We start from the raw sequence: 57549 nt of genomic DNA on the forward strand, positions 1-57549 counted from the left end.
GCTGGCAGGTTGGTTGGATCGCTGTTCCAGTAAAGAATGTCAAACGGTGGTGGGGTTTGACCTTTCAGGTAGTTGTTGACGACATAGGACCAAATCAGATCATTGGCGCGTAGCATATTAAAAGAGGTTGCCAACTCGCGACCGTGCAGGATGCCCTCCTGATTGACCTTGCTTTCCAGTTGTTTGACCTGATAATCATCAATAAAGACTTTGAGATCACCTGGATCGCTGAAGTTCGTCAGCGTAGTGAGGAAGGTTGTGGAAGCTACACTGGTGTCTTTGCGATTGGCCATAACCGCTAGCGTGGTCGCCATCAGAGTTCCGCCCACACACCAAGCAACGGTATTGACCTTGTCACTGCCGGAAATTTCCTTAGTAACATCAATCGCTTTCAGAACGCCGTCGGAAACATAGTCATCCCAGCCCAGGTTGCGCATCTCTTTGTTGGGGTTTACCCAAGCAATCAAGAAGACATTCTGGCCCTGCTCAACACAGTATTTAACAAAGGAGTTGTGCGGTTGTAGATCCAGAATGTAGAACTTGTTGATGCTAGGGGGCACGATCAACAGCGGCTTTTCAAAAACCTCTTCGCCTTCAGGTTTGTATTGAATCAGCTGGAAGAGTTCGTTTTGGAAAACCACGGCGCCTTCTGTAGTCGCGAGATTAGTGCCCAGCTCAAAGGCGGTCTCGTCGGTCATGGAGATATGGCCTTTATCGATATCTCCGAGCAGATTTTTCAGACCATCAATTAGGCTCTGCCCCTTGGTTTCCATGGCTTGCTGCAGCACTTCAGGGTTCGTTAGGGCAAAGTTGGTGGGGGATAAGGCATCAACATACTGCTGAGTATAAAACTCAAGCTTTTTCTGTTCAGCATCGGAGAGGCGTGCGTTGGCAGCCATTTCGGTCAGCATTTTGGAAGAAAGCAGGTAAGACTGTTTGATGTAATCAAACACAGGATTTTTTGACCACTCTTCACTCTGGAAGCGACGATCACCGGGTGAGGGTTGTGCTATCTGCTCAACGCTTCCCGTCAGCAAATTGCGCCAGAGGTTAAACTGTGCTTGCTGATAATCGGTAATGGCTCGAATCCAAACACTAGGGTCTTCGAGTGAGCGAGTCGCTAATTCTGTCCAGGAAGCGGTAAACTGACGGAAAATATCGTCACCACCGGTCGCGGAGTACATTTCCAGCAGCTTGCTGGTTTCGCGACTGACATAATTGATAAATTCCTGTGGATCTGTGATCGTGGTGTTATTTTTTTCCATAGTCACTGCCTGTTGTTTATTCCGTTTGGTGATCAAAGCCTAATGCTTCTAACATAACCCCGAAGCAGGGTGCCTTGTCAATCATCTTGCAGGTGAGCAGTGACTAATTGATGAAGATCAGGAAAAATTATCCATAAAATGAAGGGTGTTTTTAGAGAGAGGTGTTGATGGCCGAGGTGTCAAGTCATTCATTGCTGGAGTTGTTAAGTACCGAGGGTTGTCATCTTTGTGATCTTGCCATTGACGTGCTGAGTGCCTGTCCCGAGGTGCAGGATTTTGAAGTGGATTGGGTGGAGATCGCCTATGACGATACTTTGATGCAGACTTATGCTGAGCGCATTCCCGTGTTGCGTCATCCGGCATCAGGGCAGGAACTGGGCTGGCCGTTTGATTGCGACCAGCTCCAGAAGTTTTTGCGATCCATTGCTGCAGGTTAGCTTCAAGGCATGAGCCTGCAGCCAGGGCTTAGAATAAAGGATTAGGTTTGGCCCAAGCCAGTTGGGTACGTTCTTGATCATTAAAGACGCGCGCGCTCTGTCCGGCCATTTGGTTATAAATGACACCAAAAGATAGGACATTCTGCACATAGGTGCGTGTTTCATCAAAGGGAATGGTTTCAATCCAAATATCTAAAGGTAAATGTCCGCGTGCCTGCATCCATTGACGCACACGTCCGGGGCCGGCGTTGTAAGCGGCAGTGGCTAAGACACGATTGCCGTTAAATTGGCGTTGCATCTGCGCGAGATAAGCGGAGCCGAGGCGGATATTGACTTCCGGTTCGTTTAAGCGCTCGAGATTGCTTAAGGGGATGCCGTAGCGGGTGGCGGTTTCACGTGCGGTGGCAGGCATCAACTGCATCAAACCACGTGCGCCGACCCCTGAGCGTGCCACTTCAAGGAATGCACTTTCTTGACGTGTGACGGCCAGAGCCCAAGCCGGCTCAATCTCAAACTCTTGAGTGGCCTGTGCAAAAAAGGGTGCATAGGGAGCGGGGAAGCGCAGCTCTAAATCGTCCCAGCGATCTGCGGCTATCGCACCTCGGATGGCTTGAAAATACCAATTCCAGCTTTTCACAACATAGGCGGCTGCGTGGACTTCGTCCTGCGAGAGATGGTTACTTAAGTGGTTCCATTCAGAGCGTGCCTGGTTCTCATCACCCAAACGATAGAGTTCATACATACGCTGCATGGCAGGTATCTGGGCAACACGTTGCAGTTCCGCAGCGGAAAAATTGCCTGGTTTATGGTTGAGTGAGAAGGGTTGGCCATTCAGTTCAGCGGCCTTAAATCCATAATAACTGCGTTCAGTCATCAAGCGTTGTAACGCGGCTGGGTCTGCGGTTTCGCCTAGACGATTGGCCGCTACTTGTCCCCAATAGATCCAACGCCCATTTTGTTGCAGATTGTCCGGAAGTTGTTGAATCAGGTTGCGTACCAAAGGCCAATTTTCTTGCACCAGTGCTAGGCGGATGCGCCATTCTGTGACTTCAGCAAAGTCAAAACCTGGATCGAGACGGGCAAGAAGGTCAAGGCCATTATCGGGGAAGCGTTTGGCAAAGCGAACGCCCCATTTACTGGCTAGGGCTTCTTGCTCCGGTGCTGGAATCTCTAAACGATCTCGTAATTGAATCCAGCTTTCCAATGCGGCTTCAAGATCTTGCTGGGCATAGCGCTCAGTCGCCAGCAGTGCTAAGCGACGATGATGTGGAATCTGTTTGCTCAGTTGTTGAGGGTTCTTGGCGAGTGAAGCTGGACGCTCATAAACCTGCCAGATTAAAGCCAAGTGTGCTTTATCTTCTGGGCGGGTGATGAAGCGCTCTGTATAACGTGCGATGCCTTGGTTGCCGGCTTCTAAAGCCAGGAGTAAACGCTCAAAGGCAATCGTTGGGGTCAGCTGACCCGCCGCGATCCAGGCCTCAAACAGTGGGTCACAAGCGGAGTGTTGTGATTGTCCTTGTGTCCAAAGAGATTGCGCTTGTTGCCAGGCTTGCGCAGTTTGACCGTCTGCGAGGTCCGCTAAAGCCGCATAACAGGATTGTTGTGAGCTGGGTTGTTTGAGACGGCTGTAAAAATACCGGAAGTCGCTCCAATTCTGGCGCATCCCCATTTGAGTGGTGTAGGCCCCTAACAGACGGTTGCCCAGCGGCGAATCGGCATAGCTGGCGACCAGGGATTCCAGTTCAGCAGGCTTTAAGCGGCTGATCAAGTTGCGATCTTGCGTGAAGGTCAGATAAGGACGTAAAGGATAGTCATGCAGCTGAGCTAAGCCCTGTTCAAAGGCTTCGAGCCTACCGGCCTCACCGGCGGCTAAAGTATTTAGATAGAGTTCGCGCTGGGCTTCACGACTCATGTTCGCTTGCGCACAGGCGGATAACAGGACACCCGCTGCCAGGGTGGAGAAGAGTTTACGGAATTTCAATTACACGGCTCCTTGACTCTTACAGCAGAGTCGAATTTTAGACTCCAGTTTAGCGGTCTTTCCCTGGTTTTGAGAAGTAAAACCGCTCGGCTGTCGCAGACGAATATTAGTTGGCTCTGGACAGAGATTAAGCAGCTGGTGCGGAGGATTGGATGCATTTTCTCAATCCATTATCAGGTAGAATAGAGACCGCTAAAAAATACTGAACAGGATAATAGAGCCTATGGCGTTGCTGAGATTTGATGATCTGTCCTTGTCATTCGGTACTCAGATCATTTTGGATCAGGCCGAATTACAAATTGAAGCGGGCGAGCGCTTAGCCTTGGTGGGCTTGAACGGCGCCGGTAAATCGACGCTGCTTAAGTTAATCAGTGGTGAGCAGCAACCAGATCATGGCAGCATCTGGCGCCACCCAACGGCGCGTATTGCCCAGCTGAACCAGAATTTACCGACCGCAGATGAGCGCAGTGTGCGCGAAGTGGTGATGTCTGGGTTGGCCGATGTGGTGGCGTTGCGTCAGGCTTATGATGCCTTAACTCAACGCGAGGATATGCTCGCGTTGCATGAGTTGGAGCATTTGCAGCATCAATTGGAAGCGGTCGATGGCTGGCATCTTGAACAGCGCGTGGAAAGTGTTCTGGCGCGTTTGGAACTGGACCCAGATAAAACCCTCGCCGAGTTATCGGGTGGCTGGCGACGCCGTGCCGCCTTGGGTGCGGCGTTGGTGCAAAATCCTGATCTGCTTTTGTTGGATGAGCCGACGAACCACCTGGATATTGAAGCCATCGAATGGATGGAGCAGATGCTCCTAGAGTTTCGCGGAGGTTTGTTGTTTATTTCGCATGACCGGCGTTTGGTCGAGGATCTAGCGACCGGCATCATTGAGCTGGATCGAGGGCACTTAACCGCATTTCCGGGAAGCTACTCACGCTATCTTGAGCAGAAAGCGGCTTTGCTGGAAGAGGAGGCGCGTCATCAGGCGGAGTTTGATAAAAAATTAGCCCAGGAAGAGCGCTGGATACGTCAAGGCATTAAAGCAAGACGGACGCGTAATGAAGGGCGCGTGCGTGCTCTGGAAGCACTCCGACGTGAGCGTGGTCAGCGCCGTGAGCGTCAGGGCGCGGCACGTTTTAATCTGGATGAGGCCCAGAAATCTGGGAAGCTGGTGGCCGATCTGCAGCAGGTCAGCGTCAGTTTTGCTGATCAAATGATTTTAAAAGATCTGAATTTGACGGTACAGCGTGGGGATCGTATCGGCCTCATTGGCCCCAATGGGGCAGGCAAAAGTACACTGTTAAAAGTGATTTTGGGTGATTTGACACCGGATAGCGGACAGGTGAAATATGGCACCCAGTTAAAAGTGGCCTATTTTGATCAGCTGCGTGACACGCTTGATCCCGAAAAAACGATTATCGATAATGTGTCCGGCGGACGTGAAAGTGTCGATATCAATGGCCGCTCACGTCACATTATTAGTTATCTGGCTGACTTTCTGTTCAGTGCTGAGCGCGCACGCACACCCGTCAAAGCGCTGTCCGGGGGGGAGTGTAATCGTGTGCTTTTGGCTAAGTTATTCAGCCAGCCTGCCAACCTCTTGGTGCTCGATGAGCCGACTAATGATCTGGATATCGAAACGCTTGAGTTGTTGGAAGAGATCTTGTTGGCTTTTGAAGGCACGATTTTACTGGTGAGCCACGACCGTTCATTCCTCGATAATGTCGTGACCAGCACCCTGGTCTTTGAGGGTGAAGGTGTGGTGCAGGAGTATGTCGGCGGTTATCAAGACTGGTTACGCCAGCGCGCGCCTGAAGTGAAAGTGAACCCTTCGAAAACATCTAGACAAAAAACCTTGAGCGCTTCTGAAGAGGTCAAAGTGCCTTCTGTTGCCGACGCAATCCAGCGTCAGGAACCCCCTATTGCCAAGACCAGCGTCCGTAAGCTCAGTTATAAACTGCAGCGTGAGCTGGATCAGCTGCCTGAGCAGTTAGAGTCAGCGGAGGCTGAGCTGGCGCGTTTGCAGGCACTCTGTGCTGAGCCGGACTTTTACAGCACAGACCACGCACAGGTGGCGCAGATCCTGGCGCAGCTTGAGGCTCAAGAGGCCAGCGTTGAGCAGTTAATGGAACGCTGGCTTGAGCTGGAAGCGATGCAGTCTAGCGAAGCTTAGCCTTTGCTCTGTACGCGTACGGCCAGAACATCGCATGTGGCGCCATGGAGGACGCCATTTGCGGTGGAACCGAGCAATAAAGCCAGTCCATGGCGGCCATGGCTGCCGACAATAATCAGATCTGCTGCAATCTCCTTGGCGACACGGTGGATTTCAGACTCGGTATGCCCGGTCACGATATAACGCTGGCTTACTGGATGGTTAATCGCCGCGCAGAGCTGATCGAGTTTATGCTGAGCATGCTCATCCAGTTGTTCCTGGATGGTGGATAGATCCATAGGAACATCTCCACCATAGGCAAAGGTCAGAGGCTCCACGACATGAATAATATCCAGCTCAGCCTGGTAAAGATCGGCGAGCTCAGAGGCTTTACTGACCAATTGGGCTGACTCTTCGGAGAGGTCAATGGCCAGCAGTATGCGAGTGTAGGTGCTCATAGTCGTGCCCTTATGTCTGAGTCAAATGGCAATGGAAGTGTGTGCTTGCCGCACGTTTTTTTCACAATCACAAGTTTAGGATAGCAGTATGGAATGGTTTATCTCCATAGTCGTCATGCTTTCAATCATTGGATCTTTGATGTACGTCATGCCCAGCCCGCGTGAACGTATGCAGTCCGCGATGCGACTGCACGCTCGTCAACTCGGGTTTAGTGTCCAGTTGGTGCAGCTTGAGTTGCCGCGTGCGAAGGGCGAACTGGAACCGCAAAAGATTCGTATTCCTGTCTATCGGAGTTTGCGTCCGCAGCTCAGCAGTGAAGCTAAAGATACTTGGCGAACCTGGCAGGTGTGTCGGGTCGAGAATGTCGCCAATCAGGGTTTATTGCCTGGTTGGTCTTGGAAGTTAGGTGAGGGTTGCTTGCAGATGGCGGAGCTGGATCAGTTGAATGCGTTGCTTGAACAGCTGCCAGCGAGTGTGTTGGCGTTGGAGTCTACTCCTATCCACTTTAGTGTCTTTTGGCGTGAATCCGGTGGGGTTGAGGGTTTGGATGCTTTGCACAGTCTAATCCAGCCTAGGGTTCAGGCTAAATGGTAATGCGGGAGTCCGTTAAACACTCAAGTACAAGTGGTGAAAATGAGGAGTGTAAAATGCCAAATGAAAACAGAGCCAGTCTGCTACCAGGACGTTATCGCCACTACAAAGGCGCTGAGTATCAGGTGTTAGATCTCGCACGCCATTCTGAAACAGAGGAGTGGCTGGTGGTGTATCGAGCCTTGTATGGTGACGCAGGGCTTTGGGTGCGCCCTTTGTCCATGTTTACTGAATCGGTAGAGATTCAGGGTGCAGAGGTGCCGCGTTTTCAACGCATCGGTGACTGATTATTTCTGTTCGCTTAAATAAGCATCCAGGGAGTCGGCCAGTGTACCAGAGCCATAATCACGCTTCGGCTGAAGTTGATCGATCAAGGCTTGAACTTGATTCAGGCGTTCCTGTTTCTGGCGTTGGGGTACCGCTGCACGCACCAGAATGGCTTTGGCATGCTTCAGGTGGGTAAGGGCTTCTAAGCGGTCACCCTTATCCAATAAGGCGCGTGCTTGAGCTTGATGTGCGTCCGCGACCATAGATTGGTTAATCCAATAGAGTTCACGCTGATAACTTTCTACCAATAATGGACTCATGCGTCCTTTATTAGCCATGTCGCCAATCAGTGTCTCGGCAAAATTCAGATAGATTTGCGCACGTTTAACAGCTTTATCGTTGTTCAGAGGTTCTTGACGAATACGGGTACGATCAGCGCTCTCTTTCACCTTGCTGATATCACTCATGAGATCGGATTCGGGTGCCAGAATGCCGATCTCTTCAATTAAAGAGAGTGCGTGTTGATTGAGTTTGTCGGTAATGTCGCTGCGACAATTCAGCTCACGCAACACAGATAGGGCATTAAGTGTATGTTCTGCTTGCTCTTTCAGCCACTTTAAGCGCTCATTGCGTTCCGCCCGATCTTTTTCACGTGTGGTCAGCACATGGTTAACCAATAACGCAGCCAACCCCAGGGCGGCCAATAAAATTACATAAAGAAGGTTGTCACCAAGCATAGGGTTTGGCACTCTGAAAAAAGGACACCTAAATTACTGCAGGATGCGATAAGTGAACTAGATTTATCTATTATCGCGCTTTTTTAGCAAAGATAAACCTTTGTAAATAGGTCTCTTTGCTTGACCCTTTGCCTGTATCCACTTATATATGCACCCATGTTCAGTGCCCCTGCTGCAGTAAGGATTGAGTTAAATGGGAAAAACACTCGTAATTGTCGAGTCGCCAGCCAAAGCTAAGACCATTAATAAGTACCTGGGTAGCCAATATGTGGTGAAATCCAGTGTTGGTCATATCCGCGACTTACCGACCAGTGGCACCGCCAAAGTCGATCCTAAAGAACGCGCACGTCAAGCCGCGTTGACACGCAAGCTCTCTGCTGAAGACAAAGCGGTTTATCAGCAGAAAAAAGCGCGAGATCAGCTCATTCGCCGCATGGGCATTAACCCTGAGGCCGGTTGGGAAGCTCAGTATGAGATCTTGCCGGGCAAAGAAAAGGTGGTCGAAGAGCTGAAAAAGCTGGCGCGCTCTGCCGATGAAATCTATCTAGCAACGGACTTGGATAGAGAAGGAGAGGCGATCGCGTGGCATCTGCGTGAAGCCATCGGTGGTGATCCCTCACGTTACAAGCGTGTGGTGTTTAACGAAATCACGAAAAAAGCGATACAAGAAGCTTTCCAAAGCCCGGGTGAGCTGGAAATGAGTCGCGTCAATGCGCAACAAGCGCGTCGTTTCCTCGATCGTGTGGTGGGTTATATGCTCTCGCCGTTACTCTGGGAAAAGATTGCGCGCGGATTGTCGGCAGGTCGTGTGCAATCGGTTGCCGTGCGTTTAATTGTCGAGCGTGAACGCGAGATACGGGCCTTTGTGCCTGAGGAGTACTGGGAGGTTTTTGCGCAAACTCAGACACAGGCTGGAGACGACCTGCGTCTGCAAGTGATGAAGCAGGCGGGACAGGCGTTTCGTCCTGAGTCACGTGAACAAACTGAGGCGCTGCTGCCCACTTTGCAAAGCGCTGAATACCGTGTGCTCAGCCGCGAGGATCGCGCCACAAGCAGTAAGCCTTCCGCGCCCTTTATCACTTCAACTCTGCAGCAAGCGGCCAGTACCCGTCTTGGGTTCGGTGTGAAAAAGACCATGATGATGGCGCAGCGTCTGTATGAAGCGGGTTACATCACCTACATGCGTACCGACTCAACGAATCTGAGTGCGGATGCCGTCACAGCCTGTCGAGAATATATCCAGCAGCAATTAGGTGAAGCGTATCTGCCTGCAGAACCCCTGCGTTATAGCAGTAAAGAGGGTGCGCAAGAGGCGCATGAAGCGATACGTCCTTCAGAAGTCACGCTTTTGCCGCAGGATTTAAACGCTATGGAGCCGGACGCCGAGCGTCTTTATGATCTCATTCGGCGTCAGTTTATCGCCTGTCAGATGAATCCTGCACTCTACACCAGTACACGTGTCACGATTCAAGCCGGTGAGTTTGAGTTATCCACAAAAGGGCGTATTTTACGTTTCGACGGTTGGACACGTATCTTGCCGGCGCGTGGTAAAAGTGAAGAAGATATCATTCTGCCGGATTTACAACAGGGCGAAGTCCTCAGTTTGCAAGCCTTGGATCCAAAGCAGCATTTCACTAAACCTGCCCCGCGTTATACCGAAGCCAGTTTGGTTAAAGAGCTTGAAAAGCGAGGGATCGGACGGCCTTCAACCTATGCCTCAATCATCTCGACCATCCAGGATCGAGGTTATGTCGAAGTACAGTCACGACGTTTTTACGCGCAAAAAATGGGCGATATCGTCACGGAGCGTCTGAACGAAAACTTCACCGATCTCATGGATTACAGCTTCACCGCGCGTATGGAAGGTTCCTTGGATGAAGTGGCGCAAGGAAAGCTGGATTGGCGTCAGCTACTAGACCAGTTTTACACGGACTTTATCAGCCGTCTGGAGCTGGCGCAGAGCCCTGGGCAGGGGATGCGCCCGAATACGCCTACGGAAACGGACATCGCCTGTCCGGATTGTGGTCGCCCCATGATGATTCGAACCGGCAGCACAGGGGTTTTTCTCGGTTGTTCAGGTTACAACTTACCGCCTAAAGAGCGCTGCAAATGTACGATTAATTTGATCCCTGGCAATGAAGTGGTCAGTCAAGACGGTGATGATGAAGAGGAATCGCGTATTCTGCGTAATCGCCACCGCTGCCAGCTGTGCGGTACGGCAATGGATTCCTATTTGGTCGATGAGCGGCGTAAATTACACATTTGCGGTAACAACCCAGATTGCAGCGGTTTTGAGATAGAAGAAGGGAGTTATCGCATCAAAGGCTATGATGGGCCAAGTATCGAATGTGACAAGTGCGGTTCGATGATGCAGTTAAAAACAGGACGTTTCGGTAAGTTTTTTGGTTGCACCAACAGCGAATGTAAGAACACACGCAAACTCTTGCGTAACGGTGAAGCTGCGCCACCTAAGATGGATCCTGTACCCATGCCCGAGTTGCGTTGCGAAAAGGTGGATGACACCTACGTGCTACGTGATGGCGCCAGTGGTTTATTTTTGGCTGCAAGCCAGTTCCCTAAAAATCGTGAGACACGTGCACCTTTAGTCAAAGAGCTCTTGCCCCATCGTGATGCAATTGATGAGAAGTATGCTTTTCTCTTTAGTGCACCGCTTGAGGATGAGGCCGGTCATCCCAGTATTGTGCGTTACAGCCGCAAAACCAAAGAGCAGTATGTGATGACTGAAGTCGAAGGCAAGGCAACGGGCTGGAAGGCTTTTTATCAAAATGGTCGCTGGGTGGTCGAAGCCGCTAAGAGTAAAAAATAGTCGAACTTCTTCCAAACTTTGGATAGAAGACGGGGAGATGAGAGTAAACCATGAGTGAGCTGTATTTAGCGCGTACTAATCAAAAGCTGAACTTTGCACGTTTACACCTAGACGCTTTGGCGCAGGCGCATGCATCTAATGCTTGGAGTAAGCATGCTTTGATTGAGTCTTATCAGGAATCCGTCTTATTTCATTTGGCCTCCGCTCTGGATTCTTTTTTACGCGAGATTGCCGAGCGTTATCGTTTTGATGCCAATGCCTTGCAAGATATGTCGGATCTGGCGCGATTGTTTGAGGGAAGCGGACAAGAGTCGCCTGAGTTGACGGAGTTGCAGGCCTTGCAGGGGGATCCCAAAAGTTGGCTGGCGCGTTTACAAAAAGCCTATGCAGCGTGTTGGCGTGTCGTTGCCAAGGCACCTCAAGCGAGTGCGTCCGAAAGTCTATCGGAAATTCATGTGATGCAGTTAAACCCAAATCATGCCGAAGATCCGGACGTCTTTCAGGAGTATCAGCTTTGGTTAGATGCCCTGCGGGATTTAATTACGCGCCAGCGTGAAGGGATGCAGGAGTGGTAATACTGGAGTGATTATCAAAAACGGCCGTTTCACAAAGGCCGTTTTTGATTGATGAAAGCGCAAATGGCACTTGTTTGCAGAGGCGCTTGTTTGCAGAGGCATCTGGCTTTTTTGCAGTGAGGGGGAGACGGCGAATTTAACTGCCTTGGCGGATCACCCCTACGCCTAAACCTTCAATTGTCAACTCATCCCGACTGAGATCTAACTCGATTGGGGCAAACTCCTCATTCTCCGCAATCAGGCTGACATGGCTGCCTTGACGCTGAAAGCGTTTGACGGTGACTTCATCACCGACCCTTGCCACCACAATCTGACCGTTGCGTACATCATGGGTTTGGTGAACGGCCAACAGATCCCCATCAAGGATGCCAATATTCTTCATACTCATGCCACGCACGCGCAGTAAATAGTGTGCGGGAGGATTAAAAAACTCCGGTGCAATCGCACAATGCTCTTCCACATGCTCAACCGCGAGGACTGGGGAGCCAGCCGCTACTAGACCGATGATCGGGAGGTGTTTGGCATCCTGCTCGATTTCAGATGTTGGCGCAGGGGCTGTAGCAGACGTGTTAGCAGAAGGGGTGTCTTGGCCTAAATCTGGTAGGCGAATGCCGCGTGAGGTGTGCTGCATGATTTCGATCGCCCCTTTACGTTCCAGCGCACGCAGGTGCTCTTCTGCGGCATTTGCAGAACGAAAACCCAGAATTTTAGCGATCTCGGCACGTGTGGGGGGATAGCCCGTTTCTTCAATGTGTGCACGAATACAATCCAGTACTCGTTCCTGGCGTTGCGTAAGTTTCATGATCAGAATCCTGTATTTGTATCCAGCTACTGAATTTTTGTACAGTCTATCTGTGGCGTCAAGTATTTTGTGTTGGCTTGCCTCTGATTTTGCTAGGATAGTCGCGCCCCAATAGAGGAAAAGAGTTTGCTCGAAGACCGTCTGAAACAAGAAATCCAATCTGCTTATAGCCAGTTCTTGACGCGGCGAGGCTTAAAAGCGCGTTCGGCGCAGAAGCAAATGATTGCGGAAGTGGCGCGCACCCTCGGAGGTATCAAGTTTGATGAACAGGGTAAACGCTTGGGTGAGACGCATATCGCGGCGATTGAGGCCGGTACCGGAACAGGCAAAACCATCGCCTATCTTTTGGCCGCTTTACCGATCGCCCGTGCACGTGGCTTAACGCTTCTGGTGTCGACCGCTACGGTGGCTTTGCAGGAGCAGCTCATCAATAAAGATCTACCTGAGCTGATGCAGCATACCGAATGGCCGATCCGTTACACTCTGGCGAAAGGGCGCGGGCGTTATTTGTGTTTAAGCAAAGTGGAGCAACTGCTTGAGCAGCAGCAGGCTTTTGGGCAGATGGCGCTCTATGAAGATGAACTGGCAGAACGCTTAGATGAAACCACCCTGGAACGCTATCGTGATTGGATGGAAAGCTATGCCAGTGGCCGTTGGGATGGCGATCGTGATCGATTACAGGGGGTTGTCAGTGATGAAGATTGGAAGCCACTCACCAGTGATCACATGCAATGCAGTAATCGGCGCTGCTTGAATTACAGTGTGTGTCCGTTTTACCGGGCAAGGGAACAGGCTGAAGAGGCCGATCTGATCGTCGCGAATCATGATCTGGTGCTTGCAGATCTATCGCTTGGCGGTGGCGCGATCCTGCCAGAGCCTGCGAAGACGCTGTATATTTTTGATGAGGGCCATCATCTTGCCGATAAAGCAGCCGCGCACTTTTCTTACTCTTTGCGTTTAGGTTCCAGTATCAAAATGCTGGCGAGTATGGAGAAAAAACTGCGCCAGTTTGCCGATAGTTTCTCCTCCAGCCAACTTGCTACGCTGGTGGAGCAGTTACAATTACCCACGAGTGATTTAATTCTAGCCTTGGAGCAATGGTCAGAGCAGGTGCATCTGCTCAGCTTCGAAGAGGAAACTGGGCGGATACCACGCCATCGTTTTATTAAAGGGCGTCAGCCTGAGAACTGGTTACCCTTGGCGAATGAAGTGCGTGCTCTGGCCAGTCGTATGGAAAACCTACTTGAGCAGCTGACAGGCCTGTTAAAAGAGGCGATGGAAGGGCAACAAGCCGAGATTCCGCGCGTCCATGCTGAAGCTTTTTACCCCCAGTTAGGCGTTTACTGGAGCCGTATTCAGCAGATGAATTGGTTGGCAGAAAGTTACGCACGTATCGATGCAGAGAACGTCAGCCCCACGGCACGTTGGGTATTGCAGCATGAAGCCAACGCAGCGCTACCCGACTATGAGTGCTGCAGCAGCCCGGTGTCGGTTGCTCAGACGTTTCGTGAGCACCTTTGGTCTGTCTGTTTTGGCGCTTTGATTACCTCTGCCACCCTAACGGCTTTGGGGCAGTTTACCCGTTTATCAGTCAGTTTGGGGTTACCCATAGAGAGCCGTTTTCTGCAGTTACAGAGTCCATTTGATTATCAAACAGCTGCTAGCTTGGAAATTCCTAGTATGCAGACTGAGCCAAGTCAGCCGGATGCGCACACGGATGAGGTGGCAAGTTATTTACAAACGCATCTGCCACAGATGCCCGCAGCTTTAGTGTTGTTCAGTTCCTGGCGACAGATGTTGAGAGTGCTTGATCAGCTCGATGAAAGTGTTAAGAATAGAATTCTGGCACAAGGTGCGTTGAGTAAAATGGAGATTTTACAGCAGCATCGCCAACGTATTGATGAAGGCCTGGCCAGTATTATTTTTGGTTTAGCTTCTTTTGCTGAAGGGGTGGATTTGCCAGGCCGCTATTTAACTGAGGTGGTGATCACCAAATTGCCCTTCAGTGTGCCGGATGATCCGGTGGATGCCACGATGGCAGAGTGGATTGAGGCGCGTGGGGGAAATCCCTTTATCGAATGGACCATTCCTGCCGCTTCTGTGCGTTTAACTCAAGCCGTGGGGCGCTTGCTGCGTACGGAGCAAGATCGTGGCCGAGTGGTGATTCTTGATCGACGCTTGTTAACACGTCGATATGGACGCCAGTTATTAAATGCTTTGCCGCCTTTCCAGGCGTTATACTAATTCTTTACCGACTGAAATAAGGTCCCTATTTTGAAAACAGATGAAATGATGCAGAAGGCTCCCACTTCCGAAACGGCGCATGAAAAAGAAGATAAAGGCCGTGCACGTCCGCGTCGTCGTCGCGATTCGCGTCGCCCTTCATCCCGCCCTTGGACACCTTTAGAAATCAATGTGGAAGCCGTTGCGGACAAAAAACGCTTCCTGGACTTCAATCTGCCGGATGTTTTGCTGCACGCAATAGCGGATTTAGGCTTTGAGTACTGCACGCCGATTCAAGCGGCCACGATTGAGCTGGCTTTGGAAGGTAAGGATCTGATTGCTAAAGCCCAAACCGGCACGGGCAAAACCGCTTCTTTTTTGATGGGTATTATTACCGATCTGCTGGATTTTCCTCTGTCCGGTACACGGAAATTGGCTGAACCACGTGCCTTGATTATTGCCCCCACACGTGAGCTGGCGCTACAGATTGCGGCGGACGCGGAAGGTTTAGTCAAATATACTGACCTGAAAGTCGTCTCCTTAGTGGGTGGCATGGACTTCGATAAACAGCGCAAAGATTTGGCCCGTGGGCCGGTCGATATCCTGGTCGCGACACCTGGGCGGTTGATCGATTTTGTACGCTCTAAAGATGTGGATCTCTATCATGTTGAGGTCTTGGTTCTGGATGAGGCCGATCGCATGTTGAGCATGGGCTTTATTCCGGATGTACGAACAATTATTCGTCATACCCCACGTAAGGGGCCTGAGCGTCAAACCCTTCTTTACAGTGCCACCTTCTCCGATGACATCATGCAGCTTGCACGGCAGTGGACCATCGACCCGGTGCAGGTTGAAATCGAATCGACCTCGCAGGTGACGGACAATGTCGCACAGACTGTGTTTTTGGTGGAAGCTAAAGACAAGTACAAACTCCTACGCAACTACCTGAGCATGAATGGGGTCGACCGCTCCATCGTTTTCTGTAACCGACGCCACGAAGCACGCTCCTTGGCTGAGCGTTTACAGAAAGAGGGAATACGTGCGGCGTTGATGTCGGGTGAGATTCCACAGAATAAGCGTGTAAAAACCTTGGATGATTTTCGCAGTGGCAAAATTCAGGTTTTAGTGGCGACCGATGTGGCGGGGCGAGGGATTCACATTGATGGTGTTACCCATGTAGTCAACTATCAGCTACCAGAAGATCCAGATGATTATGTCCACCGCATAGGACGTACCGGTCGTGCCGGTGCATCAGGCACCTCGGTTTGCTTCGCTTGTGAGAATGATTCTTTCATGATTCCTGAGATTGAAGCAGGAACCGGCGTTAAGCTGGAGTGCACACATCCTGATCCTGAACTGCTGCGCGATATTCAGCGTGCGGCTGAACCTCCTGCGGTAGACATAGATGATTCGCTGCCGATGCAAGAAGTCTCCAATGACGGACTTTCTGACGACGGACTCTCTGATGAAAAGCCTTCTAATGAAGTGCCCTCTAGTCAAGAACAGCCTAACGACGAATCTTCTCACCAAGTGCATTCGGTAGAAGAGCCCGCCGTTGACGAGACGGCCGCAACTGAGCCCGACAATCTGGAACAACCTAAGACACTTTGAGTATGTCTAAGTCTCAAGATCGACATAAAACACATAAGATCAGTTTGATTCTGGCACTGGTTCTCAGTGCCTTTTTTGCGGCGGCAGGTATTGCAGGTTATCAACACACTCAAGATCTGCTGCAGCTAGGTGTGTTTTTGGCCTTATCGGCGGTCGCTTTTGTTGTCGTACGTCTAGTCTTTTATGGCGTTGACCGTTTACTCGATAGCCTCGACCAAGATCCCTCTGATCGACCCTAACCCCTGTAGGAGTGACAAGTGAGCCAGGAGCAACCAATTGCCGTGCTCGGCGGCGGCAGTTTTGGAACCGTAATCGCCAATATGATCGCAGAAAAAGGGATTCCCGTGCGTCTCTGGGTCAGAGATGTTGAGCGAGCGGCAGAAATTCAACGTTCGCGCCAGAATCCACGTTATGTCCCGGATTATCCTTTGGCACCGGCATTGGACGTGTCTTCTGATCTCGCCTATGTGTTGCAGGGCGCGAGTGTCGTGTTTATTTCCATCCCCAGCGGCGCGTTTCGTGAAGTGGTGCGTCAAGCCAAGCCATTTCTGACACCCGATCAGCTGCTGGTGAGCACTACCAAAGGGATTGAAAAAGATCGCTTTTGTCTGATGAGCCAGGTCTTGGCAGAAGAGCTGCCCGGCATGGCCGTTGGGGTGCTGAGCGGCCCCAATTTAGCTAAAGAGATCGCACGTCGACAGTTAACGGCGACGGTGATCGCGAGTCGCGATACTCCATTGCGTGCGCGTATTCAGGGCCTTTTGCATTCAGCTTACTTTCGTGTTTATGCCAGCAGCGACCCTTATGGGGTGGAGTTGGGCGGTACGCTGAAAAACATCTATGCCATTGCCGCCGGCATGAGCGCGGCGTTAGGCATGGGAGAAAATACAAAAAGTATGTTGATGACACGGAGTCTGGCTGAAATGAGCCGTTTTGCTGTGTCGATGGGCGCTAATCCGCTCACCTTTTTGGGATTGGCCGGGGTCGGTGATTTAATTGTGACCTGCATGTCGCCCTTAAGTCGCAATTATCGTGTGGGGTATGCCTTGGGTGAGGGTAAAACCCTGGAAGAGGCGGTTTCGGTTTTGGGTGAAGTAGCCGAAGGCGTGAATACTCTGCATCAAGTGCGCGACCAGGCTCAACTTTTGGGTATTTATATGCCCTTAGTGTGTGGTCTCTACGAAGTGGTATTTAATGCGGCACCGGTCAAGGAAGTGGCGCGTAGCATGATGTTAAATGTTCAAGGCAGTGATGTAGAGTTTGTTTTGCCGCGAGAGTCGTTACAGGGTTCACAGCCAGATGTCTAAGCTACTTGCCCAGGCGCAGCCCTTTTCAGCGTCTTTGAAAGCCCTGGAGTTGCAGGGTTTGTCATGGGGAACTCCCACGCAAGAGCCGATTCTCGCTTTACATGGTTGGTTGGATAATGCCGCCTCGTTCAGTCGTTTAGCGCCTCTCTGTCCAGATTTCTACTGGTTGGCACCGGATTTGGCAGGACATGGTTTCAGTGATCATCGTCCTCGCGGCGTGCCTTATTATCTCTGGGATAATCTTGCAGATTTGGCTGAGTTGCAGACTCAGCAAGGATGGGGCGCTTCTCATTTAGTGGCGCATTCTATGGGCGCTGCTGTGGCGACACTCTATGCTGCAGTGTATCCCGAAAGAGTCAAAAGCCTTTGGCTGATCGATGGTATGGTGCCGGTGACTTATCTTGAGGAGGATCTGCCCTTACGGATGCGTGAAGCGATCGAAAAGCGCACATTGCTGGAAGGTCGCACCTCGCTAGGTTATGGGCGTTATGAAGATGCTTTGCAGGCTCGTATGCAGAGTCGTTTTGGCGTGGATCAGGAGGCTGCGGAAGCCTTGTTGGCGCGCTCCTTAAGTCAGCGCCAGGGACGTTGGGTTTGGCATACCGATCCTGCTCTACGTCTAACCTCTGTGCTAAGGTTATCAGAGGCGCAGGTGCGTGGTTTTCTGCAAGCGGTTCAGTGTCCGATCACTTTATTTATGCCACAGGCGGGAATTGCTGAAACACTAACCCAAGGTTATCGAGATTACGTAAAGCATCTTGAAGTTGTGCATCTGCCAGGGGGACATCATGTCCATCTTGAGGTCCAAGGAGCAGAAGTCATCGCCGCCTGCTTGCAGCGCGGAATTCATTTTTAGAGTCACCTCAGTCTGCTGTGTGGGCATGGGGTGTAGGGAGTGGTTATGCATCTGCACAAGAAACTGATGATCCTGGTTGGCCTCTGTGGGCTTTTCTGGTCGCACGGCGCACTGAGCGCGACCACTTTGCCACCCTGGCTCCATCCCTTTCCGCTATCGACTCTAGAAAATCAAACACGCCAACCAACTCCGGATTATTTGCTGGCACTCAGCCAGATTACGCGGATTCAGGGCCTCCTTCGCACGCAAAATGAGCGACGTTTAAGTGGTCAGTTGCTACGTTCAACCTGGGAGTTGGCCAGTGGTCACGGTCCAGAGCAGGGCTTTGAACATTTTAAACAACAGTTGCAGCAGGCCTCTGCAGAGATTTTATTTGAATGTGCATCACGCCAATGCGGCGCCAGTAACCTTTGGGCGAATCAAGTGTTTGGTTATGCCAACCTTTTGGGAGTGGATAGCTCGCAATTTTATTTGGCGGCGAAATTAGGTTCGGATTATTTTGCGCTTTATGCGGTGCGTCGCGGGAATGGTCGGGTGTATTTGCACCTGGATTATTTGCAGACGCTGAGCCCTGAAGTTGAGGTGCAAGTGTCCGAGTTAAGCTGGCAGGAACGCCTGGAGCAGCGGGGATATGTCTCTCTGCGTGCGGCTTCGCTTGAAAATGAACTTGAGCCTTTGCTGCAAGACTGGCTGCAAAGTTCCACTGCCAACTATCGTTTGGTGCTGCACCGCGCGGCGCAAGGATCAGATCCTGAGTTGTTGTTGGCCGAGGAGGCGGCGTTAGCTTTGCAAGCGCGTTTACAGGATGCAGGCTTTACGCAGATTGAGGTCTATTCAGTCGCCGCACTCGTGCCCGAGGTATTGGCGGGCCAAGCTTGGGCGTTGACGCTGATTCGCTTGCCTTAAAATCCTCTCGCTCGGCTCACCTCTGTTCTAAGGGAGTGGAGCCGAGCCAATGCACAACCTAGCGCTGTTGACGCGCGCTTTGGGTTCGATCTTGGCGCTTGAGGAGTACATAGAGTGCTCCGGTACCGCCATCACGGGCTAGGGCAGAGGTAAAAGCCAGCACCCCGGGCATCTGTTTGAGCCAGTCGTTGACATAGGATTTGAGAATCGCGCTCTGTCCGGCTTGGCTAAAGGCTTTACCATGCACGACCAATACACTGCGGATGTTCTGACGCAGCGCTTCACGGATAAAACGACTGAGTTCATCGCGAGCCTGGTCCACCGTAAAACCGTGCAAATCGAGACCTTGCTCCCAAGGGAGGTGGCCCTGACGTAAACGTTTGAGCAGGCTGATTTGGATGCCGGGTGTGGCAAAAATCAGTTCCTCTTCGGATTCGACCAGTTCAGCCACATCAGAAGAGAGCCCATCAATCGTGCGCTCCTCTTCACGCATCGCCATCATGCGTCGGTAGTTCAGAGAAGGGTCTTTGGGTTTGGGTTTTTGCAGATTAGCCCGTGAAGAGTGCATAGGTTTGACCCCTTGCATCAACTCGGCAAAATCCAGTTCATCATCGTTGTCGGGGATTTCGATTGTCTCTGACATAGCCTTTAAAGCTTGAATTCATTAAGATTGGCGCGACCTGAGAGGATAACAGATTCAACTGGCATCTCAGATAGCTTTTTCATTCATGCCAAGCCTTCTTTTGCCTTTGCGCAGAAGCCTTAGGCACAGTGATAGGATTTAAACATGTCCGGCAACAGCATCGGTAAACTCTTTACACTGACCACCTTTGGTGAGAGTCATGGTCCGGCTCTTGGTGCCATAATCGATGGCTGTCCTCCAGGGATTCCCTTGAGTGAAGCCGACCTGCAGCATGATCTGGATCGCCGTAAGCCCGGCACTTCACGTCATACGACACAACGTCGTGAAGCGGATGAGGTCAAAATTTTATCGGGTGTGTTTGAAGGACGTACCACCGGCACTTCGATTGGGTTATTGATTGAAAATACCGATCAACGTTCCAAGGATTATTCAGAAATCCAGTACACCTACCGCCCCGCACATGCTGATTATGTGTATGACCAAAAATATGGTTTTCGAGATTATCGTGGAGGTGGTCGCTCCTCGGCGCGTGAAACGGCGATGCGTGTGGCCGCCGGAGCCATTGCTAAAAAAGTGCTGGCCGCTCGCGGGATAGAGATTCGAGGTTACCTGTCACAGTTGGGCCCGATCGCAATTGATCCAGATCGTTTTGATTGGGCAGAAGTGGATCAGAATCCTTTCTTCTCTCCGGATAAACAGGCTGCTGAGCAGATGGCCGAATATATGGATGCTCTGCGTAAAGAGGGTAATTCAGTGGGGGCCAAAATCAGTGTGGTGGCCTCTGGGGTTCCGGTCGGTTTGGGTGAGCCTATTTTTGATCGTTTAGACGCTGAGTTGGCGCATGCTTTGATGAGTATCAATGCCGTGAAAGGGGTTGAGATCGGTGATGGATTTGCAGTGGTCAGCCAAAAGGGGACTGAACACCGTGATGAGATGACCCCCGATGGCTTTTTGTCGAATCACGCAGGTGGCATTCTCGGCGGCATTTCAACCGGGCAAGAGATCATTGCGCATATCGCGCTCAAGCCCACCTCCAGTATGCGTTTGCCGGGACGGAGCATTAATCAACAGGGAGAAGCGGTTGAAGTTATCACCAAAGGGCGTCATGACCCCTGTGTGGGGATTCGTGCGACCCCTATCGCGGAAGCGATGATGGCGATCACGCTACTCGACCATCTTTTGCGCCACCGTGGCCAGAATGCGGACGTCGTGCCGCCTTGCCCACCTCTTCTCTAATCATCTCCTCTGACTTTTAGTCTTCGCCCGGGTTGTTGACTCAATTCGGGCGAAGGTTTTTTCACGCCTCACGCCTGTGCAATAGATACAAGCGTATGTCTCTTATATCAAAATATTATAGATAAAATTATTGTTATAACTATTGGGCTAATATAATCTCTGCATCCATAGAAAAGCGCATTGATTCTTTTAGAGAATATACGGAGAGAGATATGAAGCTGGTAAAAAATGCTAAGTCAATTGCCCTGGCCTTGGCTCTGGGTTTGAGCGCTGTGCCCGCTTGGGCAGCCGATCAGCGCTTGCTGAACTCATCTTACGATATTTCTCGTGAGTTGTTTGCCAGCTACAACGAACACTTTGCCGCCGTTTGGAAAGAAAAAACCGGCAAAAATGTGGAAGTGCGCCAGTCGCATGGAGGCTCTTCACGCCAGGCTCAAGCGATTATTGAAGGCCTGCGTGCCGATGTGGTGACCTTTAACCAGGTAACCGATGTCGACATTCTGCATGAGCGTGGCCGTTTATTACCCGAAGATTGGCGTGAGCAGCTTCCTAATGCCAGCTCTCCTTATTACTCAACCATGGCGTACCTGGTACGCAAGGGCAATCCCAAAGGCATTCAGAACTGGGATGACCTAGCGCGTGCAGAGGTCAGCAGTGTTTTCCCTAACCCTAAAACTTCGGGTAATGGTCGTTACACCTATCTAGCAGCTTACGGTTATGCGCAAAAAGCCTTTGCAGGGGATGAGGCGCAGATCGATGAGTTCGTGAAAACCTTCCTGTCACGTGTTGCAGTGTTTGATACCGGTGGCCGTGGTGCGACCACGACTTTTGTTGAGCGTGGTATTGGTGATGTGCTGATCACCTTCGAATCGGAAGTGAACAATATCATCGCCGAATACCCTGATCAGGGTTTTGAAGTGGTGGTGCCTAAAGTGAGCTTCTTGGCTGAGTTTCCTGTGGCCGTGGTTGAGCGTCATGCACAGCGTAATGGTAACCTGGATCTGGCCCGTGCGTATTTAGAAGAGCTGTATTCTGAAGAAGCCCAGCGTTTGTTGGCAGGCTTTAGCTACCGTGTTCACAACGAAGTGGTTCAGGCTGAGTTTGCGGAACAGTTCCCCGAGCTGGAGTTGTTGACCATTGAAGAGATTGCCGGTAGCTGGAGTAATGCGATGGAGGTGCATTTCGGCAACAACGGTAAACTTGATCAATTACAGCGTCGTTAATCGGTCGGAAAGGATCTTCTTACTATGGCACTGGCACTCCAGTCCCTAAGTCTCAATCCAGGCAAGCGTGTCTTGCCTGGATTTGCGCTCAGTCTTGGTATCTCACTCCTCTTCATCAGTTTGGTGTTGCTCTTGCCCGTGACTGGGTTGCTGATGCAAACCGCTGGGATGACGTGGCAAGAATACTGGTCAGTGATTACCGATCCGCGTGTGGTCGCCTCTTATAAAGTGACGGTTTACGCGGCACTGATCGCATCCTTGTTTAATGGGGTTGTTGGACTGTTGCTGGCTTGGGTGCTGGTGCGGTATGAGTTTCCGGGTAAGCGTTTGGTGGATGCCCTGATGGATCTGCCTTTTGCCTTACCCACTGCGGTGGCAGGGATTACGCTCTCAGCACTGTTTGCGACTAACGGTTGGTACGGTTCGCTGTTGGCCGAAGTGGGCATCAAGGTAGCTTACACCCCGCTGGGGATTATCGTAGCGATGTCTTTCACCAGCTTGCCGTTTGTAGTGCGTACAGTGCAGCCGGTGTTGGAAGATCTGGCAGCAGAGGATGAAGAGGCCGGAATTACCATGGGCGGGAGTGATCTCACGGTCTTTCGACGTGTAGTCTTTCCATCGCTCTGGCCCGGTTTACTAACCGGTATCGCGCTGTCTTTTACGCGTAGTTTAGGTGAGTTTGGGGCGGTGATCTTTATTGCCGGTAACATGCCTTATATCAGTGAAATCACCAGTTTGATGATTTTTATTCGCCTGCAGGAATTTGACTACGCCGGTGCAAGTGCGATTGCTTCGGTGGTGCTGCTGGCATCTTTGATACTGCTGTTTGCAATCAATATATGGCAGGCGCATTACCTGCATCGTATCCACGGACGTTAAACCATGAGAACACAATCCCATTTACGTATCGGTGATCAGCCCTGGGTGAAGTGGAGCTTAATCACGCTGGCGCTGACCTTGGTTTTTCTGCTCCTGTTGGTGCCGTTGATTGCCATTTTTGTACAGGCATTCTCAGGTGGGGTGAGTAGTTATTGGCAAAATTTAACCGATCGTTACACCTTACATGCGATCGGTTTAACCCTGTTTGTGGCCGCGCTCACGGTGCCGATCAATTTGGTGTTTGGTGTTTTCTTGGCGTGGTTAGTCACGCGCTTCGAGTTTCCAGGGCGCAAATTGTTGATCACTTTGATCGATATTCCTTTTGCTGTATCGCCGGTTGTCGCGGGTTTGCTCTATCTGCTGCTCTACGGTGCCAATGGCTGGATCGGTAGCCGTTTGATGGATCAGGATGTGCAGTTGATGTTTGCCTGGCCGGGGATTTTGATGGTCACGGTGTTTGTGACCTGCCCCTTTGTAGCACGTGAGTTGATTCCGTTGATGCAGCAGCAGGGTCGTGAAGAGGAAGAGGCCGGCGTGACATTAGGGGCATCGGGATGGCAGTTATTTCGTCGGGTGACACTCCCGAATATCCAATGGGCTTTACTCTACGGTGTTGTGCTGACCAATGCCCGTGCGGTGGGTGAGTTTGGAGCGGTATCTGTTGTCTCCGGTAATATCCGGGGTGAAACCAATACATTGCCTTTACATGTTGAGCTTTTATATCAGGATTACAACACAGTGGGCGCTTTCACCAGTGCTTCATTGTTGGCGGGTATCGCCTTGTTAACCTTGTTTGTGAAATCGTTTGTCGAATGGCGTCAAGCGCGTCAGCGTGCAGCCTTAAGTGAGGATGAAGCATGAGTATTCGGGTTGAGAATATCAGTAAGCGTTTTGGAGGTTTCCAGGCGCTGCATCCTTTATCTCTGGAAATTCCAGATGGTGAGTTAATCGGTCTGCTGGGGCCTTCAGGCTCTGGTAAAACCACTTTGCTGCGCATTATCGCGGGTTTAGAAACAGCCGATAGCGGCCAGATTTTCTTTCATGGTGAAGATGTTACGCGTGTGCATGTGCGCGAACGACGCGTCGGTTTTGTCTTTCAGCACTATGCACTCTTTCGCCATATGACGGTGGCTGAGAATGTGGCGTTTGGCCTAGAGGTGATGCCTAAGGCCGAGCGCCCGCCGGCGGCTGAGATTCGTAAGCGTGTCGCCAATCTGTTGGAGATGGTGCAGTTAGGCCATCTCGCTCAGCGTTATCCTGCACAGCTATCAGGTGGTCAAAAGCAACGTGTTGCCTTGGCGCGTGCTTTGGCGATGCAGCCACAGGTTTTACTTTTGGATGAGCCTTTTGGTGCGCTCGATGCGAAGGTGCGCAAAGATCTGCGCCGCTGGTTACGTAATCTGCATGATGAGCTGCACTTTACCAGCGTGTTTGTCACCCATGATCAGGAAGAAGCGCTGGAACTGTCGGATAAGGTTGTGGTGATGAGTGCCGGTCGCATCGAGCAGATGGACTCACCGCCTCAGTTATATGCGCGCCCTGAAAGTCGTTTTGTTTTTGAGTTCCTAGGGCATGTGAATGTACTGGAAGGTGAAGTCAATAACAGTCGTTTACAGCAGGGAGAAGCCTGGGTGAACCTGCCGAGATCCGTTGCGGATGGATCGGCACAACTCTGCTTACGTCCGCATGAAGTCCGGCTGCAAGCGCAACCGGATGCCAGTGCGAATCTACCTCTGCAGATCAGTGCCGTCAGCTTGATTGGTGCTGAGGTACGCATCGAATTAGAGCCCATCGGCTGGCAGGTGGCGGAGCCTTGGGAAGTGGGCATTAGCCATAACGCCTATAATGCCTGGCAGCCGATGCGCGGTGATCGATGCTTTGCTGTGCCAGAATTGGGACATCTTTTCACACCTGAGCAGACGGCACCCCAAACCTTGCATTGGTTACAGGAGGCCCAATCCCTCCCAAAGATGCCACCTCGTTTACAGCAGGTGATCTAACACCCTGTGAACGAAAATAGCTTAGAATAAGGGCTTAATCTTTTGAAGCCCTATCTATGCCTTATCTGCGCCTATCTGGTTTTTATTTTTTCTACTTTGCTTTGTTAGGGGCTCTGGTACCTTACTGGAGTCTCTATCTCAAAGACTTTCAGCTTAGTGCTGAAGAGATTGGATTTCTGATGGCGCTGATCCACGTTTCTCGAATCTTAGCGCCCAACCTCTGGGGTTGGTTGGCGGATGTCAGTGGCCAACGCTTACGGATTATACGCTACGGCGCCGGTTTGACCTGGCTGATTTTTCTCGGCATTTTTTGGCAAGACAGTTTCTGGGGTTTTGCTTGGGTGATGCTGGGCTTTAGTTTTTTCTGGAATGCTGTGTTACCCCAGTGTGAAGTGCTAACGCTGCAGCATCTGGGTGAACAGCGAGAGGGCTACAGTCGGATTCGTGTTTGGGGGTCGGTCGGTTTTGTGTTGGCGGTACTCGGTGTAGGCGCCTTGTTAGACTGGCTGGGTCTGCGTGAATTGCCCTGGATACTGCTGATCTTAATGGCACTCATCTGGTTGAATAGCCTAAGCCTGCCCGCGCCTGCACAGACTAAGCATCCCGCACCCAGCCTGGCTAAAGGACATTTTCTAAAACGTCTTAGTCAGCCGCAAGTGATGATCTTTTTCCTGGTATTTTTCCTGGTGCAGTTTAGTCATGGGCCTTATTACACCTTTTTTAGTGTGCTGCTGCAGGAGATGGGGCTGAGTGCCAGTCTGATAGGTTTGCTCTGGTCATTAGGCGTGGTGGCAGAGATTCTTCTGTTTATATATATGCCACGATTGATGCGACGTTTTAATTTACGTCAGTTGATGTTGTCCAGTTTGCTGCTAACGGTGCTGCGCTGGAGTCTGATTGCCTTCTGGCCAGAGGTCTGGCCGCTGCTGCTGTTTGCACAGATTCTACATGCCGCCAGTTTTGGTAGTTTACATGCGGTGGGGATTGCGCTGGTGCAACGCTATTTTTGCACGGCCACTCAAGGGCGTGGGCAGGCGCTTTTTTCCAGTGCCGGATTTGGCGCAGGCGGGGCTGCTGGCGCCTTGTTGTCCGGTTGGGCTTGGGATCTTTGGGGCAGTCTTTGGGTGTTTGCAGTGGCGGCGCTGATCAGTTTGCTGGCGTTGCTTCTTGCTTATCTATGGATTTATCCAGAAAAAGTGCCATCATTGGATAAATAGTGCTTAATTGTTATATTCTTACTGCATCTGCACACTGTGCTTTCTGATGAGCGAAGACTGACTATGAAGTTCAAAATTGATATAGAAATGACGCCGGATGAGTTACGTCAGACACTCGGTCTTCCAGATGTCTCCTCGTTACACGATGAATTGATCGAGCAGATACGCCAGCGTATGCATGCGGGTGTTGAGGGCTATGATCCCATCACGCTTTTTAAACCGTTTTTGAATACCAGTTTAGGATCTATGGAAGGCTTCCAAAAAATGATGTTGGGTCTAATGAATCAGTACACTCGTCCGAGTTCACGTTCTGAGTCGGGAGAGTAGCCTGATGAGCATAGCGTCTAAGGAGTCTGATGTGCGTATTCTGAGAAAGTATACCAACCGTCGTTTGTATGACACTTCGCGCAGTTGTTACGTGACACTGGAAGATGTGAAACAGCTGGTTTTAGGCTCGGAGCCTTTCCAAGTATTGGATTCAAAAACCGGACAGGATTTAACCCGCAATATTTTGATGCAGATTATCAGTGAGCAGGAAGCGGATGGACATGGCACTTTGCTGACCAATCAGGTGTTGCAGCAATTGATCCGTTTTTACGGAGATAGTATGCAGGGCATGATGAGCCAGTATTTAGAGCAGAGTATTGCGGCGTTCTTAGAACATCAGGATCGTATTCGGGATCAGATGCAAAATATGATTGGTGCGGCGAATCCCTTAACCATGATGAACCGGATTGCCGATCAGAATTTAGCGGTATGGAATCTCTTCTCCCCTATGTCACGCGGCTCGGCTGAAAAAGCACAATCTGAAAGTGCGAAAGCAGATGCCGCGCCTGAGACGGCCTCTAGCCCAGCAACGGAGGCCGCAGCCGCTTCTGAAGCGCTTGCTGAGGCGGCGTCAAGAAGCGCTGTAGAAGCAAAACCTCGCCGTCAAGCTGCGGCACCCGTGAAAAAAACGCCCCGTCGTCCTTCTGCCCCGAAAAAGCCTTTGGCTTAGGTGGCATAACACCAGTGCGTAATGGCATCCGCAACCTGGGTGCCATTGCGCTTGCTCACAAATAGACCGATATGTCCTGTTCTCAAGGCCAGTTCCTGGTAGTTTTGGCTCGCAGTATGTTGCGCTAAAGCGCGTGATGCAGAGGGTGGAACAAGATGGTCTTGCAAGCCAAAAATGTTTAGCAAAGGCTGCGTAATCGCTTTCAAGTCAACTTTTTGCCCCGCTAATGTCAGCTGGCCTTGGATTAAGCGGTTCTCTTGAAAAAACCAGATGGCAAACTCGCGGAAAGCTTCACCGGCTTGGTCAGGGCAATCATTTAACCAGTGCTCCATGCGCAAAAACTCGAGCGCTTTTTGGGGCTCGCTGAGGATGCTGGGCAGATCCATCTGTTTTTGCAAACTCAAACGCATGGGCATCAAACTGGTATAAAGATCATTGAGTCGTTGGCCAGGAATGTTGCCATAGGTATTGACGGTCAGATCGATATCCAGATGTTTAACCAAGCGACTCAGGGTGAAATCTGGGGTGCTGAAATCCACGGGTGTGACCAGCGTGATCAACCGCTCCACTTTCTGCGGATGCAAGGCGGTGTAACACAGGCTGAAGGTGCCACCTTGGCAGATGCCCATGAGCGTGATCTTTGGGCTTTGGCTATGTTCACAGCTAAAAAGTACACATTGATGCAGGTAGCCGTTGATGTAATCATCGAGGTCCAGATAACGATCACTGGCATCTGGATAACCCCAGTCGATTAAATAGACACGAAAACCGGCGGCTAACAACTGCGCAATCAGCGAGCGCTCGGGATGCAGATCAAGCATTGAAGGGCGATTGACCAACGCATAACAGATCAGAATAGGAGACAGCTCAGGATTGATGTCTGGCGGCGCGTAATAACGCAAACGCAGCTTATCCTGCTGAAAAACCTCACTGTAAACTGTGGCTTCGATGCCGAGATCACCCAGATTATTCAGAGTTTGATAACTTTGTAATAACCGGCTGTTAAAGCGCTTGAGTTCTTTTTTCAAGGATTGCGGTTGTAAATCTAAGCGTCTCATGCGTTAGATTTCTCGTGAACTTGTTGTTTTAACTGTTGCATTTCCTGGCGCATTTCACGCATCTGTTTACGTAACTGATGCAGCTGTTGAAAAGCGAGGTTTAACGCCGCTTCGCTGGCAATCCCTTGTTGGCTGAGCCAGAGATTGCGTTGCTCTTGTATGTTTAAACGCAGTTGCAGTTGAGCGTTATGTAAGCGGCCTAGACACACCTGATAATCGCTGCTGAGCAGGTGTTCTTGATAGATGCGCTCATAGGCTTCAGTCCAGAGTCGATGCAGACTTTCAAGCTCGGTAATGGGCTCATCCTCTTGCTCCAAGCCAGCATGGAAGCAGCTAAGTGCCTCTTGGTTGATTGCCTGATAATGCTGTGAGTAGGCATTCAACGCCGCTTGGTGTTCGTTTAACAGCGTCAAGGTTTTTTTGAACTGCTGATGCTGTGTCCGCCCTAGCTTTTCCGGTGATACATCCAGAAGTTGATTGAGTCCTTTCAGTAAAGGGTTATCAAAAACCAAAGGATTCTGTTGTGGGATCTGCTCAAGCAGCTGACTGAATTGCTCAGGTAGCCCCCAGCGTTGCAACAACCAAAGCCGCGTTTGCTGTTGCATATAATCTTGAAAAGCCTCTAGGTAGTGTGATTGTGAGAGAGGTTCGGTGTGTGAGGCTGGAGGCATCAAAGATTGCGCAAAGCGGCTCCACTCAATCGATTGTTGAGTCATGCGTGCTAGGAGTGCGGCGTGAGGATCGCTGAATTGCTCGCTGTAGGGCGTCAGGCCTTGCAGAAGATGTATCCACTGGGCGAGCTGTTCTTTTCCATCCATGTCCGGTGCGCAGATGTCCAACCACTGGCGGATCATCATTTCCAGATCATCAGTCACACTCGGCTCCCGGTTGGCATGGCGGTAAAAAGAAAAAGAGGTGATCCATACTAATACAGCCAAGGGTGTTTGTGAAATCCGCTATTTGACGGACATTTCGTTTAATCAAGCCCTTTCCATCGAGTGAAGTCGCTCCGTGCTCAGGTCGCGAGCTGAGGTTGAGGACTGAGTCTTTGTTCGGCTTGCAGGCATTTAACCAACTCACCGGCGGCGTTGGAAAGAGTGCGGTCACGATGATAGATATAACCTAAGGGCCGAAACAGCGGCTCGGTATTTAATTCAAGACGAACCAGGCTAGCATCCAGCAGGGTTTCCGGTAATACGCTCCAACCCAGGCCAATCGAGACCATCATGCGAATAGTGTCGAGATAATTGGTGCTCATGCGCAGTTGCGGTTCCAAACCGTATTCGAGCAGCTGCTGGCGAACACATTCATGCGTGAACGTTTGGCGTCGCGGTAGGATCGCGGGATAGTGATTTAGCTTCTGCAGCGTCGGTGCGCAATCAAAGGCTAAAGGGTGTTGAGTCGAGACAACATAACAAAGACGATCGTCCCAGATCACTTCAGCACAAATGCGCGGATCTGGATGAGGGGATAAGGTGATCAGCGCTAACTCTAACTCACCGCGCAGTACACGCTCGTAAGCGAGCTCGGATTCATCAAAATTTAGATCTAACTCGACTTCAGGAAAAGTTTGACTAAAGTGTTTGAGCACGGGGGGGAGTCGATGCAAGCTGATGTGGTGGCTCGCGGCAATGGATAAACGCCCTTTCACCCCGGTTGTAAGGTTGCTGACCAGGCGTTCGGCATCCTGCAGGGCCAGTAAAATATCCCGTGCTTTCGGCAGAAGCTGACGTCCGGCTTCGGTTAGGCTGACATGGCGACCAATACGATCAAATAAGCGGCAGTTTAACTGGCCCTCCAACAGGGCAATACGTTTGCTAATAGCGGATTGCGTGAGAAATAAGCGCTGGGCGGCTTCGGAAAAGGAAGCGCTGTCAGCAACGGTTACAAAGGCCTGCAGTGTTGCGCTGTCCATCGATTCCTCCGATTAAATTGAGTGTGTTGAGTGTAATTCATTCCTGTTAGGAATGCTTTGGATAAAAAATATGAATTTGTCTATTGGTAAGCGCTGTTTTAGGATGCTCACCTAGGTCTTGAATCGCTAGAGAGGTTGCTCATGGCTGGAAAAACGCTGTACGACAAATTGTGGGATGCCCATTTGGTGCGTGCCAATGATGATGGCAGTGCGCTGCTCTATATCGATCGTCATCTTCTACATGAAGTGACCTCACCTCAAGCGTTTGAGGGGCTGCGTCTGGCGGGACGTCGTCCTTGGCGTATTGAAGCGAACCTAGCCACACCCGATCATAACGTGCCGACGACAGAGCGTTCTGGTGGAGTGGAAACCATTGTGGATCCTGTGTCTCGCATTCAGGTGAAAACACTGGACGAAAACTGCGATACCTTTGGTATTACCGAATTCAAAATGAACGATCCACGCCAGGGGATTGTGCATGTGGTCGGGCCTGAGCAGGGCGCAACCTTGCCCGGTATGACGGTTGTTTGTGGGGATTCTCATACCGCAACACATGGGGCTTTTGCCGCCCTGGCACACGGGATCGGCACTTCGGAAGTGGAACATGTGTTGGCCACTCAGTGCTTAATCACGAAAAAAATGAAGAACATGCTGGTGCGTGTAGATGGTCAGTTGGGCTTGGGCGTCACCGCTAAAGATGTGATTTTGCACATCATCGGTGTGATCGGTACGGCAGGTGGAACGGGCTGTGCCATTGAGTTTGGCGGTGAAGCGATTCGTAGCATCTCGATGGAAGGGCGTATGACCATTTGTAACATGGCGATTGAAGCGGGCGCTCGTGTAGGCCTGGTCGCCGCGGATGAAAAAACCATTGAGTATGTGAAAGGGCGTCCTTATGCCCCGCAGGGCGCTTTGTGGGAAAAAGCCGCTGCTGCTTGGCGCGATCTAGTATCGGACGAAGATGCAGTATTCGATAAGGTGGTAGTGATTCAGGGTGAAGACATTCTGCCGCAAGTGACCTGGGGCACGTCTCCGGAGATGGTGGCTCCTGTGTCGGCCTTGGTACCTGATCCTGCGGTGATGTCCGATGCTGTGCAGCGTGAAGGCACTGAGCGTGCTTTAAAATACATGGGCTTGCAGCCTAATCAAAAGATTACGGACATCCAGTTGGATCGTGTGTTTATCGGTTCTTGCACCAACTCACGTATCGAAGATCTGCGTGCGGCGGCGGCCGTGGTGAAGGGTAAGAAGGTCGCAGCGAGTTTGAAACAAGCGCTGGTGGTCCCTGGATCAGGTTTGGTGAAAGCCCAGGCTGAAGCGGAAGGGTTGGATAAGATCTTTATCGAAGCCGGTATGGAGTGGCGTGAACCAGGCTGCTCTATGTGTTTGGCAATGAATCCAGACAAGTTGGGGGCTGGTGAGCATTGTGCCTCGACGTCGAATCGTAATTTTGAGGGGCGTCAGGGTTTTGGTGGGCGAACACATCTGGTCAGTCCCGCTATGGCGGCGGCGGCAGCGATTGCCGGGCATTTTGTCGATGTGCGTGAATGGATGCAGGCTTGAGGAGTAAACGATGAAAAAGTTTGTAGAACATCAGGGCATCGTAGCCCCCCTAGATCGTGCGAATGTCGATACTGACATGATCATCCCTAAGCAGTTCTTGAAATCGATCAAGCGCTCAGGTTTTGGCCCAAACCTGTTTGATGAGTTGCGTTATCTGGATGAAGGTCAGCCCGATCAAGACTGCTCCGGTCGCCCGCTCAATCCAGATTTTGTTTTGAACCAAGCGCGTTATCAGGGTACTAGCATTCTTTTGGCACGCGCCAACTTTGGTTGTGGTTCTAGTCGTGAGCATGCGCCTTGGGCATTGGAAGATTTTGGCATTCGCGCCATTTTAGCGCCGAGTTTCGCCGATATCTTTTTTAATAACAGTTTCAAAAACGGACTTCTGCCGATCATTCTCACTGAAGCAGAGATCGATCAGCTGTTCCGTGAGGTCGAGGCGGTGCCGGGTTATCAGCTCACTATCGATCTGCGTAATCAAGCAGTGATCAAGCCCGATGGCAGTCGTTTGCCATTTGAGATCGATGAGTTTCGTAAACATTGCTTGCTCAATGGCTTAGACGATATCGGCCTGACGCTAGAGCATGCGCAGGCGATTCGTGAGTACGAAGCGCAACGTCAGCAAACCGCTCCTTGGTTGTTTTCAAATTAATTCTGTAAGGAAGTGATCGGCATGGCCAAAAAAATACTGATTTTACCGGGTGATGGTATCGGTCCGGAAATCGTGGCAGAAGCGCGTAAAGTACTGGATCTGGTGAATGAGCAGTTCAATCTGGGTCTGGAGATGCAAGAAGCGTTGGTCGGTGGCGCCGCAATCGATGCAACGGGCATCCCTTTGCCTGCGGAAACCCTAGAGGCCGCGCAAGCAGCTGATGCAATTCTGCTCGGTGCGGTCGGTGGCCCACAGTGGGATACCAATCCAGATTTCCAGATTCGTCCGGAAAAGGGCTTGTTAGGCATCCGTGCCAATCTCGGTTTGTTTGGCAACCTGCGCCCTGCGATTCTCTATCCGCAGCTGGCGCATGCCTCAACGCTTAAGCCGGAAGTTGTGTCCGGTCTGGATATTCTGATCGTGCGTGAATTAACCGGTGGCATCTATTTTGGTCAACCGCGTGGCTACCGCACCAAAGAGGGTGGCGTGCGTGAAGGGTTTAACACCTACGTTTATGATGAGAACGAAATTCGTCGCATCGGTCGTGTCGCGTTTGAAGCGGCACGTGCACGCAACAAAAAGCTCTGCTCCGTGGATAAAGCCAACGTGCTGGAAGTGACGGTCCTGTGGCGCGAAGTGATGAATGAATTGTCTGCTGAGTATCCAGACGTTGAGTTGAGCCATATGTACGTGGACAACGCAGCCATGCAGCTGGTACGGGCACCTAAGCAGTTTGATGTGATCGTCACCGGCAATATGTTTGGTGACATCTTGTCGGATGCGGCAGCGATGCTGACCGGTTCAATCGGTATGCTGCCATCGGCGTCCTTGGATGCCAACAATAAAGGTATGTATGAGCCTTGCCATGGTTCAGCCCCTGATATTGCTGGACAAGGTATCGCGAACCCGTTGGCAACCATTCTTTCTGCCGCTATGATGTTGCGCTATTCTTTGGGTGAAGGCGCTGCGGCGGATAAGATTGAAGCGGCGGTCAGCCAGGTGTTGGATCAAGGGCTGCGTACAGGCGATATCATGTCTGAAGGTATGCAGCGTGTCGGTACAGCCGAAATGGGAGATGCGGTGGTCGCAGCTTTGCGCGCCTAAGTATTTCGCATTTGCTATCCGATCGGACTCAGAGGGCGTAAGCCTTCTGAGTTTATTTTTATTTTCTGTAAAGTGATGACCAATGGGGGCACGCATGAAACGTGTAGGGTTTGTTGGCTGGCGCGGTATGGTCGGCTCGGTATTGATGCAAAGAATGCTGGAAGAGGGCGATTTTGATCATATCGCTGAGCCGGTATTCTTCACCACCTCACAAGCGGGTGCGGCCGGCCCTAACATTGGTAAAGACATTCCTGCGTTAAAAGATGCGCGTAATATCGATGATCTCAAGCAGATGGATGCGATCATCTCTTGTCAGGGTGGAGATTACACCACCGAAGTCTATGGTAAGTTGCGTGAATCTGGATGGCAGGGCTACTGGATCGATGCGGCATCGACTCTGCGTATGCAGGATGACAGCATCATTATTCTGGATCCGGTTAACCGTCAGGTGATCGATCAAGGTCTGGCGAAAGGCATTAAAACCTACGTGGGCGGTAACTGTACGGTTTCCCTGATGCTTATGGGCTTGGGGGGGCTGTTCCGTGAAAACCTGGTGGAATGGATCAGTTCCATGACTTATCAGGCTGCATCCGGTGCGGGCGCTCAGAATATGCGTGAACTGATCAGTCAGATGGGTCAGATTGAAGCGGGTGTGCAGTCTGAATTAGCCGATCCGGCTTCAGCGATTTTAGAGATCGATCGTAAAGTGGCAGAAACCATGCGCGGTGACACCTTTAAAACGGATCACTTTGGCGTGCCTCTGGCCGGTTCTTTGATTCCTTGGATCGATAAAGCCGTTGAAGCGGGTCAGAGCAAAGAAGAGTGGAAAGGTTTTGTTGAAACCAACAAAATTCTGGGCTTGAGTGATGCGCCGATTGCAATCGATGGCACCTGTGTGCGTATCGGTGCGATGCGTTGTCACAGCCAGGCTTTTACCATCAAACTGAAGAAAGATGTTCCCCTGGATGAGATCGAAAGCATCATCGCGTCAGCGAATGATTGGGTCAAGGTGATCCCGAATGAGCGCGAGATCACCATGCGTGAACTCACTCCTACGAAAGTGACCGGAACCCTCAGTATTCCAGTGGGTCGTCTGCGTAAAATGAAGATGGGGCCTGATTTCCTGAATGCTTTCAGTGTGGGTGATCAGTTGCTTTGGGGGGCCGCTGAGCCTCTGCGTCGTATGCTGCGCATCTTGCTGCAAGCTTAATTACGCGCACTGAGTTGAATTCAGCCCGGCTTTTGGTCGGGCTTCTTTATTTTTAGGAGCCAAGTTATGTCCATGTGTGTTGCGCTCTTAGGGGCTTCAAGCTTGATTGGTGAGCATCTGTTGGAGCAGCTGGAGCTGCGTGATTTTCCGGTAACGGAGCTGCGTTTAGCCGATCACGATACGGATACCGAGCGAGGGGTCATGTTTAAAGGCCATGCTACACGCGTTAAGCCCTTGGCGGCGATGCAGTGGCAGGGGGTCGATTTAGTGTTTAACTGTACCGGTAGCGCCTTGTCGGCCGAGTTAAAAGAGCTTCTTCAGGCGCAGGGCAGTTGGTTGATCGAAGTGGCGGCGAGCGTGGCCGGTGCTCTACCCTTAGTGCCAGAGGTGAATTCGCAGGCGCTTAGTGCGGCACAGCGTCATCTGCAGGTCCCGCCGGCGGCCGCCATCCTAGTGGCAATGGCCCTGAAACCTTTGCATCAGCGCTATACCCTGCTGCGCCTGAATTTAACCAGTTTAGCTTCCGTGGCGGAAGTCGGGCGTCAAGGGATTGAGGCTTTGGCTGGTGAAACGGCTAGGCTCTTAAATGGCCGTGATGCCGAAGCGGAGTTTTTTCAGCATCAAATGGCGTTTAATCTGCTGCCGGTGACTTCTGCTTTGGATGCTCAAGGGCAGTCACAGGATGAAAAAGAGATTGCCACTTCCGTACAGACTTTATTAGAAGATGAGCAGCTTGAAGTGGTGGTGAGTGCTTTGCGTGTGCCTTTGTTTTATGGCCAGACCGTTGTCATCCACGCTGAATGTCAGCAGCCTATGGATTTGGTAGAAGCGCAAGCCTTATTGAAAAATGTGCCTGGTGTCTCTTTGCGCCAGGATGAGTTGGTATCACCTGTTGGCAGTTGTGCGGGTGAGGATCAGGTGTTGATGACGCGTTTGCGTTTGGAGCCGGAGAATCCTTCAGGCTTTGCCCTAGTCGTGATGGCGGATAACCTGCGCAAAGGGAGTGCGCTAAATGCCGTGCAGCTGGCTGAGTTGATTCTGGCAAGCGCTTGACCCTTTAAGGTTTTTTCAATAATACTTGCATAAATTGTGGAGATGCAAAGGGCCCTTCTCATCAGTGAAGGCTCGGCTTGCAGATCAAGAGGGAATCAGGATGCTGCGTAAACTTGCCTTAAGCCTTGCGATAGCCGGTGCCTTGGGAGTGACTCAGGCAAATGCCTTAGGACTGGGAGAAATCACCGTCCGTTCGGCGTTAAATGAGCCTCTGAATGCTGAGATCCGCCTGCTGCAGGTGCGTGATCTATCACCTTTGCAAATCCAGCCGCGTATGGCCAGTGTGGATGACTTCTCTTTGGCCGGAGTGAGCCGTAGTCGTTTTGTTAACGATATGCGCTTCCAGGTCAGTGTGCGCCCTGATGGAACAGGGGTGATACGTGTCACGTCGAATGAGCCGATTCGAGAACCATTTCTTAACTTCTTAATGGAAGTCAACTGGCCAAGTGGACGCTTAGTGCGTGAGTACACGGTTCTGTTAGATCCTCCTGTCTTTGATCCTGCACCTATGCGCCAGGCAGTGATGCCGGCGGTGGCACCTCAGGTTACACCAGTTGCACCCGTGGCGCCTGTTGTGGCACGTCCGGCAGCCGTTGCCACGCCCCCTGTCTCCAATGTTAGAACGCGTGTTGATAGTGGCTCAGAGATCTATATCGACTCCCGCGATACGCTGTGGAATTTGGCTTTACGTCATCGCCCCGATGCTTCCGTGCCCCCCCAGCAGATGATGTTGGCGCTGTTGCGCAAAAACCCACAAAGCTTCCCGACCGGTAACATCAATATGATGAAAGCCGGTACGGTGATGCAGCGCCCAACTTTGGAAGAGATTCGTCAGCTCAATGCGCAGCAAGCCAATGCGGAAGTCGCGCGCCAAACCGAGCTGTGGCGCCAAGGGCGTGGGCGAACACCTGTGGCGGCGAGTGCCTCAACACCTGCCTCGGCACCGAGTGCGACCACTCCCGTGCCGGTGACCGACCCCTCTGCACCGGCTACACCTGCAGTCGATGCCGCACTGAAGATTGTGACACCGCCCGAGGCGCCTGAAGCAGATGTTGCTGATGCGGAGGTGGCTGAGCCGTCTCCTGCCGATATCACTCCTTCAGAGGTGAGTGATGAGGCCGTACTGACGGATGAAGCCTCAGCGCTGAGCACAGATCTAGCTGAAGGTTTGCTGCAGCGCAGTGAGGAGATCGATAACCGTCTGGCCATCACCCAAGAGGTGGTGGATAAGATCGAACGTGAAAACCGTGATCTGAATGAAAAACTCGATTCTATCCAAGAGCAGCTGGCCTTGATGCAGCGCATGTTGGAGTTGAAGGATCAGGAATTGGCGGCCATCCAAACACAACCTCAGACACCTGATTCAGCTGCCTCATCCTTGCTGGAGAGTTTAAAGAGCTTGCCGGTGGTGGGTGGGTTAGCGGGCGCACTGATCGCGGCCCTCGCGGCGCTGGTGCTGGCACGTCGTAAACGGGAGCCGAAAGAGAAGGCACCTATGTTTACAGCGCCCGAAAATCTCAAACCACAATCGGCGAGTGATCACCTTCCTGAAGCGGCGGTTGCAGCCGCTGCCGTGAGCGCTGCTGCCGTGGCTCAGGCCGATGAAGGCGCGACTGCCGAGGAGGCTTCAACACCTCAAGTCGAAGAGCCGGCGCTGAGCAATGATGACTTTGTGGATGATTTCTCCGATCTGGATCTGGATATGGATTTAGATCTGACGGAAGAGCCTGTCGCCGATGATTCTGTTCGCGTGATGGATGAGGAATTTGATCTCTCCTCCGAAGAGGATCTGGATGTTCTGATGGCAGCACAGGATCTGCAAGATCTCGAAGGCGGTGAAGACTGGGCTGCAGCGGATCAACCCGCAACGGCTGAAGTGACCGAGGAAGTGGCTTCAGCGCCTGAGACTGAAGAGGTGGAGGACCTCTTGGCAGATCTGGATTTTGATGAGGTGCTGACGCAGACTCCAGCGGCAGAAGAGGATGATCTTCTTTCTAGCCTGGAGCAGGATCTGATGGCCGATCTACCAGAGGAGCTGGAGGAAGCATCATCCTGGGTGGATCAAGCAGATGATCTGCGCCTAGATACTGAAGCAGAACTGACCGAAGTACTTGAGCCTGAAGCGGTAACGCCTGCAGAAGCCCCTGTAAAGGTTCCTGCGGCTGCCGAGGTGGATGTAGCAGAAGAGGAAGGCTTGGACTTCTCCTTAGAGGATTTACTGAGTCCTGCAGCAGAAGCAGAAGCTGAAGCGAATGAGACTGCATCGACCTCTGAGCTTGAGTCCTCTTTGTTGGATGCAGATGAGTTAGATTTTGTACTCAATGAAATGAGCGCTGAACCTGAGCAGGAGGCGAGTGTTGCGTCCGCGGCTCCAGAGGTTGAAGACAAAGTCGATGAAGAGGTCGATGCATTTGGTGAGCTGGACTTCACCCTGAGCGAACCCGCCGAGCAGGTGAGTTTGGAGACAGAGAAAACGTCTGCTGATCTTGACCTGGATGCTGAGCTGGAAAGTCTCTCATTCACCTCAGAGCCATCTGCAGAAGTGGTGGAAGAGGTCGTTGAGGATGAACTGTTAGCCGATGATTTGGATGCGCTTTTTTCAGCAGGGATTGAGCTGGAAGAGGAGGTGCTTGAAACCGCAGCGAGCGCTTCAGAAACCGCTTCAGTAACCTCTCCTGGAGCCCGTGTTGAAGAAGAGCTCACGGCGAATATCATGCATGACCTCGAAATGGGGCTTGAGGATGAACTCGACGATCTGTTGGGCAGCACAGATGATGAGATTGCACTTGAAGATACGGGCGCAGAGAGCGATGAAGATCTGGATCTACTCGACAGTTTAAATATGCTGGACGGCGCAGATGAGATCGAAACTAAGCTCGATCTGGCGCGCGCTTATATGGATATGGATGATCAGGAGGGGGCCAAAGAGATTCTCAAAGAGATTGTGCGTGATGGTAATGAAGCGCAGCGTATGGAAGCAGACAAGTTGTTGAGGGATTTGGGTTGAGACAGACCTGCTCCCAATTAAGGCTGAATAAGTTAAGTATTGAATGTTAGATCAAGAGAGAACTTCCCCTGGGGCGACTGTGGTCGCCCCTTATCGTTATGCATTGGCCGTAGAGTATGCCGGTGCGGCCTATCATGGTTGGCAAAAGCAGCTCAAAGATCCGGTGCCCAGCGTACAGGAACGGCTGGAAAAAGCCCTATCCCGTATTGCGAATCACCCTGTTCAGGTGATCTGTGCAGGTCGCACCGATGCTGGCGTGAATGCCTCCTATCAGATTATCCACTTTGACAGTCAGGTTCAGCGCGATGAGCGTGCTTGGGTGATGGGTACGAATAGTCATCTCCCGGATGATATTGCTGTACACTGGGCGCGCCCGGTGTCCTCTGAGTTCCATGCGCGCTTTTCGGCACGCTCGCGGCGTTATCGCTATCTGATACACACTTCAGCGGTAAAACCGGCGATTCTGCCCCGAGGAATCACCTGGACCTGGAAAACGCTGGATCTTGCCGCCATGCAAGCGGCGGCTCAGGCTTTGGTGGGGGAGCATGATTTTACCTCCTACCGAGCGGTGGGTTGTCAGGCGAAAAATCCGGTGCGACGTATCGAGTTTCTTGAGGTCTCGCGCGTCGGGCGGCTATTGATGATCGATGTGCAAGCCAATGCATTCTTGCATCATATGGTGCGTAATATTGCGGGTGTTTTAATGCGCATCGGCGCGGGTGAAGCGCCAGTCGGTTGGGCGGCGGAGGTGTTGGCCGCACGTGATCGTCGCGCTGGCGGTGTGACGGCTCCTCCTTATGGCCTTTACTTTGTTGATGTGGCCTATGATCCCGTTTTTGCACTGCCTAAGAGTGAATTGGGCCCTTATTTTGTCCGTGCAGCTGACTGACGCATCGCGGTGCCTCTGTTATGATGCAAGGCGAATTGAACAGGAAACTCTATGCGTACCCGCGTAAAAATTTGTGGTATCACACGTTTGCAAGATGCGCTTGCAGCAGTTGAGGCCGGTGCCGATGCGCTCGGCTTTGTTTTTTATCCACCCAGCCCGCGTGCGGTGACACCTGCTCAGGCCGCTGAAATCATCGCGGCGCTACCGCCTTTTGTGACGACCACAGCTCTGTTTGTGAATGCACAACGTAACGAGATCGATGAAGTGGTGGCTTTAACCCAAGTCGATCTCTTGCAGTTTCATGGCGATGAAACGCCGGAGTTTTGCCAAAGTGTACAGAAACCCTTTATTCGAGCTTTGCGTGTGAAGCCAGAGACTGATCTGCAAGCGGCGGCACAGGACTATGCCGCAGCACGCGCTTTGCTTCTGGATACCTATGTGGCTGGGGTACCGGGTGGAACGGGTGCGGTATTTGACTGGCAGCTGATTCCTGAAACCCTGCGTCCTAAGATCGTGTTGGCCGGCGGTTTAACACCCCAGAGTGTGGCGCAAGCGGTGGCTCAAATTCGACCTTGGGCGGTGGATGTGAGCGGTGGCGTTGAGCAAGCGCCTGGCATCAAAGATGCGCAAAAAATTCAAGAATTTATTAACGAGGTGAATCGTGTCCATGTCTAATGAATCGACAGAAAAAGTCGTATACCCAGATGCACTGGGGCACTTCGGTCCTTACGGTGGTCGTTTTGTATCGGAAACACTCATCGGCGCGTTGGAAGAACTCGAAAGTGTGTATAACAAGCTGTCTGCAGATCCTGCTTTCCAGGCCGAATTTGATCATGATCTAGCCTATTATGTCGGGCGTCCTTCCCCCCTTTATCATGCTGAGCGTTTGTCACGTGAATTAGGCGGTGCCCAGATTTATTTAAAACGCGAAGATTTGAACCATACCGGTGCCCACAAGGTGAATAACACCATAGGTCAGGCGCTTTTGGCCAAGTATATGGGTAAACCACGCGTCATCGCTGAAACCGGTGCCGGTCAGCATGGGGTGGCTTCAGCGACTGTGGCGGCACGTTTAGGGTTAGAGTGCAAGGTGTATATGGGTGCCGAAGACGTTAAGCGTCAGGCGCTGAATGTCTACCGTATGCGCTTGTTAGGCGCTGAAGTGATTCCCGTGACTTCCGGTACACGCACTCTGAAAGATGCCATGAACGAAGCGATGCGTGATTGGGTGACCAACGTGGACAATACCTTCTACATCATCGGTACGGCGGCAGGTCCACACCCTTATCCCAAACTCGTGCGTGATTTCCAGTGTGTCATCGGTCGTGAAACGCGTGAGCAGTGTCTCAAGCAAACCGGGCGTTTGCCTGATGTCCTCTTGGCCTGCGTGGGCGGCGGTTCCAATGCCATCGGAATGTTCCATCCGTTCATTGAAGATCGTAGTGTGCGCATGATCGGTGTTGAAGCCGGTGGTTATGGCCTGGAAACTGGGCAGCATGCCGCGCCACTGAGCGATGGCCGTCCCGGCGTGTTACACGGAATGCGTACCTATTTGATGGAAGATGATGCCGGGCAGATTTTGCCTACTCATTCTGTATCGGCTGGCCTGGATTATCCAGGGGTCGGGCCTGAGCATGCTTGGTTAAAAGATATCGGACGTGCAGAGTATGTGGCGATTAATGATGATGAAGCGATGCAGGGCTTTCGCACTCTGACCCGTGTTGAGGGTATAATGCCGGCTTTGGAAAGCAGCCATGCTGTTGCTTATGCAATGAAGCTGGCGCCTACGCTCAGGAAAGATCAAACGATTGTGATCAACCTTTCCGGGCGTGGTGATAAAGACATCCACACAGTCGCCACACTCGATGGCATAGAGATGTAATAAGGCGGAATCGCTTGATGAGTCGTATTCAAACACGTTTTGACGCTTTGCGTGCCAGTGGCCGCAAAGCCCTGATTCCCTATGTGACAGCCGGTGATCCTTCTCCAGCTGTGACCTTGCCGTTGATGCATGCCTTGGTGGCTGCCGGCGCGGATGTATTGGAATTAGGCGTTCCTTTCTCTGATCCCATGGCCGATGGCCCCGTCATACAGCTCGCTTGTGAGCGTGCTTTGATGCATGGAACACGTCTGTTGGACGTTTTGGAGATCGTCGCTGAATTTCGTAAAACCGATACTGAGACACCCGTAGTCTTGATGGGGTATCTCAATCCGATCGAAGCCATTGGTTATGCCAATTTTGCTGAAAAAGCCCGTGCGGCAGGCGTAGATGGTGTACTCACCGTGGATCTGCCGCCGGAAGAGGGCGTTGAGGCGAATGCCATCTTCCGTGCTCAGGGCTTGGATACGATTTACCTGATGTCGCCTGCCACCTCTGACGCGCGTCTGCGTCATATCTGCCAGCAGGGCAGCGGTTATCTTTATTATGTCTCACTGAAAGGGGTGACGGGCTCAGCCAACTTGGATGTTGAGGCCGTTGCGCATAAAATTACGCAAATGCGTGAAATGACCGATCTGCCTTTAGCAGTTGGATTCGGTATCCGTGATGCAGCATCTGCGGCAGCTGTGTCTGCGGTGGCAGATGGTGTCATCGTCGGCAGTGTGCTGGTGAACCAGATCGCCGAGTTGGTGACCGCACATGAGCACATACCTGCGCAGGTATCGGCAATAATTGCAGAAATGCGTCAGGCCATGGACGCCTGATCTATCCCATTCAATGACAGGGCAAGAGAAGATGAGTAGCTGGCTGGATAAAATTGTTCCCTCACTGGTAAAACGAACAGAGCGTAAGCGTAGCAATGTTCCCGAAGGCTTGTGGGAGAAGTGCCCAAAGTGTGATGCCGTTTTGTATCGCCCAGAGCTCGACAAAAATCTGAATGTTTGCCCTAAGTGTGATCACCATCTGCGTATCAGCGCACGCCGTCGCTTGGATCTGTTCTTGGATCTAGAGGGGCGTGAAGAGATAGGTATGGATGTTCTGCCTGTGGATCGTTTGAAATTCCGTGATTCCAAGAAATACAAGGATCGTTTAAGCGCTGCGGAAAAAGATACCGGTGAAACGGATGCTTTGATCGCGATGCGAGGTCAGTTGGAAGGCCAGCCTGTTGTGGCGGTGGCTTTTGAATTTAATTTCATGGGCGGCTCCATGGGTTCTGTGGTCGGTGAGCGTTTTGTCCGTGCGGCGCATTTGGCGTTACAAGAGCAGATCCCTTTGATCTGTTTTTCAGCATCAGGCGGGGCGCGTATGCAGGAAGCACTTTTCTCATTGATGCAGATGGCAAAAACCAGTGCTGCTCTGGAAAAAATGCGCCAGGCGGGTGTGCCTTACATCTCTGTACTGACCGATCCGGTTTATGGGGGCGTGTCGGCTAGTTTGGCGATGCTGGGAGATCTGAATGTAGCGGAACCGAATGCCCTCATTGGTTTTGCCGGACCGCGTGTCATTGAGCAGACAGTGCGGGAAAAATTGCCAGAAGGTTTCCAGCGTAGTGAGTTTCTGTTGGAGCATGGCCAGGTGGACATGATCCTGTCGCGCCAGGAATTACGCCCACGCTTGTCTGCGATTTTGAGTAAGTTAAAGGGTGATGTGACGGTATGCTCATTGGACGATGCACCGGAAGCCACTCCTCCGATGACAGCGGTTTAACTCAGCGCGGATTACAGCATGGCGCACCTATCTGAATCAGCCAGTCTTCAGGACTGGCTGAGTTATATTGAATCCTGCCATCCTCAAGAGATTGAATTGGGACTGGAGCGCTTTGCTCAGGTCGCCGAGCGCTTGCCAATTGATCTCTCTAGGGTGCCGAAAATTATTGTTGCCGGAACTAATGGTAAAGGCAGCAGTACTCGTTTACTCGAATCCATCTTATCAGCCGCCGGTTATCGGGTCGGTTGTTACACCTCTCCACACTTTCGCCGCTACAATGAGCGTATTCGTCTCGCGGGTGAAGAAGTTTCAGATCAGGCATTAACCCAAGCGTTTGCACAGATTGAAGACGCCCGTGGGGATCTGTCTTTAACCTACTTTGAATTTGGCACTCTTGCGGCTTTTTTGTGTATGAGTGCAGCTGAGTTAGACGTGTGCGTTTTGGAAGTGGGCTTGGGTGGCCGTCTGGATGCGGTGAATTGGATCGACGCCGATGTCGCGTTGATTACCACGGTGGCGTTGGATCATACCGATTGGCTTGGCCCAGATCGTGAGTCGATTGGACGTGAAAAAGCCGGAGTGATGCGTGCGCATACGCCGGCGGTCTGTGGTGACGCCGAACCGCCCTTGTCTGTATTGGAACAGGCTCGAAACCTGGGGTGTGATCTGCGGGTACGCGAGCGTGATTTCTATTACACGCAAGATCTGGCGCATAAAACCTGGACTTGGCAAGGACAGAATCCTTGTGGTGAAGCACTCAAGTTCGAGGATCTGCCGTGGCCAGAGTTGCCGATGCAAAATGCAGCCAGTGTGATTCAGGTATTGAGCTTTTTACCTCTACAGACTAGTGATGAAGCTTTACGGCATGGTTTGCGTGACGCACGTTTGACTGGGCGCATGCAAAAAATCTATGCCCATGGGCAAGAGTATCTGTTAGATGTCGCCCACAATCCTGAATCTGCCCAGTATCTTGCAGATGCGTTAAAAAGCCAGGCGCAAGGGCGTGCCATACACCTAACCTTGGGCATGCTGGCGGATAAGGATATTGATGAAGTGTTGAAGGCTTTAATGGCGGTGGTTGATCATTGGCATCTAGTGAGTCTGCCCGGCGCCAGAGGCGCTTCGGCACAACGTTTACAACAAGGTTTAGTCCGCCTAGGCGTCGCGCCGGAATTGATCCAGCTTTACGCTTCTGTGCCGCAAGCCTTGCAGCTACCGCAGCAGCCTTGTGCACAACCTAGCTTGCATGTCGTAGCCGGTTCTTTTCTGACCGTGACGGCGGCGCTCGAGTGGTTAGATCCTTTGCCGGAGACAGATGATGTCGAGTAAAACCACACAACGCTGGACGGGGGCTCTAGTCCTGCTCTTGATTTTGGCCTTGCTCTTTCCTTTCGTGTTTGATGGAGCCGGTTATCATGAGCGTAAAGAGGCACAGCCCCTAGTGAGTGTACCCAGTGCCCCAGCAGCTCGTGAACCGATGGTGATGCCCGAGCGCAGAGCGCTGCCAAGCTTGCCCGCACCTGCAGCGCCTTTGGTGAATGAGGCGGTTATAGCGAGTGGGGAAGCACCTGTTGAAGTGGCACCTGTCGCATCGGCTCCGACACCCGTCGCACCCAGCACGGCTGCGGTGGCGGCCCCTGTGGCGGCTGCACCGGTAGCACCCGTTCCGGTGGCTCCGCGTCCTGCGGCCGACACTCAGGCGCGGGCAAGTGTGGAGCCGCAATTAGATGCGGATCAGTTACCTGCAGCCTGGGCTTTGCAGCTCGCCAGCTTCCGTCAGGAAGCCAATGCGCGTGAGCTACGAACACGTTTGATCAATTCCGGTTATCGTGTCTACATCCGCCACGGTGATGATGTGGTTAGGGTGTTTGTGGGTCCGGAAATGGATCGTAGTCGTTTGGAGTCCCTGAAAGGGCGCTTGAAAGATGAGTATGGCCTAGAAGGTATGATTGTGAGATTTACCACCCAATAATAGAAGCATTGGGTTAGTTTAGGTGCTTTGTTAAAATATCCGGCTTGATTGGGCAAATAAACGTGATGAATTGGGTGGACTGGGGCATTCTCGTCATTATCGGATTATCCGCTTTGATGAGCTTGCGACGTGGTTTTGCACGGGAAGCGATTTCGCTCTTAACCTGGGTGGCGGCTTTTGTCGTCAGCCGTCTGTTTGCGGATGTGCTGGCATTAGTCGTGGCGGATTATATTGAGGCATCGCCCTCAATCCATCTGTTAATTGCTTTTATCATTTTGTTTTTGCTAACGCTTTTGGTCGGTAATTTGATCGGTGCCTTAATCAGTTCACTGATCCATGTTACGGGTTTATCTGCGACAGACCGCGTTTTAGGCGTAGGCTTTGGTGTGTTGCGTGGGGCTTTAGTGGTGGTGATCTTGGTGGTGTTATTAAAAATGACCCCTGCCATCCATGATCCCTGGTGGAACGAGTCAACCTTGATTCCGCACTTCCTAGTGATGGAAACCTGGTCGCGTGATATGGCCTCGGATTTAGGCCACCTGATTTGGAATTTAGGACAGTAAGCACTTTGCTCTGTCAGAATTAATGTCTCCTGCTGAGGTTGATTGAATGTGCGGTATCGTTGGCATCTTTGCCAGAAGCTATGTGAACCAGACAATTTTTGATGCCCTGACTGTGCTGCAGCACCGAGGTCAGGATGCGGCAGGAATGGTGACCTGTGAAGGTGATCGTTTCTTTATGCGCAAAGACAATGGACTGGTCAACGAGGTGTTCCGCACGCGTCACATGAAGCGCCTGTTTGGGAATATGGGCATAGGTCATGTGCGTTATCCGACTGCGGGTAGCTCTAGCAGTGCAGAAGCACAACCTTTTTATGTGAACTCACCTTACGGGATTGCCTTGGCTCACAACGGTAACCTGACCAATGCTGAGCAGTTGGCGGATGAGATTTTTCGTGCCGATCTGCGCCACATCAACACCACTTCAGATTCCGAAGTTTTGCTGAATGTTTTTGCCCATGAACTTCAGCGCCAGGGTAAGTTGCAGCCGACCCCTGAAGATATTTTCCAAACCGTGACGCGCGTACATGAGCGTTGCCAAGGTGGATATGCTGTAGTGGCGATGATTACGGGATATGGTGTTTTAGCCTTCCGTGATCCGCATGGAGTCCGCCCATTGGTGTATGGCCAGCGTGAAGTCAATGGCCAGATCGAGTATATGGTGGCCTCAGAAAGCGTTGCGCTGGATACCTCTGGATTTGAGCGGGTGCGTGATCTGGCTCCGGGTGAGGCGCTGTTTATTGATTCCGAAGGTGGTTTGCATATCAAACAGTGCGCCGCACAACAAACCCTGGCCCCTTGTTTGTTTGAGTATGTATATCTGGCTCGCCCTGATTCGATCATTGAAGGCATTTCGGTGCATCACTCGCGTATGCTGATGGGCGTGAAGTTGGCGCAGAAGGTGTTGCGTGAGCGCCCTCAACACGATATCGATGTTGTCATTCCCATTCCCGATACCAGCCGTACCGCCGCCTTGGAAATGGCGCATACCCTGGGTGTGACCTTCCGCGAAGGCTTTATTAAGAACCGTTATATCGGCCGCACCTTTATCATGCCGGGTCAGACCTTGCGTAAAAAATCGGTCCGTCAGAAGCTGAATCCGATTGCCTCCGAATTTAAAGACAAGGTGGTGATGTTGGTGGATGACTCCATCGTCCGCGGCACGACTTCCAAGCAGATTGTACAGATGGCGCGTGATGCCGGTGCACGGAAAGTCTATTTTGCCTCAGCCGCACCGGAAGTGCGTTTCCCGAACGTCTATGGCATCGATATGCCCAGCGCCACCGAGTTGGTGGCACATGGTCGTAGCGCTGAAGAGGTCGGTGAGTATATTGGTTGTGATTGGATGCTCTACCAGGATCTGGAAGATCTAAAAGATTCGATTCGGGAATTGAACCCTGTGATTCAGCAGTTTGATACCTGTGTGTTTGATGGTCAGTATGTGACCGGAACAGTAGGGCAGGAGTACTTGCAACGCCTGCAGGACAAACGCAGCGATCAAGCGAAAGCAAACTCGGACAGTGATGCGGATTCCGAAGACGCTGCCGATGATCTGCATACCCGAATCAACTGAGGTGAGTATGAGTAAAGGATTCGAACGCGAAGCACGCATCCAGTTTGATCTGCCGGAAGCGGATCTTGAAACTCTTGCGGTGCGCGCTGGCCAGATGCGTACTCCTGAAGGTGAGCACAGTGATGCCATCTTCCCCACCTCTAGCTTTGTTTATTCCAGTGCGCGTGAAGCGGCGGCACGTTTTGGTGGAGAAGAACCAGGCAACATCTATTCACGTTTTACCAATCCAACCGTCCGTGCTTTTGAACAACGCATTGCGGCATTAGAAGGTGGTGAGCGTGCCGTGGCGACCGCATCTGGGATGGCCGCGATTTTGAGCATGGCCATGTCGCTGATGAAATGCGGTGATCACCTAGTGTGTTCACGTAGTGTCTTTGGCTCCACGGTTTCACTCTTCACCAAATACATTTCGCGTGCTGGCATTGAGACGACCTTTGTAGATCCCAAGGATTTAGATGCCTGGCGTCAGGCGATCCGCCCGGAAACTCGTGTACTCTTTTTGGAAACCCCGTCCAACCCTCTGGCGGAGCTTACCGATATTCGAGCGGTGGCGGAAATCGCACATGCTCATGGTGCTTTGTTGGTGGTGGATAACTGTTTCTTAACACCGGCCTTGCAGCGTCCTTTGGAATTGGGGGCAGATATTGTGATGCATTCCGCAACCAAGTATCTGGATGGCCAGGGGCGTTGTGTCGGTGGGGTGTTGGTGGGGCGCGAAAAAGAGATGGAAGAGGTGTTTGGCTTCATCCGCACCGGTGGTGCCTGCATGAGTCCGTTTAATGCCTGGGTTTTCTTAAAAGGTTTGGAAACCTTACCTCTGCGCATGAAGGCGCATAGCGAACAGGCGCTGAGTCTGGCGACCTGGTTGCAGGCTCAAGAGGGAATTGAAAAGGTGTACTATTCAGGTTTGCCCGATCATCCGCAACACGCTTTAGCCTGTCAGCAGCAGCGCGCTTTTGGTGGTGTGTTGGCCTTCGAGGTGAAGGGAGGCAAGGACGCCGCTTGGCGTTTTATTGATGCCACTCAGGTGGTGTCGATCACCGGTAATCTGGGGGATGTAAAATCAACGATTACCCATCCTGCCACAACCACACACGGACGTATGTTAGTAGAAGAACGTGCCAGTGCCGGTATCCGCGATAATCTAATTCGTTTGTCGGTCGGCTTGGAGTCCTTACAAGATCTGCAAGCCGATCTGGCGCGGGGCTTGGCGGCACTCTAAGTCACCTTTCAGCTATTTTGCCCACTAGCATGCATGTCTATTTAGCGCCGATGGAGGGAGTGGTGGATTACACCCTCCGTCAGTTGCTGACAGCTCAACCCGGTCTTCATCAATGTGTCACGGAGTTTGTCCGTGTCTCAGATCGTCTATTGCCTAAATCTAGCTTTTACCGTTTAGCCCCTGAACTTGCCGAAGGGGGGAAAACCCTGAGCGGTGTGCCGGTATTTGTGCAGCTGCTCGGAAGTGATCCTGATCTCTTGGCCGTTAATGCGCAGCGAGCTGTGGAGTTAGGGGCCTTAGGGGTGGATCTGAATTTTGGTTGTCCGGCCAAAACCGTGAATAAAAGTCGTGGCGGGGCCGTGCTGTTAAAAGAGCCAGAAACGCTGCAGGCTATTGTGACCGCCGTCCGTCAAGCGGTGCCGGCTGCGGTGCCGGTGACTGCAAAAATGCGTTTAGGTTATATTGATAAATCCCTGGCCATTGAAAATGCGCAAGCGATTGAAGCCGGTGGGGCGCAGCGCTTATTTGTGCATGCACGGACTAAGCTTGAAGGCTATAAACCGCCCGCGCACTGGGAGTGGATCGCACGTTTGGCACAAGAGGTCAAGCTCCCCTTGGTCGCGAATGGTGAAGTCTGGAGTCTGGATGATTACCTCAGGTGTCAGCAGGTCAGTGGTTGCGTGGAGGTGATGATCGGACGCGGATTATTAGCCAATCCATTCTTAGCCGAGCAGATCGCCGCCTACCATCAAGGACACGCACTCGCCCATCTGTTTACGCCAGAAGCGACCTGGCCTCGCTTGGTGCCGATGCTGATCCGTTATCATAAACAGGTGTTCATGAGTCTATCTGAACGCCATGTCCACGGCCGCCTAAAGCAATGGCTTGCACAGCTACAACGTCACTACCCCCAAGCAGAAGCTTTTTTTCAGCAAGTGCGTAAAGAAAAGGACCCGCACGCACTGTTGCGAGCCCTAGAGCAACTTCAATCGGATTCCGCTTCCGCTTTCTGAGCTTCGATCTCATGCAGTTGACGCTGGTAGGTTTCCTGCTGCTGTAACCATTGTTGATAGATCTCATCTTCACTAGGTTGGGTCAGGGCTGAATACCAAACCGGTGAGGTGCCGAGTAAAAAACCAAAGACGGCCAGGCTGATCCCTGTCCATTTCATTTTCGGTTTTAAGCTTAATCCCACCAACACGATCAAGACACCCGCAAAGTGCAGGACGTAGGTACTGAAAGAACCGAGATTCACACTTGCTCCTTAAGCTCAAGGCTATTAACTGCGCTCGCGGGAGCGGATGAAGTCTTCCACATCATTGGTAATGGCCACTTCTGTGGTGGGAACCGGGATTTGGAAATCATACACTCTTTCCCAGCCTTCCGATTCCGGCGTTCTTTCCCAAACTGTTCCGGCATTGTAGGTGACTAGGTCGGTCAGTGATGGGTCCAGAGCGCACAATTTTTCCAAGGTCACAGGGATCAGGTTTAACTGCTCATTTGCCAGAAACGCTTCATCCTCATAGCCGGTGAACATGCGCCAACCCGTGTCATTCAGATGTTCGGGCACGGTTTTGTACATAAAGCGTATCGGGAGCTTGTCATCAAACACTAAGCGCGAAACCAGAGCAAGAAAACCATTTTTGGTCTGTGAGGTTTCATCTAAAGGATTGGGGCTGTCGGTATAGATTGGAAGCATAGATTCAGAGTCCTCTTGGATTGCCGCGCAGATTCTAACAAAAACCCCGGACTAGCCGGGGTTTTTTATACGCAGAAGACTAAAGATTAGACGTTAGTCGTTGGAATCACAGTCGCTGCTTTAGCAACATAGTTATCCATCTGATCGAAGTTCAGGTAGCGGTAGATTTCACCCGCCATGCTGTCGATCTTCTTCGCGTATTCCATGTACTCCTCAACAGTCGGCAGTTTGCCTTCCAGAGCCGCTACCGCTGCCAGTTCAGCAGACGCCAAGTAGACGTTAGCACCTGTACCCAGACGGTTCGGGAAGTTACGCGTTGAAGTGGATACAACAGTGGATTTGTCGGCGACACGTGCCTGGTTACCCATGCAGAGTGAGCAGCCTGGCATTTCCATGCGCGCACCGGCTTTGCCGAATACGTTGTAGAAGCCTTCGTCAGACAGCTGCGCAGCATCCATCTTAGTTGGAGGCGCAATCCACATACGAGTTGGGATGGCTTTGCCAGAGGCTTCCAGCAGTTTACCTGCGGCACGGAAGTGACCGATGTTGGTCATACAAGAACCGATGAACACTTCATCAATTTTGTCGCCGGTGACGTCAGACAGCAGACGCGCATCATCAGGATCGTTTGGAGCACACAGGATAGGCTCTTTGATATCAGCCAGATCGATTTCGATCACTGTGTGGTACTCAGCATCGGCATCCGCACGCATCAGGCTTGGGTTCGCCAGCCACTCTTCCATCGCCTTAATACGACGCTCGATGGTACGGACATCGCCGTAACCTTCCGCCAGCATCCACTTCAACATGACAATGTTAGAACGCAGGTATTCTGCAACGGAGTCTTCAGACAGAGTGATGGTGCAGCCAGCAGCTGAACGCTCAGCAGAGGCGTCAGACAGCTCGAATGCCTGTTCTACGGTCAGATCTTCCAGACCTTCGATCTCTAGGATACGGCCAGAGAAGACGTTTTTCTTACCGGCTTTGGCCACGGTCAGATGGCCTTCTTTGATAGCGTAGTAAGGGATCGCATGAACCAGATCACGCAGAGTGATGCCAGGGTTGCGCTTGCCTTTGAAGCGAACCAGAACAGACTCAGGCATGTCCAGAGGCATAACGCCTGTTGCAGCGGCGAATGCCACCAGACCGGAACCTGCTGGGAAAGAGATACCGATTGGGAAACGGGTGTGAGAGTCACCACCGGTTCCTACGGTATCCGGCAGCAGCATACGGTTCAACCAAGAGTGGATAACCCCGTCACCTGGGCGCAGAGAAACACCACCACGGTTCATGATGAAGTCAGGCAGAGTGTGGTGAGTGACCACGTCAACGGGCTTAGGATAAGCCGCTGTGTGACAGAAGGACTGCATCACCAGATCAGCAGAGAAGCCCAGGCACGCCAGGTCTTTCAGCTCATCACGAGTCATAGGACCGGTGGTATCCTGAGAGCCCACAGTAGTCATCTTAGGTTCGCAAGAGGTGCCAGGACGCACACCTGTTACGCCACAAGCTTTACCCACCATCTTCTGAGCCAGGGTGTAACCCTTGCCCGTATCAGCAGGCTGATCAGGCTGACGGAACAGATCAGTAGCACCCAGGCCCAGCGCTTCACGCGCTTTCTGAGTCAGGCCACGACCGATGATCAGAGGAATACGGCCACCGGCACGGACTTCATCCAACAGCACCTGAGTTTTCAATTCAAAGCGGCACAGCTCTTCACCAGTTTCGTGGTTTTTAGCAACGCCTTCGTAAGGATAAACGTCGATGACGTCACCCATTTCCATCTTAGAAACATCCATTTCGATCGGCAGAGCGCCCGCATCTTCCATGGTGTTGTAGAAGATTGGAGCAATTTTGCCGCCGAAGCAGAAACCACCTGCGCGCTTGTTCGGGATGTTCGGGATATCGTCACCGAAGAACCACAGCACAGAGTTGGTAGCAGATTTACGTGAAGAACCCGTACCCACTACGTCACCGACGTAAGCAACAGGGAAACCTTTGGCTTTCACCGCTTCGATCTGCTTCAGAGGACCTACAGAGCCCGGCTGAACAGGTTCAATGCCTTCACGCTCCATCTTCAGCATAGCGTTTGCATGCAGAGGGATATCTGGACGTGACCAAGCATCAGGTGCTGGAGACAGGTCATCGGTGTTGGTTTCACCAGGAACTTTGAAGACAGTGACAGTGATTTTTTCAGCCACTTCAGGCTTAGAGGTGAACCACTCAGCGGCTGCCCAGGATTCCATCACCTGCTTAGCGAAGCTGTTACCGGCTTCCATTTTCTCTTTGACGTCATGGAACGCATCAAACATCAGCAGGGTTTTAGACAGAGCCGCGACAGCAGTCGGTGCCAGCTCGGCATCATCCAGGCAAGCAATCAAAGGCTGAATGTTGTAACCACCGAGCATGGTGCCCAGTAATTCAACCGCTTTAACTTTGCTCACCAGCGGAGAAGAGATTTCGCCTTTGGTGATCGCGGCCAGGAAACCTGCTTTGACATAAGCAGCCTGGTCAACCCCTGCAGGTACACGGTTGCTCAGCAGATCGAGCAGAAACTCTTCTTCGCCCGCAGGTGGGTTTTTCAGCAGCTCAACCAATGCCGCTGTCTGTTCCGGATCCAGGGGCTTAGGGGGTACGCCTTCGGTGGCGCGTTCTTCTACATGTTTACGGTAAGCTTCAAGCACGATATAGCCCTCATCTGTTGTCACAACCGTACATCGGTAAGCGATCTCCGATGCCGTTTCGAACCTGTTATCGAATGGTGATTGGCGGAAGGATTCTAGCGGATAGGGGGGGTAAAGTTAAGATTTGTCGACAGTTGCTTTACCAAAGTATAAGGATTGTAAAGCGAAGGAAGGAGGTGCAAAACATCTTGAGAGGTGGGTTTGGCATTCTGCCAAGACCGAACCTCCCTAAATGTGTGTGTAACCCAAGCTCAGTGCTTGCCGAGCACGCGTGCCTGTAAGCGGCGAATTTCCTCATCCTGAGTGATCAAACGTTTTTCCAGAAGTGAAACCTTAGCTTCAGCGCGTAAGGCGCTGTCTTCTTTCTCCATCAGCTGAGCGCGCAATAAGTTTTCGCGCTTCGAGGCTTCGGTGGAAGTGGTCATCTGCTTCTGATTTTGTCGACGGATGGTTTCCTGCAACTCCTTGAGTTGTGCTTCTAAGCGTTTGGTTTTGTTGGCTTCACCTAGAAGCTGTGAGCTGATGCGGGAATATTCGCGCTCATGTGTGGCGGCATCTTGGCGCAATTTAAGGAGTTCAGCATCCTGAGCTTTGATCTGAGTTTTGAGGGTCTCGATTTTGACGTCACGACGTGCCAAGCGTGCCTGTAGATCATGGATTTCACGCGTAAACTCAGAATCTTTCTTGCTCGCCTCTTCGCGTGCTTTTTCTAAGGCATTGCGATAAAAGCGGGTATCCACTTCCTCTTTCGCCAGAGACTCCAGCATGTGCCGCTGTTCATCTTTGATACGTTGATCAAAGGTGCGCTTAGCGTCTTCATGCGCTTTGCGGAGCTGCATGAGTTCTTGCTCAAGGTTTGAGCGTGATTGCTCCTCTTTCTTACGACTATTGGTTTCTGTCGTAAGATTGCTTTTTAAGACGGCAATTTCGGCTTCCAGAGCGCGGGACAGTTCGCGGCATTCATCCAGTTTGTGCACCTGTTCACGATAGCGTGCTTCCAGCTCGATGTACTGATTCTGTGCTTTCAGTAACGCATCATCACAGAGGCGGCGTTCATCTTCGATGCCAATATCTGAGCGCTGGCGAGTAAGTTGAACACGCGAGTTGGCTTCTTGCAGTGCTTGCTGCCAGATGCGGACAAAGGCTTGTGACAGGCTATCCGGCATGTCGGGTAGGCGCTGGCGTCCTTCGGTGACCACCACGCGCTGAGAAAGCTCGCTCCACCATTGCTGTAATAAAGGTTGCAGCAAATCTGGGGATTCATCCAAGCGCTGGGCGAGGAGTTCAGCCGTAGGGGATTGGCCGGATAACAGAAGGTCATCGGCCACTTCAAAAAGACGGAGTCTGAGGTGTGCGTTTTCCATTGACAGAGTTTTAACCTGGCTGAAAGGGAAGAGACATGCAGGCTATCATAGCAGAATAGTACTTTTGCAGCAGTCCTGAAAAATAACCTGTTGCCACGCGAAGGCGTGCGATTGAATATTGATTTGGCAGTCAGCGCTGAGCAGCCTATAGCTGCCAGCGCTGTGCAAGCTTACTTAGACGTTACTTAGAGTAGGGCAGTGATGAGTGATGCAGCACGATACGAAGATCGCCCTGATCATCCTTTTTGAAGCCCCAGGTTTTATCTACGGTTGTTTTCTCACCCGCGGCATTGATGAGATGAACGTGTCCCATAGTGAGTGCGAGGTCACCATTAATGTAAACAGCGGCATTCTCAAAGCTATATTCCCGCCAGCCTTTCAGTGCAAAACCGCTATCACCAAACTCGGGGTTATCACCCACGAAGTAAGCGAGCGCGCCTTCCTGTGTGATTCTGAAGGTGGTTTCACCCGTGGCAAGTGTGGGTTTGAATAAAACTGGACCTTGAGCATATCCATATGCTTGGTTCAGCACGGCTTCGGCGGTCTCTTTGGCTTTGGCAAGTCCGCCCTCTGAGTAATCTTGGCTAATCTGAATCAGTGCTGCGCCCCAAGCTTCTTGTGCTTTTCGCACTTCCTCCTCAGTGATGTTGGTATTATGAACCGGAGCGGCAACGACAGTGCCGGCGAGCAAAACGGATGCGAACCCAAGAAAGATCGTTTTTTTATTAAACATAGTGACTCCATATTGTCAGTTGTATGCAATCGATTCCATTTACTTCCTTTAGTTTCAAGGAATGGAATTTGTCTCAAAAACGCTTCAGGCGGGAGTGGATAGATTGTCAGCTTTTGGATTGAGCAGGAAGTCAGCCAGCCAGATTTCGAGCGATTTTTTTCACTCTTTATAAGGGGTGTTGAGAGTGTCGGAACCTGCAATTTTTCTGAGCCACTCGATGCCTAGACACTACTTGCGAGGTATTCAAACAGTCTTTCCCTTTTGTTATGCTTCTGCGTTATATTAATAACAATTATTTATACTAGGTGCAGTCGATGAAGCTTCAACAACTGCGTTACATCTGGGAAGTCGCCAAGCATGATCTGAATGTGTCTGCGACCGCACAAAGCCTCTACACCTCACAGCCTGGCATCAGTAAACAGGTGCGGTTGCTCGAAGACGAGTTGGGGGTGGAAGTGTTTGCGCGCAGCGGCAAACATCTTACGCGCGTGACCCCTGCTGGGGCGGCGATTTTGCAAATCGCTGGTGAAATCCTGCAGAAGGTCGAGAGCATTAAACAGGTGGCTCAAGAGTTCAGTGATGAACGCAAGGGTAGTTTAAGTATTGCCACCACTCACACCCAGGCGCGTTACGCGCTGCCTCCAACCATTCACGAATTTATCAAACGCTATCCTGATGTGTCTTTGCACATGCATCAGGGTACGCCGATGCAGATCTCAGAAATGGCGGCAGATGGTGAAGTCGATTTTGCGATTGCGACTGAAGCCATGGCGCATTTCCCGGATCTGATCATGATGCCTTGTTACCATTGGAACCGCTCCGTGGTGGTGCCTAAGGATCATCCTTTGGCTCAGGTTTCCCCGTTAACGCTGGAAGCTTTGGCAGAATATCCTATTGTCACCTATGTGTTTGGTTTTACCGGGCGCTCCAAGCTGGATGATGCGTTCACGCGTCAGGGGCTGGAGCCTAAGGTGGTCTTCACAGCGGTCGATTCAGATGTGATCAAAACCTATGTGCGTTTAGGTCTGGGGGTGGGCATTATTGCCACCATGGCCGTGGAGCCGAACCAGGATTCGGATTTAGTGGCTTTAGATGCATCCCACCTGTTTGAGCCCAGCACCACGCGTATTGGCTTCCGTAAAGGGACCTTCTTGCGTGGTTTTATGTACGATTTTCTGCAGTTATTTGCGTCCCACCTCACGCCTGAGTTGATTGAGAAGGTCTTGAACTGCAGTAACCGACATGAGGTCGATGAACTCTTTGTGAATTTTGAGCTGCCGATGCGTTAAAAAGCGTCCGCAGAGGGCTTTGAGTCTGGGCTTGGAATTGAAACTCTGGCGCTGAATCGTTAGATTAGCGCCTTTATTTTTGACTGGAGGATGTAACGTGGAGCTGGCCTGTCTTGATCTGGAAGGGGTGTTGATTCCTGAAATCTGGATTGCATTTGCTGAGGAAACCGGAATAGAGGAACTGAAAGCCACCACCCGTGACATTCCGGATTATGATGTGTTGATGAAACAGCGTCTGCGTATTTTGGATGAGCATGGCCTGACGCTGCCACAGATTCAGGACACCATCAGTCGTCTTAGTCCTTTGGAAGGCGCGCTGGATTTTGTGAATTGGTTGCGTGAGCGTTTCCAGGTTGTGATCTTGTCGGATACGTTTTATGAGTTCGCACAGCCTTTAATGCGTCAGCTGGGTTTCCCGACTTTGCTGTGCCATAAGCTGGAAGTGGATGAGGCGGGGCGCATTACCGATTACACCCTGCGTCAGCGTGATCCTAAACGCCAGTCTGTACGCGCGTTGCAGTTGCTGAACTATCGTGTGATTGCAACCGGTGATTCTTACAACGATACCACTATGCTGACGCAGGCTGAGGCCGGTATTCTGTTCCATGCGCCAGAGAATGTGATTCGTGAATTTCCTCAGTTCCCTGCTGTGCACACTTACGAAGATCTGAAAAAAGAGTTTATCGCGGCGAGTCTGCGCGATTTAAGCCTCTAAGTTTGTATCCTCCACGACCCGCTTAAATATCGGATTGTGCTTAAGCGGGTCGTTGGTCCTTCATTTACGCATTTGATCCAAGGGACGCAAGAGATTGCCGACCTTATTCAGCGTTTCTTGATATTCCGCTTCACTCAGCGAATCTAACACTATGCCACCGCCGGCCCAGCAGTAGATCTTCTGATTCTGGCAAAGCAGGGTGCGGATGGTAATGCTGCTGTCCATACGCCCGCAGGCGCTGAGTAACAAGATTGAACCACAATAGCCGCTACGACGATGAGGCTCTAATTCATCGATGATCTCCATGGCGCGGATTTTAGGTGCGCCGGTGATCGAGCCTCCTGGGAAGCAGTGTTTGAGTAGCTGTAAAGGGCTGAGACTAGGTTGCAGTTGGCCGCGCACAACACTCACCAGATGATGGACGTTCGGGTAACTTTCCAGTTTGAACAGCTCAGG

At 51.6% G+C, this 57549-nt stretch carries 54 protein-coding genes (2 of these 54 cut by a window edge); 39 read left to right on the top strand and 15 right to left on the bottom strand.

Annotation, left to right across the window (positions count from 1 at the left end; genetic code table 11):
* A protein-coding gene (locus E1H14_RS03820; RefSeq protein WP_149390127.1) for a PHA/PHB synthase family protein crosses the window boundary here: on the bottom strand, positions 1-1265 show its 5' portion. The gene continues 472 nt to the left of window position 1, outside the view; only the first 1265 of its 1737 coding nucleotides appear in the window; its start codon is at positions 1263-1265; the stop codon falls past the left edge of the window.
* Between the two features lie 167 nt (positions 1266-1432).
* On the opposite strand from E1H14_RS03820, the gene E1H14_RS03825 reads away from it, so the two are divergent.
* Positions 1433-1702, top strand: a complete 270-nt coding sequence (locus E1H14_RS03825) for a glutaredoxin family protein (RefSeq protein WP_200834024.1) — start codon at positions 1433-1435, stop codon at positions 1700-1702.
* A 28-nt stretch (positions 1703-1730) separates the two neighbouring features.
* Here E1H14_RS03825 and E1H14_RS03830 read toward each other — a convergent pair whose 3' ends face one another.
* Positions 1731-3683 (bottom strand): transglycosylase SLT domain-containing protein, encoded by a 1953-nt coding sequence (locus tag E1H14_RS03830; RefSeq protein WP_149390128.1) that lies wholly within the window; start codon positions 3681-3683, stop codon positions 1731-1733.
* 223 nt (positions 3684-3906) lie between these two features.
* On the opposite strand from E1H14_RS03830, the gene E1H14_RS03835 reads away from it, so the two are divergent.
* A complete protein-coding gene (locus tag E1H14_RS03835; protein ID WP_149390129.1) occupies positions 3907-5850 on the top strand; it encodes an ATP-binding cassette domain-containing protein in 1944 nt (647 codons plus the stop codon).
* Here E1H14_RS03835 and E1H14_RS03840 read toward each other — a convergent pair.
* Positions 5847-6287: a universal stress protein gene (locus tag E1H14_RS03840; RefSeq protein ID WP_149390130.1), complete on the bottom strand. Its 441-nt coding sequence runs from the start codon at positions 6285-6287 to the stop codon at positions 5847-5849. The two genes, E1H14_RS03835 and E1H14_RS03840, sit on opposite strands and share 4 nt — an antisense overlap.
* An 88-nt stretch (positions 6288-6375) precedes the next feature.
* Here E1H14_RS03840 and E1H14_RS03845 point away from each other — a divergent pair, with 88 nt between their 5' ends.
* Positions 6376-6882 (top strand): hypothetical protein, encoded by a 507-nt coding sequence (locus tag E1H14_RS03845; protein WP_149390131.1) that lies wholly within the window; start codon positions 6376-6378, stop codon positions 6880-6882.
* Positions 6883-6935: 53 nt separating this feature from the next.
* Positions 6936-7166: a DUF1653 domain-containing protein gene (locus tag E1H14_RS03850; protein WP_149390132.1), complete on the top strand. Its 231-nt coding sequence runs from the start codon at positions 6936-6938 to the stop codon at positions 7164-7166.
* Here the strand turns inward: E1H14_RS03850 and E1H14_RS03855 are convergent, their stop codons facing one another.
* Positions 7167-7883: a DNA topoisomerase I gene (locus E1H14_RS03855; protein WP_149390133.1), complete on the bottom strand. Its 717-nt coding sequence runs from the start codon at positions 7881-7883 to the stop codon at positions 7167-7169.
* Between the two features lie 193 nt (positions 7884-8076).
* Here E1H14_RS03855 and topA point away from each other — a divergent pair, with 193 nt between their 5' ends.
* Positions 8077-10710, top strand: a complete 2634-nt coding sequence (topA, locus tag E1H14_RS03860) for a type I DNA topoisomerase (protein ID WP_149390134.1) — start codon at positions 8077-8079, stop codon at positions 10708-10710.
* A 50-nt stretch (positions 10711-10760) separates the two neighbouring features.
* Positions 10761-11285, top strand: a complete 525-nt coding sequence (locus tag E1H14_RS03865; RefSeq protein ID WP_149390135.1) for a DUF6586 family protein — start codon at positions 10761-10763, stop codon at positions 11283-11285.
* Positions 11286-11421: 136 nt separating this feature from the next.
* Here the strand turns inward: E1H14_RS03865 and lexA are convergent, their stop codons facing one another.
* Positions 11422-12087, bottom strand: a complete 666-nt coding sequence (lexA, locus tag E1H14_RS03870; protein ID WP_149390136.1) for a transcriptional repressor LexA — start codon at positions 12085-12087, stop codon at positions 11422-11424.
* A gap of 126 nt (positions 12088-12213) precedes the next feature.
* On the opposite strand from lexA, the gene dinG reads away from it, so the two are divergent.
* From dinG to E1H14_RS03900, 6 genes are read left to right on the top strand one after another with little or no spacing between them, the layout of a single operon-like run.
* A complete protein-coding gene (dinG, locus tag E1H14_RS03875) occupies positions 12214-14331 on the top strand; it encodes an ATP-dependent DNA helicase DinG (RefSeq protein WP_149390137.1) in 2118 nt (705 codons plus the stop codon).
* A 45-nt stretch (positions 14332-14376) separates the two neighbouring features.
* Entirely contained in the window at positions 14377-15921 is a 1545-nt protein-coding gene (gene rhlB, locus E1H14_RS03880) for an ATP-dependent RNA helicase RhlB (protein WP_149390251.1), read from the top strand.
* A 2-nt stretch (positions 15922-15923) separates the two neighbouring features.
* The gene (locus E1H14_RS03885; RefSeq protein ID WP_149390138.1) at positions 15924-16160 is read left to right on the top strand and encodes a hypothetical protein; all 237 of its coding nucleotides are present in this window, start codon (positions 15924-15926) and stop codon (positions 16158-16160) included.
* 18 nt (positions 16161-16178) lie between these two features.
* Positions 16179-17228, top strand: coding sequence for an NAD(P)H-dependent glycerol-3-phosphate dehydrogenase (locus E1H14_RS03890; RefSeq protein WP_149390139.1), 1050 nt, complete (start codon positions 16179-16181; stop codon positions 17226-17228).
* Positions 17221-18084, top strand: a complete 864-nt coding sequence (locus tag E1H14_RS03895; RefSeq protein ID WP_149390140.1) for an alpha/beta hydrolase — start codon at positions 17221-17223, stop codon at positions 18082-18084. The genes E1H14_RS03890 and E1H14_RS03895 overlap by 8 nt, the downstream gene beginning before the upstream one ends.
* A 45-nt stretch (positions 18085-18129) precedes the next feature.
* The gene (locus E1H14_RS03900) at positions 18130-18990 is read left to right on the top strand and encodes a DUF4892 domain-containing protein (RefSeq protein ID WP_149390141.1); all 861 of its coding nucleotides are present in this window, start codon (positions 18130-18132) and stop codon (positions 18988-18990) included.
* 58 nt (positions 18991-19048) lie between these two features.
* Here E1H14_RS03900 and E1H14_RS03905 read toward each other — a convergent pair whose 3' ends face one another.
* The gene (locus E1H14_RS03905) at positions 19049-19633 is read right to left on the bottom strand and encodes a Smr/MutS family protein (RefSeq protein ID WP_149390142.1); all 585 of its coding nucleotides are present in this window, start codon (positions 19631-19633) and stop codon (positions 19049-19051) included.
* 144 nt (positions 19634-19777) lie between these two features.
* On the opposite strand from E1H14_RS03905, the gene aroC reads away from it, so the two are divergent.
* The 8 genes from aroC to phaR all read left to right on the top strand — a co-directional run bounded on the left by aroC (position 19778) and on the right by phaR (position 27185).
* Complete coding sequence (gene aroC / locus E1H14_RS03910; protein ID WP_149390143.1) at positions 19778-20869, top strand: chorismate synthase; 1092 nt, start codon at positions 19778-19780, stop codon at positions 20867-20869.
* 212 nt (positions 20870-21081) lie between these two features.
* Positions 21082-22092 (top strand): thiosulfate ABC transporter substrate-binding protein CysP, encoded by a 1011-nt coding sequence (gene cysP, locus E1H14_RS03915; RefSeq protein ID WP_149390144.1) that lies wholly within the window; start codon positions 21082-21084, stop codon positions 22090-22092.
* 24 nt (positions 22093-22116) lie between these two features.
* The gene (gene cysT, locus E1H14_RS03920) at positions 22117-22971 is read left to right on the top strand and encodes a sulfate/thiosulfate ABC transporter permease CysT (RefSeq protein ID WP_149390145.1); all 855 of its coding nucleotides are present in this window, start codon (positions 22117-22119) and stop codon (positions 22969-22971) included.
* 3 nt (positions 22972-22974) lie between these two features.
* Entirely contained in the window at positions 22975-23832 is an 858-nt protein-coding gene (cysW, locus tag E1H14_RS03925) for a sulfate/thiosulfate ABC transporter permease CysW (protein WP_149390146.1), read from the top strand.
* Positions 23829-24971 (top strand): sulfate/molybdate ABC transporter ATP-binding protein, encoded by a 1143-nt coding sequence (locus tag E1H14_RS03930; RefSeq protein ID WP_149390147.1) that lies wholly within the window; start codon positions 23829-23831, stop codon positions 24969-24971. The genes cysW and E1H14_RS03930 overlap by 4 nt, the downstream gene beginning before the upstream one ends.
* Before the next feature lie 56 nt (positions 24972-25027).
* On the top strand, positions 25028-26188 hold the full coding sequence (locus E1H14_RS03935; RefSeq protein WP_149390148.1) for an MFS transporter: 1161 nt from the start codon (positions 25028-25030) through the stop codon (positions 26186-26188).
* 63 nt (positions 26189-26251) lie between these two features.
* Complete coding sequence (locus E1H14_RS03940; RefSeq protein ID WP_149390149.1) at positions 26252-26515, top strand: DUF6489 family protein; 264 nt, start codon at positions 26252-26254, stop codon at positions 26513-26515.
* A 4-nt stretch (positions 26516-26519) separates the two neighbouring features.
* A complete protein-coding gene (gene phaR, locus E1H14_RS03945) occupies positions 26520-27185 on the top strand; it encodes a polyhydroxyalkanoate synthesis repressor PhaR (protein WP_235017378.1) in 666 nt (221 codons plus the stop codon).
* On the opposite strand, the gene phaC is transcribed toward phaR, so the two are convergent.
* The 3 genes from phaC to E1H14_RS03960 form a co-directional block, all read right to left on the bottom strand.
* A complete protein-coding gene (phaC, locus tag E1H14_RS03950; protein WP_149390150.1) occupies positions 27182-28243 on the bottom strand; it encodes a class III poly(R)-hydroxyalkanoic acid synthase subunit PhaC in 1062 nt (353 codons plus the stop codon). The two genes, phaR and phaC, sit on opposite strands and share 4 nt — an antisense overlap.
* Positions 28240-29118 carry a poly(R)-hydroxyalkanoic acid synthase subunit PhaE gene (locus tag E1H14_RS03955; protein ID WP_149390151.1) on the bottom strand — a complete coding sequence of 293 codons (879 nt, stop codon included), beginning with the start codon at positions 29116-29118 and terminating at the stop codon, positions 28240-28242. The genes phaC and E1H14_RS03955 overlap by 4 nt, the downstream gene beginning before the upstream one ends.
* Positions 29119-29258: 140 nt before the next feature.
* Complete coding sequence (locus E1H14_RS03960) at positions 29259-30158, bottom strand: LysR family transcriptional regulator (protein ID WP_149390152.1); 900 nt, start codon at positions 30156-30158, stop codon at positions 29259-29261.
* Between the two features lie 141 nt (positions 30159-30299).
* Between E1H14_RS03960 and leuC the strand changes: the two genes are divergently transcribed.
* The 17 genes from leuC (at position 30300) to E1H14_RS04045 (ending at position 49622) form a co-directional block, all read left to right on the top strand.
* Complete coding sequence (leuC, locus tag E1H14_RS03965) at positions 30300-31721, top strand: 3-isopropylmalate dehydratase large subunit (RefSeq protein WP_149390153.1); 1422 nt, start codon at positions 30300-30302, stop codon at positions 31719-31721.
* A gap of 10 nt (positions 31722-31731) precedes the next feature.
* Complete coding sequence (gene leuD, locus E1H14_RS03970; protein ID WP_149390154.1) at positions 31732-32373, top strand: 3-isopropylmalate dehydratase small subunit; 642 nt, start codon at positions 31732-31734, stop codon at positions 32371-32373.
* A 21-nt stretch (positions 32374-32394) separates the two neighbouring features.
* Positions 32395-33477, top strand: coding sequence for a 3-isopropylmalate dehydrogenase (gene leuB, locus E1H14_RS03975; protein ID WP_149390155.1), 1083 nt, complete (start codon positions 32395-32397; stop codon positions 33475-33477).
* A 94-nt stretch (positions 33478-33571) separates the two neighbouring features.
* A complete protein-coding gene (gene asd, locus E1H14_RS03980; protein ID WP_149390156.1) occupies positions 33572-34687 on the top strand; it encodes an aspartate-semialdehyde dehydrogenase in 1116 nt (371 codons plus the stop codon).
* Positions 34688-34753: 66 nt separating this feature from the next.
* A complete protein-coding gene (locus tag E1H14_RS03985; protein ID WP_149390157.1) occupies positions 34754-35740 on the top strand; it encodes an aspartate-semialdehyde dehydrogenase in 987 nt (328 codons plus the stop codon).
* Positions 35741-35840: 100 nt separating this feature from the next.
* A complete protein-coding gene (locus tag E1H14_RS03990) occupies positions 35841-38747 on the top strand; it encodes a FimV/HubP family polar landmark protein (RefSeq protein ID WP_149390158.1) in 2907 nt (968 codons plus the stop codon).
* 43 nt (positions 38748-38790) lie between these two features.
* Positions 38791-39636: a tRNA pseudouridine(38-40) synthase TruA gene (gene truA, locus E1H14_RS03995; protein ID WP_149390159.1), complete on the top strand. Its 846-nt coding sequence runs from the start codon at positions 38791-38793 to the stop codon at positions 39634-39636.
* Between the two features lie 51 nt (positions 39637-39687).
* Positions 39688-40311 carry a phosphoribosylanthranilate isomerase gene (locus tag E1H14_RS04000; protein WP_149390160.1) on the top strand — a complete coding sequence of 208 codons (624 nt, stop codon included), beginning with the start codon at positions 39688-39690 and terminating at the stop codon, positions 40309-40311.
* Complete coding sequence (gene trpB / locus E1H14_RS04005) at positions 40304-41518, top strand: tryptophan synthase subunit beta (RefSeq protein ID WP_149390161.1); 1215 nt, start codon at positions 40304-40306, stop codon at positions 41516-41518. Before E1H14_RS04000 ends, trpB begins: the two co-directional genes overlap by 8 nt.
* 17 nt (positions 41519-41535) lie before the next feature.
* A complete protein-coding gene (gene trpA, locus E1H14_RS04010) occupies positions 41536-42339 on the top strand; it encodes a tryptophan synthase subunit alpha (protein ID WP_149390162.1) in 804 nt (267 codons plus the stop codon).
* Between the two features lie 31 nt (positions 42340-42370).
* Positions 42371-43282, top strand: coding sequence for an acetyl-CoA carboxylase, carboxyltransferase subunit beta (gene accD, locus E1H14_RS04015; protein ID WP_149390163.1), 912 nt, complete (start codon positions 42371-42373; stop codon positions 43280-43282).
* A gap of 18 nt (positions 43283-43300) precedes the next feature.
* The gene (gene folC, locus E1H14_RS04020; protein WP_149390164.1) at positions 43301-44611 is read left to right on the top strand and encodes a bifunctional tetrahydrofolate synthase/dihydrofolate synthase; all 1311 of its coding nucleotides are present in this window, start codon (positions 43301-43303) and stop codon (positions 44609-44611) included.
* Positions 44601-45254 (top strand): SPOR domain-containing protein, encoded by a 654-nt coding sequence (locus E1H14_RS04025; RefSeq protein ID WP_149390165.1) that lies wholly within the window; start codon positions 44601-44603, stop codon positions 45252-45254. The genes folC and E1H14_RS04025 overlap by 11 nt, the downstream gene beginning before the upstream one ends.
* A 65-nt stretch (positions 45255-45319) precedes the next feature.
* Positions 45320-45817 (top strand): CvpA family protein, encoded by a 498-nt coding sequence (locus E1H14_RS04030; RefSeq protein WP_149390253.1) that lies wholly within the window; start codon positions 45320-45322, stop codon positions 45815-45817.
* 46 nt (positions 45818-45863) lie between these two features.
* Complete coding sequence (gene purF, locus E1H14_RS04035; RefSeq protein ID WP_149390166.1) at positions 45864-47387, top strand: amidophosphoribosyltransferase; 1524 nt, start codon at positions 45864-45866, stop codon at positions 47385-47387.
* Positions 47388-47394: 7 nt separating this feature from the next.
* Positions 47395-48609 carry an O-succinylhomoserine sulfhydrylase gene (locus tag E1H14_RS04040; protein ID WP_149390167.1) on the top strand — a complete coding sequence of 405 codons (1215 nt, stop codon included), beginning with the start codon at positions 47395-47397 and terminating at the stop codon, positions 48607-48609.
* Between the two features lie 50 nt (positions 48610-48659).
* On the top strand, positions 48660-49622 hold the full coding sequence (locus tag E1H14_RS04045) for a tRNA dihydrouridine synthase (RefSeq protein ID WP_200834031.1): 963 nt from the start codon (positions 48660-48662) through the stop codon (positions 49620-49622).
* Here E1H14_RS04045 and E1H14_RS04050 read toward each other — a convergent pair.
* The 5 genes from E1H14_RS04050 to E1H14_RS04070 all read right to left on the bottom strand — a co-directional run bounded on the left by E1H14_RS04050 (position 49595) and on the right by E1H14_RS04070 (position 55089).
* Positions 49595-49864, bottom strand: a complete 270-nt coding sequence (locus E1H14_RS04050; RefSeq protein WP_149390169.1) for a hypothetical protein — start codon at positions 49862-49864, stop codon at positions 49595-49597. The two genes, E1H14_RS04045 and E1H14_RS04050, sit on opposite strands and share 28 nt — an antisense overlap.
* 24 nt (positions 49865-49888) lie before the next feature.
* Complete coding sequence (locus tag E1H14_RS04055; protein WP_149390170.1) at positions 49889-50308, bottom strand: immunity protein Imm33 domain-containing protein; 420 nt, start codon at positions 50306-50308, stop codon at positions 49889-49891.
* Between the two features lie 86 nt (positions 50309-50394).
* Entirely contained in the window at positions 50395-52992 is a 2598-nt protein-coding gene (acnB, locus tag E1H14_RS04060; RefSeq protein WP_149390171.1) for a bifunctional aconitate hydratase 2/2-methylisocitrate dehydratase, read from the bottom strand.
* A 251-nt stretch (positions 52993-53243) separates the two neighbouring features.
* The gene (locus E1H14_RS04065; RefSeq protein ID WP_149390172.1) at positions 53244-54356 is read right to left on the bottom strand and encodes a DNA-binding protein; all 1113 of its coding nucleotides are present in this window, start codon (positions 54354-54356) and stop codon (positions 53244-53246) included.
* Positions 54357-54537: 181 nt separating this feature from the next.
* Entirely contained in the window at positions 54538-55089 is a 552-nt protein-coding gene (locus E1H14_RS04070) for a phosphoribosyl-AMP cyclohydrolase (protein ID WP_149390173.1), read from the bottom strand.
* A gap of 314 nt (positions 55090-55403) precedes the next feature.
* On the opposite strand from E1H14_RS04070, the gene cysB reads away from it, so the two are divergent.
* Complete coding sequence (cysB, locus tag E1H14_RS04075) at positions 55404-56378, top strand: HTH-type transcriptional regulator CysB (protein ID WP_149390174.1); 975 nt, start codon at positions 55404-55406, stop codon at positions 56376-56378.
* Between the two features lie 97 nt (positions 56379-56475).
* Positions 56476-57093, top strand: coding sequence for a bifunctional phosphoserine phosphatase/homoserine phosphotransferase ThrH (gene thrH / locus E1H14_RS04080; RefSeq protein ID WP_149390175.1), 618 nt, complete (start codon positions 56476-56478; stop codon positions 57091-57093).
* A gap of 60 nt (positions 57094-57153) precedes the next feature.
* On the opposite strand, the gene pabB is transcribed toward thrH, so the two are convergent.
* Positions 57154-57549 carry the final stretch of an aminodeoxychorismate synthase component I gene (gene pabB, locus E1H14_RS04085; protein ID WP_149390176.1) on the bottom strand. Its footprint extends 987 nt past the window's final position, so the window shows 396 of its 1383 coding nt (coding positions 988-1383); its start codon lies off the right edge, out of view — the gene reads right to left on this strand; the stop codon is at positions 57154-57156.

The sequence above is a fragment of the Nitrincola tapanii genome, assembly GCF_008368715.1.
In the GTDB taxonomy this organism is placed as follows: domain Bacteria; phylum Pseudomonadota; class Gammaproteobacteria; order Pseudomonadales; family Balneatricaceae; genus Nitrincola; species Nitrincola tapanii.

Excerpts from the sequence above, each read along its gene's own strand:
- E1H14_RS03825 (WP_200834024.1), top strand. The coding sequence starts at position 1,433 with ATGGCCGAGGTGTCAAGTCATTCATTGCTGGAGTTGTTAAGTACCGAG.
- E1H14_RS03835 (WP_149390129.1), top strand. The coding sequence starts at position 3,907 with ATGGCGTTGCTGAGATTTGATGATCTGTCCTTGTCATTCGGTACTCAG.
- E1H14_RS03840 (WP_149390130.1), bottom strand. The coding sequence starts at position 6,287 with ATGAGCACCTACACTCGCATACTGCTGGCCATTGACCTCTCCGAAGAG.
- E1H14_RS03845 (WP_149390131.1), top strand. The coding sequence starts at position 6,376 with ATGGAATGGTTTATCTCCATAGTCGTCATGCTTTCAATCATTGGATCT.
- E1H14_RS03850 (WP_149390132.1), top strand. The coding sequence starts at position 6,936 with ATGCCAAATGAAAACAGAGCCAGTCTGCTACCAGGACGTTATCGCCAC.
- E1H14_RS03855 (WP_149390133.1), bottom strand. The coding sequence starts at position 7,883 with ATGCTTGGTGACAACCTTCTTTATGTAATTTTATTGGCCGCCCTGGGG.
- topA (WP_149390134.1), top strand. The coding sequence starts at position 8,077 with ATGGGAAAAACACTCGTAATTGTCGAGTCGCCAGCCAAAGCTAAGACC.
- E1H14_RS03865 (WP_149390135.1), top strand. The coding sequence starts at position 10,761 with ATGAGTGAGCTGTATTTAGCGCGTACTAATCAAAAGCTGAACTTTGCA.
- lexA (WP_149390136.1), bottom strand. The coding sequence starts at position 12,087 with ATGAAACTTACGCAACGCCAGGAACGAGTACTGGATTGTATTCGTGCA.
- rhlB (WP_149390251.1), top strand. The coding sequence starts at position 14,377 with ATGATGCAGAAGGCTCCCACTTCCGAAACGGCGCATGAAAAAGAAGAT.
- E1H14_RS03885 (WP_149390138.1), top strand. The coding sequence starts at position 15,924 with ATGTCTAAGTCTCAAGATCGACATAAAACACATAAGATCAGTTTGATT.
- E1H14_RS03895 (WP_149390140.1), top strand. The coding sequence starts at position 17,221 with ATGTCTAAGCTACTTGCCCAGGCGCAGCCCTTTTCAGCGTCTTTGAAA.
- E1H14_RS03900 (WP_149390141.1), top strand. The coding sequence starts at position 18,130 with ATGCATCTGCACAAGAAACTGATGATCCTGGTTGGCCTCTGTGGGCTT.
- E1H14_RS03905 (WP_149390142.1), bottom strand. The coding sequence starts at position 19,633 with ATGTCAGAGACAATCGAAATCCCCGACAACGATGATGAACTGGATTTT.
- aroC (WP_149390143.1), top strand. The coding sequence starts at position 19,778 with ATGTCCGGCAACAGCATCGGTAAACTCTTTACACTGACCACCTTTGGT.
- cysP (WP_149390144.1), top strand. The coding sequence starts at position 21,082 with ATGAAGCTGGTAAAAAATGCTAAGTCAATTGCCCTGGCCTTGGCTCTG.
- cysT (WP_149390145.1), top strand. The coding sequence starts at position 22,117 with ATGGCACTGGCACTCCAGTCCCTAAGTCTCAATCCAGGCAAGCGTGTC.
- cysW (WP_149390146.1), top strand. The coding sequence starts at position 22,975 with ATGAGAACACAATCCCATTTACGTATCGGTGATCAGCCCTGGGTGAAG.
- E1H14_RS03930 (WP_149390147.1), top strand. The coding sequence starts at position 23,829 with ATGAGTATTCGGGTTGAGAATATCAGTAAGCGTTTTGGAGGTTTCCAG.
- E1H14_RS03935 (WP_149390148.1), top strand. The coding sequence starts at position 25,028 with ATGCCTTATCTGCGCCTATCTGGTTTTTATTTTTTCTACTTTGCTTTG.
- E1H14_RS03940 (WP_149390149.1), top strand. The coding sequence starts at position 26,252 with ATGAAGTTCAAAATTGATATAGAAATGACGCCGGATGAGTTACGTCAG.
- phaR (WP_235017378.1), top strand. The coding sequence starts at position 26,520 with ATGAGCATAGCGTCTAAGGAGTCTGATGTGCGTATTCTGAGAAAGTAT.
- phaC (WP_149390150.1), bottom strand. The coding sequence starts at position 28,243 with ATGAGACGCTTAGATTTACAACCGCAATCCTTGAAAAAAGAACTCAAG.
- E1H14_RS03960 (WP_149390152.1), bottom strand. The coding sequence starts at position 30,158 with ATGGACAGCGCAACACTGCAGGCCTTTGTAACCGTTGCTGACAGCGCT.
- leuC (WP_149390153.1), top strand. The coding sequence starts at position 30,300 with ATGGCTGGAAAAACGCTGTACGACAAATTGTGGGATGCCCATTTGGTG.
- leuD (WP_149390154.1), top strand. The coding sequence starts at position 31,732 with ATGAAAAAGTTTGTAGAACATCAGGGCATCGTAGCCCCCCTAGATCGT.
- leuB (WP_149390155.1), top strand. The coding sequence starts at position 32,395 with ATGGCCAAAAAAATACTGATTTTACCGGGTGATGGTATCGGTCCGGAA.
- asd (WP_149390156.1), top strand. The coding sequence starts at position 33,572 with ATGAAACGTGTAGGGTTTGTTGGCTGGCGCGGTATGGTCGGCTCGGTA.
- E1H14_RS03985 (WP_149390157.1), top strand. The coding sequence starts at position 34,754 with ATGTCCATGTGTGTTGCGCTCTTAGGGGCTTCAAGCTTGATTGGTGAG.
- E1H14_RS03990 (WP_149390158.1), top strand. The coding sequence starts at position 35,841 with ATGCTGCGTAAACTTGCCTTAAGCCTTGCGATAGCCGGTGCCTTGGGA.
- truA (WP_149390159.1), top strand. The coding sequence starts at position 38,791 with ATGTTAGATCAAGAGAGAACTTCCCCTGGGGCGACTGTGGTCGCCCCT.
- E1H14_RS04000 (WP_149390160.1), top strand. The coding sequence starts at position 39,688 with ATGCGTACCCGCGTAAAAATTTGTGGTATCACACGTTTGCAAGATGCG.
- trpB (WP_149390161.1), top strand. The coding sequence starts at position 40,304 with ATGTCTAATGAATCGACAGAAAAAGTCGTATACCCAGATGCACTGGGG.
- trpA (WP_149390162.1), top strand. The coding sequence starts at position 41,536 with ATGAGTCGTATTCAAACACGTTTTGACGCTTTGCGTGCCAGTGGCCGC.
- accD (WP_149390163.1), top strand. The coding sequence starts at position 42,371 with ATGAGTAGCTGGCTGGATAAAATTGTTCCCTCACTGGTAAAACGAACA.
- folC (WP_149390164.1), top strand. The coding sequence starts at position 43,301 with ATGGCGCACCTATCTGAATCAGCCAGTCTTCAGGACTGGCTGAGTTAT.
- E1H14_RS04025 (WP_149390165.1), top strand. The coding sequence starts at position 44,601 with ATGTCGAGTAAAACCACACAACGCTGGACGGGGGCTCTAGTCCTGCTC.
- E1H14_RS04030 (WP_149390253.1), top strand. The coding sequence starts at position 45,320 with ATGAATTGGGTGGACTGGGGCATTCTCGTCATTATCGGATTATCCGCT.
- purF (WP_149390166.1), top strand. The coding sequence starts at position 45,864 with ATGTGCGGTATCGTTGGCATCTTTGCCAGAAGCTATGTGAACCAGACA.
- E1H14_RS04040 (WP_149390167.1), top strand. The coding sequence starts at position 47,395 with ATGAGTAAAGGATTCGAACGCGAAGCACGCATCCAGTTTGATCTGCCG.
- E1H14_RS04045 (WP_200834031.1), top strand. The coding sequence starts at position 48,660 with ATGGAGGGAGTGGTGGATTACACCCTCCGTCAGTTGCTGACAGCTCAA.
- E1H14_RS04055 (WP_149390170.1), bottom strand. The coding sequence starts at position 50,308 with ATGCTTCCAATCTATACCGACAGCCCCAATCCTTTAGATGAAACCTCA.
- E1H14_RS04065 (WP_149390172.1), bottom strand. The coding sequence starts at position 54,356 with ATGGAAAACGCACACCTCAGACTCCGTCTTTTTGAAGTGGCCGATGAC.
- E1H14_RS04070 (WP_149390173.1), bottom strand. The coding sequence starts at position 55,089 with ATGTTTAATAAAAAAACGATCTTTCTTGGGTTCGCATCCGTTTTGCTC.
- cysB (WP_149390174.1), top strand. The coding sequence starts at position 55,404 with ATGAAGCTTCAACAACTGCGTTACATCTGGGAAGTCGCCAAGCATGAT.